50 protein-coding genes and 2 pseudogenes (1 of these 52 running past the window's edge) are annotated in these 57,671 nt (G+C 65.2%); 19 read left to right on the top strand and 33 right to left on the bottom strand.

Translation table 11 applies throughout. The annotated features are described in order from the left end of the window. The 5 genes from ACFWUP_RS24425 to ACFWUP_RS24405 all read left to right on the top strand — a co-directional run. Positions 1–181 carry the 3' end of an MspA family porin gene (locus tag ACFWUP_RS24425; protein WP_379238009.1) on the top strand. It extends 449 nt beyond the left edge of the window, so 181 of the gene's 630 nt are visible here — the last part of the coding sequence; its start codon lies beyond the left edge, outside the window; its stop codon occupies positions 179–181. A gap of 82 nt (positions 182–263) precedes the next feature. Continuing rightward, the gene (locus ACFWUP_RS24420) at positions 264–4,079 is read left to right on the top strand and encodes an NACHT and WD repeat domain-containing protein (RefSeq protein ID WP_379238007.1); all 3,816 of its coding nucleotides are present in this window, start codon (positions 264–266) and stop codon (positions 4,077–4,079) included. A 65-nt stretch (positions 4,080–4,144) separates the two neighbouring features. After that, positions 4,145–5,815 carry a PspC domain-containing protein gene (locus tag ACFWUP_RS24415; protein ID WP_379238005.1) on the top strand — a complete coding sequence of 557 codons (1,671 nt, stop codon included), beginning with the start codon at positions 4,145–4,147 and terminating at the stop codon, positions 5,813–5,815. After that, positions 5,808–6,020, top strand: a complete 213-nt coding sequence (locus ACFWUP_RS24410; protein ID WP_379238003.1) for a hypothetical protein — start codon at positions 5,808–5,810, stop codon at positions 6,018–6,020. Before ACFWUP_RS24415 ends, ACFWUP_RS24410 begins: the two co-directional genes overlap by 8 nt. Before the next feature lie 81 nt (positions 6,021–6,101). After that, entirely contained in the window at positions 6,102–6,236 is a 135-nt protein-coding gene (locus ACFWUP_RS24405; RefSeq protein ID WP_379238001.1) for a hypothetical protein, read from the top strand. A gap of 1 nt (position 6,237) precedes the next feature. Here the strand turns inward: ACFWUP_RS24405 and guaA are convergent, their stop codons facing one another. Beyond that, positions 6,238–7,806: a glutamine-hydrolyzing GMP synthase gene (gene guaA / locus ACFWUP_RS24400; protein ID WP_379237999.1), complete on the bottom strand. Its 1,569-nt coding sequence runs from the start codon at positions 7,804–7,806 to the stop codon at positions 6,238–6,240. Between the two features lie 132 nt (positions 7,807–7,938). Here guaA and ACFWUP_RS24395 point away from each other — a divergent pair, with 132 nt between their 5' ends. Then, entirely contained in the window at positions 7,939–8,739 is an 801-nt protein-coding gene (locus ACFWUP_RS24395) for an alpha/beta fold hydrolase (RefSeq protein ID WP_379237997.1), read from the top strand. Here ACFWUP_RS24395 and ACFWUP_RS24390 read toward each other — a convergent pair. Next, entirely contained in the window at positions 8,736–9,890 is a 1,155-nt protein-coding gene (locus ACFWUP_RS24390; RefSeq protein ID WP_379237995.1) for a GuaB3 family IMP dehydrogenase-related protein, read from the bottom strand. The genes ACFWUP_RS24395 and ACFWUP_RS24390 overlap by 4 nt on opposite strands. Before the next feature lie 265 nt (positions 9,891–10,155). Beyond that, entirely contained in the window at positions 10,156–11,700 is a 1,545-nt protein-coding gene (guaB, locus tag ACFWUP_RS24385; protein WP_379237993.1) for an IMP dehydrogenase, read from the bottom strand. 223 nt (positions 11,701–11,923) lie between these two features. Here guaB and ACFWUP_RS24380 point away from each other — a divergent pair, with 223 nt between their 5' ends. Next, complete coding sequence (locus ACFWUP_RS24380; protein WP_022567296.1) at positions 11,924–12,337, top strand: DUF5319 domain-containing protein; 414 nt, start codon at positions 11,924–11,926, stop codon at positions 12,335–12,337. 135 nt (positions 12,338–12,472) lie between these two features. Here the strand turns inward: ACFWUP_RS24380 and ACFWUP_RS24375 are convergent, their stop codons facing one another. From ACFWUP_RS24375 to ACFWUP_RS24365, 3 genes are all read right to left on the bottom strand, one after another. Then, positions 12,473–13,525 (bottom strand): anti-sigma-D factor RsdA, encoded by a 1,053-nt coding sequence (locus ACFWUP_RS24375; RefSeq protein ID WP_379237991.1) that lies wholly within the window; start codon positions 13,523–13,525, stop codon positions 12,473–12,475. After that, the gene (locus tag ACFWUP_RS24370) at positions 13,518–14,096 is read right to left on the bottom strand and encodes a sigma-70 family RNA polymerase sigma factor (RefSeq protein WP_266296525.1); all 579 of its coding nucleotides are present in this window, start codon (positions 14,094–14,096) and stop codon (positions 13,518–13,520) included. Before ACFWUP_RS24370 ends, ACFWUP_RS24375 begins: the two co-directional genes overlap by 8 nt. A 157-nt stretch (positions 14,097–14,253) precedes the next feature. Then, a complete protein-coding gene (locus tag ACFWUP_RS24365; protein ID WP_379237989.1) occupies positions 14,254–15,087 on the bottom strand; it encodes a hypothetical protein in 834 nt (277 codons plus the stop codon). 621 nt (positions 15,088–15,708) lie between these two features. Here ACFWUP_RS24365 and ACFWUP_RS24360 point away from each other — a divergent pair. From ACFWUP_RS24360 to ACFWUP_RS24350, 3 genes are all read left to right on the top strand, one after another. Beyond that, positions 15,709–16,002, top strand: coding sequence for a WhiB family transcriptional regulator (locus tag ACFWUP_RS24360; protein WP_022567299.1), 294 nt, complete (start codon positions 15,709–15,711; stop codon positions 16,000–16,002). A gap of 147 nt (positions 16,003–16,149) precedes the next feature. Beyond that, entirely contained in the window at positions 16,150–16,767 is a 618-nt protein-coding gene (locus tag ACFWUP_RS24355) for a sigma-70 family RNA polymerase sigma factor (RefSeq protein ID WP_379237987.1), read from the top strand. A 1-nt stretch (position 16,768) separates the two neighbouring features. Next, positions 16,769–17,020 carry a hypothetical protein gene (locus tag ACFWUP_RS24350; protein ID WP_379237985.1) on the top strand — a complete coding sequence of 84 codons (252 nt, stop codon included), beginning with the start codon at positions 16,769–16,771 and terminating at the stop codon, positions 17,018–17,020. 57 nt (positions 17,021–17,077) lie between these two features. Here ACFWUP_RS24350 and groL read toward each other — a convergent pair whose 3' ends face one another. After that, positions 17,078–18,685, bottom strand: coding sequence for a chaperonin GroEL (groL, locus tag ACFWUP_RS24345; protein WP_379237983.1), 1,608 nt, complete (start codon positions 18,683–18,685; stop codon positions 17,078–17,080). Between the two features lie 85 nt (positions 18,686–18,770). After that, complete coding sequence (groES, locus tag ACFWUP_RS24340; protein ID WP_056818214.1) at positions 18,771–19,070, bottom strand: co-chaperone GroES; 300 nt, start codon at positions 19,068–19,070, stop codon at positions 18,771–18,773. A 348-nt stretch (positions 19,071–19,418) separates the two neighbouring features. Between groES and ACFWUP_RS24335 the strand changes: the two genes are divergently transcribed. Continuing rightward, the gene (locus ACFWUP_RS24335) at positions 19,419–20,888 is read left to right on the top strand and encodes an Hsp70 family protein (protein WP_379237981.1); all 1,470 of its coding nucleotides are present in this window, start codon (positions 19,419–19,421) and stop codon (positions 20,886–20,888) included. 70 nt (positions 20,889–20,958) lie between these two features. On the opposite strand, the gene tsaD is transcribed toward ACFWUP_RS24335, so the two are convergent. The 14 genes and pseudogenes from tsaD to ACFWUP_RS24265 form a co-directional block, all read right to left on the bottom strand. Beyond that, positions 20,959–22,005 (bottom strand): tRNA (adenosine(37)-N6)-threonylcarbamoyltransferase complex transferase subunit TsaD, encoded by a 1,047-nt coding sequence (tsaD, locus tag ACFWUP_RS24330; RefSeq protein ID WP_379237979.1) that lies wholly within the window; start codon positions 22,003–22,005, stop codon positions 20,959–20,961. An 84-nt stretch (positions 22,006–22,089) separates the two neighbouring features. Then, on the bottom strand, positions 22,090–22,584 hold the full coding sequence (rimI, locus tag ACFWUP_RS24325; RefSeq protein WP_379238111.1) for a ribosomal protein S18-alanine N-acetyltransferase: 495 nt from the start codon (positions 22,582–22,584) through the stop codon (positions 22,090–22,092). 29 nt (positions 22,585–22,613) lie between these two features. Continuing rightward, positions 22,614–23,306: a tRNA (adenosine(37)-N6)-threonylcarbamoyltransferase complex dimerization subunit type 1 TsaB gene (gene tsaB, locus ACFWUP_RS24320; protein ID WP_379237977.1), complete on the bottom strand. Its 693-nt coding sequence runs from the start codon at positions 23,304–23,306 to the stop codon at positions 22,614–22,616. A 65-nt stretch (positions 23,307–23,371) separates the two neighbouring features. Next, positions 23,372–23,821 carry a tRNA (adenosine(37)-N6)-threonylcarbamoyltransferase complex ATPase subunit type 1 TsaE gene (gene tsaE, locus ACFWUP_RS24315; protein WP_266296543.1) on the bottom strand — a complete coding sequence of 150 codons (450 nt, stop codon included), beginning with the start codon at positions 23,819–23,821 and terminating at the stop codon, positions 23,372–23,374. Then, positions 23,814–24,890: an alpha/beta fold hydrolase gene (locus ACFWUP_RS24310; RefSeq protein WP_379237975.1), complete on the bottom strand. Its 1,077-nt coding sequence runs from the start codon at positions 24,888–24,890 to the stop codon at positions 23,814–23,816. The genes tsaE and ACFWUP_RS24310 overlap by 8 nt, the downstream gene beginning before the upstream one ends. Further along, the gene (alr, locus tag ACFWUP_RS24305; RefSeq protein WP_379237973.1) at positions 24,887–26,014 is read right to left on the bottom strand and encodes an alanine racemase; all 1,128 of its coding nucleotides are present in this window, start codon (positions 26,012–26,014) and stop codon (positions 24,887–24,889) included. Before alr ends, ACFWUP_RS24310 begins: the two co-directional genes overlap by 4 nt. A gap of 1,155 nt (positions 26,015–27,169) precedes the next feature. After that, positions 27,170–27,619, bottom strand: a complete 450-nt coding sequence (locus ACFWUP_RS24300) for a macro domain-containing protein (protein ID WP_379237971.1) — start codon at positions 27,617–27,619, stop codon at positions 27,170–27,172. Continuing rightward, entirely contained in the window at positions 27,616–27,888 is a 273-nt protein-coding gene (locus ACFWUP_RS24295; RefSeq protein WP_379237969.1) for a hypothetical protein, read from the bottom strand. Before ACFWUP_RS24295 ends, ACFWUP_RS24300 begins: the two co-directional genes overlap by 4 nt. Next, a complete protein-coding gene (locus tag ACFWUP_RS24290) occupies positions 27,885–29,564 on the bottom strand; it encodes an HYD1 signature containing ADP-ribosyltransferase family protein (RefSeq protein WP_379237967.1) in 1,680 nt (559 codons plus the stop codon). The genes ACFWUP_RS24295 and ACFWUP_RS24290 overlap by 4 nt, the downstream gene beginning before the upstream one ends. A 258-nt stretch (positions 29,565–29,822) precedes the next feature. Beyond that, positions 29,823–30,542, bottom strand: a pseudogene (locus tag ACFWUP_RS24285) (RHS repeat protein); the annotation flags it as partial. A gap of 730 nt (positions 30,543–31,272) precedes the next feature. Continuing rightward, positions 31,273–34,038: pseudogene (locus tag ACFWUP_RS24280) on the bottom strand (putative T7SS-secreted protein); the annotation flags it as partial. A 3-nt stretch (positions 34,039–34,041) separates the two neighbouring features. Further along, the gene (locus ACFWUP_RS24275) at positions 34,042–34,674 is read right to left on the bottom strand and encodes a hypothetical protein (protein WP_379237965.1); all 633 of its coding nucleotides are present in this window, start codon (positions 34,672–34,674) and stop codon (positions 34,042–34,044) included. Next, the gene (locus ACFWUP_RS24270) at positions 34,664–35,065 is read right to left on the bottom strand and encodes a hypothetical protein (RefSeq protein WP_379237963.1); all 402 of its coding nucleotides are present in this window, start codon (positions 35,063–35,065) and stop codon (positions 34,664–34,666) included. Before ACFWUP_RS24270 ends, ACFWUP_RS24275 begins: the two co-directional genes overlap by 11 nt. 47 nt (positions 35,066–35,112) lie before the next feature. Further along, complete coding sequence (locus ACFWUP_RS24265) at positions 35,113–36,597, bottom strand: bifunctional ADP-dependent NAD(P)H-hydrate dehydratase/NAD(P)H-hydrate epimerase (protein WP_379237961.1); 1,485 nt, start codon at positions 36,595–36,597, stop codon at positions 35,113–35,115. A gap of 70 nt (positions 36,598–36,667) precedes the next feature. Between ACFWUP_RS24265 and ACFWUP_RS24260 the strand changes: the two genes are divergently transcribed. Next, a complete protein-coding gene (locus ACFWUP_RS24260; RefSeq protein ID WP_379237959.1) occupies positions 36,668–37,090 on the top strand; it encodes a plastocyanin/azurin family copper-binding protein in 423 nt (140 codons plus the stop codon). A gap of 57 nt (positions 37,091–37,147) precedes the next feature. On the opposite strand, the gene ACFWUP_RS24255 is transcribed toward ACFWUP_RS24260, so the two are convergent. The 3 genes from ACFWUP_RS24255 to glmS are packed head-to-tail and all read right to left on the bottom strand — an operon-like array spanning position 37,148 to position 42,228. After that, positions 37,148–38,722 carry a serine/threonine protein kinase gene (locus tag ACFWUP_RS24255; protein WP_379237957.1) on the bottom strand — a complete coding sequence of 525 codons (1,575 nt, stop codon included), beginning with the start codon at positions 38,720–38,722 and terminating at the stop codon, positions 37,148–37,150. Between the two features lie 8 nt (positions 38,723–38,730). Then, positions 38,731–40,287: a serine/threonine protein kinase gene (locus ACFWUP_RS24250; protein ID WP_379237955.1), complete on the bottom strand. Its 1,557-nt coding sequence runs from the start codon at positions 40,285–40,287 to the stop codon at positions 38,731–38,733. Positions 40,288–40,347: 60 nt separating this feature from the next. After that, positions 40,348–42,228 (bottom strand): glutamine--fructose-6-phosphate transaminase (isomerizing), encoded by a 1,881-nt coding sequence (glmS, locus tag ACFWUP_RS24245; protein WP_379237953.1) that lies wholly within the window; start codon positions 42,226–42,228, stop codon positions 40,348–40,350. Between the two features lie 36 nt (positions 42,229–42,264). Between glmS and ACFWUP_RS24240 the strand changes: the two genes are divergently transcribed. After that, positions 42,265–43,119 carry a dienelactone hydrolase family protein gene (locus ACFWUP_RS24240; RefSeq protein ID WP_379237951.1) on the top strand — a complete coding sequence of 285 codons (855 nt, stop codon included), beginning with the start codon at positions 42,265–42,267 and terminating at the stop codon, positions 43,117–43,119. A 17-nt stretch (positions 43,120–43,136) separates the two neighbouring features. After that, complete coding sequence (locus ACFWUP_RS24235; RefSeq protein WP_379237949.1) at positions 43,137–43,628, top strand: hypothetical protein; 492 nt, start codon at positions 43,137–43,139, stop codon at positions 43,626–43,628. 195 nt (positions 43,629–43,823) lie between these two features. Here ACFWUP_RS24235 and ACFWUP_RS24230 read toward each other — a convergent pair whose 3' ends face one another. The 8 genes from ACFWUP_RS24230 to ACFWUP_RS24195 all read right to left on the bottom strand — a co-directional run bounded on the left by ACFWUP_RS24230 (position 43,824) and on the right by ACFWUP_RS24195 (position 53,757). Further along, on the bottom strand, positions 43,824–44,873 hold the full coding sequence (locus ACFWUP_RS24230; RefSeq protein ID WP_379237948.1) for a hypothetical protein: 1,050 nt from the start codon (positions 44,871–44,873) through the stop codon (positions 43,824–43,826). Positions 44,874–44,925: 52 nt separating this feature from the next. After that, entirely contained in the window at positions 44,926–49,839 is a 4,914-nt protein-coding gene (locus ACFWUP_RS24225; RefSeq protein ID WP_379237946.1) for a hypothetical protein, read from the bottom strand. Next, positions 49,840–50,160, bottom strand: a complete 321-nt coding sequence (locus ACFWUP_RS24220; RefSeq protein WP_379237944.1) for a type VII secretion target — start codon at positions 50,158–50,160, stop codon at positions 49,840–49,842. Continuing rightward, positions 50,157–50,660, bottom strand: coding sequence for a YbaB/EbfC family nucleoid-associated protein (locus ACFWUP_RS24215; protein WP_379237942.1), 504 nt, complete (start codon positions 50,658–50,660; stop codon positions 50,157–50,159). The genes ACFWUP_RS24220 and ACFWUP_RS24215 overlap by 4 nt, the downstream gene beginning before the upstream one ends. Positions 50,661–50,803: 143 nt before the next feature. After that, the gene (locus tag ACFWUP_RS24210; RefSeq protein WP_379237940.1) at positions 50,804–51,586 is read right to left on the bottom strand and encodes an ESX secretion-associated protein EspG; all 783 of its coding nucleotides are present in this window, start codon (positions 51,584–51,586) and stop codon (positions 50,804–50,806) included. A 13-nt stretch (positions 51,587–51,599) separates the two neighbouring features. Then, positions 51,600–52,745 (bottom strand): WXG100 family type VII secretion target, encoded by a 1,146-nt coding sequence (locus tag ACFWUP_RS24205; RefSeq protein WP_379237938.1) that lies wholly within the window; start codon positions 52,743–52,745, stop codon positions 51,600–51,602. Further along, positions 52,742–53,185, bottom strand: coding sequence for a hypothetical protein (locus ACFWUP_RS24200; RefSeq protein ID WP_379237936.1), 444 nt, complete (start codon positions 53,183–53,185; stop codon positions 52,742–52,744). The genes ACFWUP_RS24205 and ACFWUP_RS24200 overlap by 4 nt, the downstream gene beginning before the upstream one ends. A 38-nt stretch (positions 53,186–53,223) precedes the next feature. After that, positions 53,224–53,757 carry a DUF3558 domain-containing protein gene (locus ACFWUP_RS24195; RefSeq protein WP_379237934.1) on the bottom strand — a complete coding sequence of 178 codons (534 nt, stop codon included), beginning with the start codon at positions 53,755–53,757 and terminating at the stop codon, positions 53,224–53,226. 329 nt (positions 53,758–54,086) lie between these two features. Here ACFWUP_RS24195 and ACFWUP_RS24190 point away from each other — a divergent pair, with 329 nt between their 5' ends. Genes ACFWUP_RS24190 through ACFWUP_RS24170 form a run of 5 tightly spaced genes read left to right on the top strand, consistent with a single transcriptional unit; the run spans position 54,087 to position 57,603 of the window. Beyond that, positions 54,087–54,425 carry a hypothetical protein gene (locus tag ACFWUP_RS24190; RefSeq protein ID WP_379237932.1) on the top strand — a complete coding sequence of 113 codons (339 nt, stop codon included), beginning with the start codon at positions 54,087–54,089 and terminating at the stop codon, positions 54,423–54,425. 45 nt (positions 54,426–54,470) lie between these two features. Further along, positions 54,471–54,809: a hypothetical protein gene (locus ACFWUP_RS24185; RefSeq protein ID WP_379237930.1), complete on the top strand. Its 339-nt coding sequence runs from the start codon at positions 54,471–54,473 to the stop codon at positions 54,807–54,809. Between the two features lie 3 nt (positions 54,810–54,812). Beyond that, a complete protein-coding gene (locus ACFWUP_RS24180) occupies positions 54,813–56,732 on the top strand; it encodes a hypothetical protein (protein WP_379237928.1) in 1,920 nt (639 codons plus the stop codon). A gap of 8 nt (positions 56,733–56,740) precedes the next feature. Further along, complete coding sequence (locus ACFWUP_RS24175; RefSeq protein WP_379238109.1) at positions 56,741–57,085, top strand: type VII secretion target; 345 nt, start codon at positions 56,741–56,743, stop codon at positions 57,083–57,085. Continuing rightward, complete coding sequence (locus tag ACFWUP_RS24170) at positions 57,082–57,603, top strand: hypothetical protein (RefSeq protein ID WP_379237926.1); 522 nt, start codon at positions 57,082–57,084, stop codon at positions 57,601–57,603. Before ACFWUP_RS24175 ends, ACFWUP_RS24170 begins: the two co-directional genes overlap by 4 nt. Positions 57,604–57,671: the final 68 nt, after the last annotated feature.

Below are 57,671 nucleotides of genomic sequence, written 5' to 3'. Positions count from 1 at the left end.
GATCGATGTGGGGTCGATGAAGCTGGGTTCGGGCACCACCTATCTGGTGAACCGGGACTTCCACCTGATGGTGGGCAACTGCGGTGGACCGCTCAACGTCTACTCGTGGGCGACGGTCACCGCGAGCACCGGACAGGTGAGCGCGACCAACTCGGTCTTCGGCGACACCATGTTCCTGTGAGCCATCGGGGCCCGGCGACTCGCCGGGCCCCGTCGGTCCGAATACCATGGCCCTCGGTCGTTTTCATCGAACGGGGGGTTCATTGACCAACAGTGATACGCAGAGCTCTTCGCCGCGTGTGGTTTTCGCGCAGCGGTTCGCCGAACTCTATGCGGCAGCGGGCAATCCGACTCTGCGTCGGGTCGCCTCGGCCACCGAGCGACGCATGCGCGGCGCCCAGGCAGGCACACCGTCACCGCAGCGGATCAGCGATTGGAAGGCCGGGCGCAATGTGCCCGCACGCTTCGAATCGCTGCTGCCGGTGGTCCTCACGCTCGTCGAGATGACCGAGAAGGCCCAGCGCGCCCTGCCGCGCACCCTGGCCGACCCGCACGAGTGGCGGCGCCTGTGGCAGGAATCGGTCACCTGGACCGCCGACGCTGGCACCGGCGACACCTGCCCCTACCCCGGCCTGCGCGCCTACCTACCCGAGGAGCACACCTTGTTCTTCGGACGCGAGCAGGCCACCGCCGAATTCGTCGAACTGGTGCGCGCCACCACCGGCATCGTGGTGTTGATCGGCGCGTCGGGGGCGGGCAAGTCCTCGCTGCTGGCGGCCGGTCTACGACCCGCGATCGACCTACCCGCCGCCACCATGACACCGGGATCGACCCCGGCCGCCGGACTCGCGGAGGTGCTGACCGACGATCCGCGGGTCCTGATCGTCGACCAGTTCGAGGAGCTGTTCACCCTGTGCCAGGACGAAGCCGAACGCTCGGCGTTCCTGGCGGCACTGGCCGACCTACCCTCGACGGTCGTGCTGGCACTGCGCGCCGACTTCTACGAACAGTGCCTGCACTATCCCGTTCTGCGGAACAGCTTGCAGCGCAACAGCTATCTCCTCGGTTCGATGTCGATGGAAGAGGTCACCCGCGCGATCACCGCCCCCGCCGAAGCCGCCGGACTCACCCTCGAACCCGGCTTGGAAGAGTTGGTGCTCACCGAATTACGCGGCATCGGTGGACATCTCAGCGCCGACGGCTACGACCCCGGCGCGCTACCACTGCTGTCCCACGTGATGTCGGCGACCTGGCAGCAGCGCGAAGGTCGCAAACTCACCGTCGCCGGTTACCGCAAGGCGGGCGGTGTCGCGGGGTCGGTCGCCGAGACCGCCGAATTAGCCTGGAGCGAGCTGACTTCGGGGCAGCAGACCGCCGCGCAGGAACTGCTCGGCTCGCTCGTCACCGTCGGACAGGACGGACGCGACACCCGGCGAACGGTCGACCGTGCCGAATTGCTCGGCCGCAGTGTCGATCCCGACGCATCAGCCGAAGCGCTCGAAGTGCTCGCGGCGAGCAGACTACTCGCCTTGGACGCGGGCTCGGTGCAGTTCTCCCACGAGATCGTGCTGACCGCGTGGCCCCGACTGCGCGGCTGGATCGATACCGACCGGGTCGGACACCTGGTCCGTCAACGTCTCGAGCACGATGCGGCGGAATGGGAAACGGCGAACCATGATTCGACGCTGCTGTATCGCGGCACCCGGCTCGACAATGCCAACGAGCACACCGGTGGCATCGCGGTCGGTCCACGGGTACGCGCTTTTCTTCAGGCCTCCCGCCGGGCGGCACGCAACGGTGGGCGTTGGCGGATGGTGGCCGTGGCGGTGGTGTTCGCACTGCTCGCCACCGGTGTGATCGCCGTCGACCGCACCAGGCTCGCCGATCAGCGGGCGCTGGACCGCGACTACGCCGAACTGATGGCCGCGGCACATCGGACCAGAACCAGCGACCCGTCGATCTCGGCTCAATTCCTGTTGGCCGCGTATCGAATCCGGCCCGATGACGCGACCCGCACCCAGCTGTTGAACAGCCAGGACGCACCGCTTGCCGTCACCGAGCCCGCCCACCAGCAGGGCGTCTCCATGCTGGCCTACCGCCCTGCCGACGCATTACTCGTCACGATCGACAATGCGAGCGACACCGCCTTCTGGGATCTGCGCGATCCCGCACGACCGCGCCGAATCAGCACTTCGCTCGGCACGAGAATCCACCAGCTCGATTTCATACCGGGCAGCACCGACGCAATCACCATCGGTGATCCCGGCACCCAGCTGTGGAATCTCGCCGACCCCGCGTCACCGCGCCTGATCCACACGCTCGATACCCGCCGGGCCAACACCATCGCCATCGATTCGCGCGGAACCCGACTCGCCGCGGTCGAGGCGTCGACCCTCACTCTCTGGGACATCCGCGATCGGTCACGACCGTCGCCCACCGTCACCCGCCCACTGGCCGGTGACCACCACGCCGTCGAATTCGGCCCCGAGGGCACGGTACTCGCGGTCGGCTCCGTCACCTTCGACACTGGCCACTCCGATTCCGTGCAGTTGTGGGACACCAGCACCGCGCGTCCCCTCGGACCGCCGATCTCGATAACGGTCGGCGACGTCCTCCAAGAGGTCGCGCTCAGTCCCGACGGCACCAGCCTGGCGATCGGTACCTACGGCGCGAAGGGCACCGGCAGCGCACCGTCGAGCCAGTTCGAACTCTGGGACATCACCGATCCGCGCCACCCGCGCAGCTTCGGTGCCTCGACTCGCGTCGACAACGACGTGCTGGCCTCGATCGTTTTCCACCCGAACGGACATCTCCTCGCCACCGGCTCCGACGAGGCCGCCCGGCTGTGGAACATCACCGACCCGGCCCAGCCCGTGCAAGCGGGCCCCGCACTGTCGGTGAGCCCGTCCGCCTGTCCGCAGGCCCGGCTCTCGCTGTGCAGCGGTGGACCGACGTCGATGCTGTTCCTGCCCGACCAACCGGTGCTCCTCGGCGCAGGGCACGACGGACTGCTGCGCACCTGGACATTGCCCCGATCGACGGTCGACGTGATCCCCCGGATGCCGTCCGGGCCGGTCTTCGATCGCGACGGAGATCGGATGGCCATGCTGACGCGAACCGGCGACGTGGTGGTCTGGGACACCACTGATCCACGTCGCCCGGTCCGACTGTCCACGATCGCGGGTGTACGGGGGCTGTCGAACCCTGCGCTGAGCGCGGACGGGCGCACACTGAGCCTGCACGATAGGGAAGGCCGGCGCCGGATCGTCTTCGACCTCGACGATCCACGCCATCCGCGACCACTGCCCGGCTGGCCGACCGGCGGCGCCGCACAATCGACGGTCAAGGGCAACCGGATGCTGCTGACCTTCACCGAGTCGGTCCAGATGTGGGACCTCCCCGACCGCGGCGCACCGACACCGCTCGGGTCGCCGATCACCGCGCGGGTCGGAAAGGTCGTCGGTGGCGGTTTCAGTCCCGACGGCAGCCTGGTCGAGGTGATCCTCGCCGAACGCCGTGACGAATGGGACAACCACTACTTCCGCCAGATCTGGAATCTGGACGACCCGGCGCACCCACGCCTGATCGCCGAAGTCGATGTGGAACTCACCACCGTTCTACAGCCGTCCCAGTTTCTGCCCGACAACCGCACCGTCGCCGTAGCCAAAGACGACCGCTTCGGGCTGTGGGACACCGACGCACCGGAGACATTCACGCCCTTCGCCGACTCGGTCCGCACCGAAATCGGGTCGATCAACTGGATCTCCGCGTCGGCGGACGGCACCACGCTGGCCGTGTCGAGCGACGACGGCACGACCGGTCTGTGGAATCTCGACGACCCCCACGCACCACGCAAATACAGCGGCCCGCTCGGCCCTGCCGACGGCCGCAACCGGCAGGTGACCCTGCACCCCCGCGGCGAACAGCTCATGCTCGTCACCGACAACGGCCAGCTCGGTGTGTGGGACCTCGACGCCGAAACCGTCGCCGCGCGAATCTGCGCGTCCACCGGCCAGCTCACCGAAACCGTCTGGCGCGGTCACGTCGCGAACGTGGTCTACCGCTCCCCCTGTCCGTGAACCCGGGGAATTCTCAGGGTTACCCCCGATGCGCGGAAGGGGCCGCGCGGCACACCATGGATGGCATGAGCAGAACGAGCTTCGCCGACCAGGTTCACCAGATGTGGCAGACGCGGCCCGTCCGGCTGCCTCGGCAGGGGCCGATCGCCGGAGTGGCGGCGGGTTTCGGGTTGCGGTACGGGGTGGATCCGGTGCTGGTGCGGGTGGCCTTCGTGGTGTCGACCATTTTCGGTGGGGCCGGGATCGTGCTGTATCTGCTGGCCTGGCTGGTGCTGGGGTCGGCGGGCAACGAGGTGTCGGCGGCGCAGGCGCTGTCGGCGCACGATCGGGGGTCGCATTCGCAGACGAAGACGATCGTGTTGATCGTCGCGCTGGCCATCGCCGTGTCGGCCATGGGGCCGATCGGGATGGGGCTGGGCGGGGGCGGGGTGGTCAGCCTCGGTCTGATGCTCGCCGGCTGGTGGATGCTGTATCTGCGGCATCCCGAGTTGCCAGCAGGGTTCGACGCCTATCGCTCACCGCTCGGCGCGACCGGTTACCCGGGTGCGGGCTATCCGACCGGTGTCCCGGTGCGCGGCTACCCGTACAACCCGGAGGTACCGCCGACGGGGATGTACACGCCCTACACCAAACTCCCCGAGGTCTACGTCCCCTCGAATCCGGAATCGAGGGTGATCGTCGGCGAGGAATTCCGCACGGCCACAGCCGAATCCAGCCCTCTGCTGCGCGTCGATACCACTGACACGGTCGTCCTGCACAAGGACACCGGCACAACCACTTCGGATTCGGTGGACACCGTTCGAATCACCGAGACACCGGCGGACTCCGGCGAGACCGGTCCGACTGCGGATTCGGCGCCGACCAGCCTGCTCGAAGTCGCCGACGAGCACGCCGCGGACCCGATCGAGTCGACAGCGGATCCGGTCGACGATTCGGCATCCGTCGATCTCGGCAAGCGTGCGGACATCGACGCGCCCGTCGCTGAGCAGACCGGCGCCACCGCTGTGCTGCACAAGAACTCGCCGGGAACCCCCGCAGCGGAACCCCCGCGCATCAACGCGCAGGTACCCAACGGCTGGGACCCCCTTGCCGTCGCCCCACTGGCCTGGGAACTCCCCGAAGCCGCACCGCAGTTCCTTCCCGCGGCGCCGCCGGCCCCGAAACGTCCACGCTCCCGGCTCACGCCGGTCACCATCGGCCTGGCGATCCTCGCCGCCGCTGTGGCCGGTGCCGCGGCCGCGTCGGGTGTGGAGTGGATGACCCCGGCACGTATCGCCGCCTTCGCGCTCGCGGTGGTCGGAATCGGCTTGGTGGTCGGCGCGTTCCTGCGGCGCGGGTACGGGCTGCTGGTGCTCACCGCTCCGCTGGCCGGGTTCGTGGTGCTCGCCTCGCTGATCGGGCCGATCGACTTCGACAGCGGCACCATGGGTGACCACACCTGGACGCCGGTCGCGACCACCGAGCTGCAGCCCCGCTACGAGGTGAACATGGGCTCGGGCACGCTGGACCTGCGCGAGATGAACCTCACCGAATCCCGCAGCGTCGAGGTGTCGGTGAACATGGGAGAGGCCGTGGTGCTGCTCCCCGACAACATGACCGTGAAAACCAGTTGCGAGGTGAACATGGGCGAATCACGATGTGACGAAGGCCTTTCCGGTCCCAACACCCCCAATACCCCGGTGCTGGACCTGCGAGTCGACGTGCAGATGGGCGAAGTGACGGTGACCCGTGGCTGACGACAACAGCGTCGAAACCCGACGCCGACCCGCGTTCACCCTCATGACCGCAGGTCTGATCGCCCTCGCCGTGAGCGTCTGGGCACTGCTCGGCGCACCCACCCCCGACGACGGCGGCATCCTGCCCGTCGGCTGGGGTGTGGTGATCGCGGCGATCGTGGTCGGCCTGATGCTCACGCTCGCACCCAGCCGCAAACACCACTGAAGGACAACCCAGAAATCAGCAATGGCCCGTCATCGTGACGGGCCATTGCTGTTGTCGGACCAAATCGAAAAGACAAGGCACATGGACGAATCCAAACCCGACCGGCAGCCGGAAACCCCCGTGGCGAAGGTCCTGCCACCGACCACGCACCGACCGCACACCGGCGGCTTCCTCCTCGGCAGGCTCCTGCTCACCCAGGCGGCGCGACCGGCCTAACTCACTCCCACTCGATGGTGCCCGGCGGCTTGCTCGTCACGTCGAGGACCACGCGGTTGACGTCGGCCACCTCGTTGGTGATGCGCGTGGAGATCCGTTCCAGCACGTCGTAGGGCAGGCGAGTCCAGTCCGCGGTCATCGCGTCCTCGCTCGACACCGGACGCAGCACGATCGGATGACCGTAGGTGCGACCGTCGCCCTGCACGCCGACCGAGCGCACGTCGGCCAGCAGCACCACCGGACACTGCCAGATCTGCTTGTCCAGACCGGCGGCGGTGAGCTCTTCGCGGGCGATGGCGTCGGCCTGGCGGAGCAGCTCGAGCCGGTCGGCGGTCACCTCGCCGACGATGCGGATCGCGAGGCCGGGGCCCGGGAAGGGCTGGCGCGCAACGATTTCCTCGGGCAGGCCGAGTTCCCGACCGACCGCGCGGACCTCGTCCTTGAACAGCAGGCGCAGCGGCTCGACCAGGTCGAACTCGAGGTCGTCGGGCAGGCCGCCGACATTGTGGTGGCTCTTGATGTTCGCGGTGCCGGTGCCGCCGCCGGATTCGACGACGTCCGGGTACAGGGTGCCCTGAACGAGGAACTCGACCTTCGGCGCCACACCGTCACCCTGCTCGATGACGATGCCCGACACCGCGTCCTCGAAGGAGCGGATGAACTCGCGCCCGATGATCTTGCGCTTCTCCTCGGGATCGGAGACGCCCTTCAGCTCACCGAGGAACTTGTCCACCGCGTCGACGGTGACCAGCTTGGCCCCGGTCGCGGCGACGAAGTCCTGCTGGACCTGCTCGCGCTCACCGGCGCGCAGCAGACCGTGATCGACGAACACACAGGTGAGCTTGTCACCGATCGCGCGCTGCACCAGCGCGGCCGCCACGGCGGAATCGACACCACCGGACAGACCACAGATGGCGTGCCCGTCACCGATCTGCGCGCGCACGCTCTCGATCAGCGACTCGGCGATATTGGCCGGGGTCCACTGCGCGGGAATGCCAGCGATTTCGTGCAGGAAGCGGCTGAGCACCTGCTGACCGTGCGGGGAGTGCAGCACCTCGGGGTGGTACTGGACGCCCGCCAGGCGACGCGCGCGATCCTCGAACGCGGCCACGGGGGCGCCCGCACTGGTGCCGGTCACCTCGAAGCCAGCGGGGGCGTCGGTGACCGCGTCACCGTGGCTCATCCACACCGGCTGGATCGTCGGCAGGCCGCCGTGCAGCACACCACCGTCGATGCTCAGCTCGGTGCGCCCGTATTCGCGGGTGCCGGTATGCGAGACGGTGCCGCCGAGCGCCTGCGCCATGGCCTGGAAGCCGTAGCAGATGCCGAACACGGGGATATCGAGGTCGAACAGGCGGGCGTCGAGTTGTGGTGCGCCCTCGGCGTACACGCTCGACGGACCACCGGACAGGATCACGGCAAGCGGCTGCTTGTCGGCGATCTCCTCCACGGTCATGGTGTGGGGGATCACCTCGGAGAACACGCTCGACTCACGCACCCGACGGGCGATCAGCTGGGCGTACTGCGCGCCGAAGTCGACAACGAGGACGGGTCTCTGAGTATCTGCCACCGGCACAGTTTAGTGAGGGGGTCCGGCGAGCGAGCAGCGGGCATCCGTGCCGCCCTGACACGCACTAGTGAGAGAACACGACGCGCCACCGTTCTTGGGCGTGGCGGGGTGGGGCTGGCTATTCTCGTGCTCGTGCCATTCGCCCGCGCGATCGATGCCGACATCTACTACGAGGACAGCGGTGGCACGGGTCCGGTGGTGTTGCTCGCCCACGAATTCTTCATGGATCGCACGATGTTCGCGTCACAGCAGGCCGCGCTCGCGCCCGAATTCCGGATAGTTGCCTGGGACGCGCGTGGGCACGGTCGCACCAGAGATCAGCGGTTGCCGTTCACCTACTGGACCGCCGCGCGCGACGCGCTCACCGTGCTCGACGCGATCGGCGTCGAACGCGCGATTATCGGCGGCACGGCGCAAGGGGGCTTCACAGCATTGCGGACCGCGCTGGTTGCACCCGAACGGGTCGCCGCGTTGATCTTGATCAGCACCGAGGCGCACGGACCCACGCTGGAACAGTCCACCGCCACCCAGCGCTTCCTCGACGAGTGGCACGACCACAGCTCCCGCGAGGAAGCCGCGGGACGGCTGGCCGACTGGCTCATCGGCGACGACACCTGGTACCGCGACATCTGGACGCGCCGTTGGGTCGGCGACGCCCACAACGGCCTCGACGCCGCCGTCGGCTGCCTGCTCGGGCGCGATTCGGTGCTCGACCGGTTGCGCGAGATCACCTGCCCGGCCCTGATCATCCACGCCACCCAGAGCGGCATCGCCGGGGAACGGGCCCGCACGCTGGCCGACGGGCTCACCGCCTCCACCTTCGTGGAGATCGATGGCGCCCGCCTGGCCGTCACGATGACGCACCCGGAACCGGTCAACAACGCGATTTCCAAGTTCCTGCGGAACCGGGTCTCACTGACCCATGTGCGCTAGCGGACGCTCAGCCCGACCTTCTGGAATTCCTTGAGGTCGGAGTAACCGGCCTTGGCCATCGACCGACGCAGGCCGCCGACCAGGTTCAGCGAGCCGAACGGGTCGTCGGACGGGCCGTAGAGCACGCGCTCGAGGCTCGGACGGGTCACCGCGCCGTCGGGGCCGTCGATCCAGGACTCGTCGACGGGCAGGAACGAACCGCGCGGCACCGAGGGGTGCGCGGTGGCCGAGGGCCAGTACCAGCCGCGACCGGGCGCCTCGGCCGAGGCCGACAGCGGAACCCCGAGCATCACGGCGTCGGCGCCACAGGCGATGGCCTTGGCGAGCTGACCCGAGGTGGCCACGTCGCCGTCTGCGATCACGTGCACGTACCGGCCGCCGGTCTCGTCGAGGTAGTCGCGACGGGCCGCGGCGGCGTCGGCGATGGCGGTGGCCATCGGGACGCCGATGCCGAGCACCTCGCCGGTGGTAGTGGCGCCGGGGAACGAGCCGTAGCCGACGATGACGCCGGCCGCACCGGTGCGCATCAGGTGCAGGGCGGTGCGGTGATCGCTCACGCCACCGGCCACGACCGGCACGTCCAGCTCGGCGATGAAGGTCTTGAGGTTGAGCGGCTCGTCGCCACCGACGTGCTCGGCGGAGATGATGGTGCCCTGCACGACCAGCAGGTCGATGCCCGCCTGGACCAGCGCGGGGGTGAACGCGCGGGCGTTCTGGGGGCTCAGTCGCACCGAGGTGGTGACCCCGGCCGCGCGGACCTGGGCGACGGCGGCGGCGAGCAGGTCGGGCTGCATCGGTGCGGCGTGCAGTTCCTGCAGCAGCGAGATGGCCTTTTCGTAACCCCCCTTGTCAACCAGATCGATGAGCTGGTCGATCTTGGCCTGCACATCGGCGTGGCGCGCCCAGAGGCCTTCGCCGTTGATCACGCCGAGACCACCCTGGCGGCCCAGCTCGATCGCGAACTCGGGCGAGACCAGCGCGTCGGTGGGGTGCGCGAGGACGGGAATCTCGAAACGGTAGGCGTCGAGCTGCCAGGCCAACGAGACCAGCTTCGACGAACGAGTCCGCCGCGAGGGCACGATGTCGACGTCGTCCAGCTCGTAGGTCCGACGGGCGACCCGCCCCATACCGATTTCGACCATGTCACGCACAGTTGCTCCTGTGTTTTTGGAGCGCTGGCGCGCTCGAGTTCGCGGCCCTGGTGGGCCGCCGGTCAGGCACCGCGGCTTGCTCCTTCGTCGCCTGCGCCGCGGCACCTGACCGGCGACCCGCCGCGAACGCCGCTGCGCGGCAGCCCCTCCTCGAGGTCGGGGCGTGCGGGGCCGGCAATGCGATAGGCGGCGGACCCGGAGTCAGCCTGCATTGCCCTCGTGCGCCGGGAGCGTACCTCCCGGCGCACAAACGCATCTATTGTACTCAGCCGCGCCCGGTGTAGTTCGGGGCCTCGACGGTCATCGTGATGTCGTGCGGGTGGCTCTCCTTGAGACCCGCCGCGGTGATCTGCACGAACTGCGCCTGCTGAAGGTGCTCGATGTTCTGCGAACCCGTGTAGCCCATGGCCGCGCGCAGGCCGCCGACGAGCTGGTGGATCACCTGGTTGACCGGGCCACGGAACGGGACGCGGCCTTCGATGCCCTCGGGGACCAGCTTGTCCTCGGCGAGCACGTCGTCCTGGAAGTAGCGGTCCTTGGAGTAGGACTTGGCCTGGCCACGACCCTGCATGGCACCCAGCGAGCCCATGCCGCGGTAGGCCTTGAACTGCTTGCCGTTGACCAGCACCAGGTCGCCGGGCGACTCGGCGGTGCCCGCGAGCAGCGAGCCGAGCATGACGGTCGACGCACCCGCGGCGATGGCCTTGGCCACGTCACCGGAGTACTGCACGCCACCGTCGGCGATCACCGGCACACCGGCGGCCTTGCAGGCGGCGACGGCTTCGAGGATCGCGGTGATCTGCGGTGCGCCGACACCGGCGACCACGCGGGTGGTGCAGATGGAGCCGGGACCGACACCCACCTTCACCGCGTCGACGCCGGCCTCGACGAGGGCAGCGGCACCGGCGCGGGTGGCGACGTTGCCGCCGACGATCTGGATCCGGTCGCCGACCTCGGCCTTGACCTTGGCGACCATCTGCAGCACCTGCGACTGGTGGCCGTGCGCGGTGTCGACGATCAGCACGTCGACCCCGGCGTCGGCCAGGGTCATGGCACGCGACCATGAGTCCTCGCCGACACCGATCGCGGCACCGACCAGCAGGCGGCCGTCGCGGTCCTTGGTGGCATTGGGGTACTGATCGGTCTTGACGAAGTCCTTGACCGTGATCAGCCCGCGCAGCCTGCCGTTGCCGTCGACGATGGGCAGCTTCTCGATCTTGTGGCGACGCAGCAGACCCAGCGCGGCCTCGGCGGTGACACCCTCACGGGCGGTGATCAGCGGCGCCTTGGTCATCACCTCGTCCACGCGACGGTCCTGATCGACCTCGAAACGCATGTCGCGGTTGGTGATAATGCCCACCAGCGAACCGGTCTCGTCCACCACCGGCAGACCCGAGATGCGGAAGCGCGCGCACATGGCGTCGACCTCGGCGAGAGTGTCGGTGGGCCGACAGGTGACCGGGTCGGTCACCATGCCCGCCTCGGACCGCTTCACCGTCTCCACCTGGGCGGCCTGATCGGCGGCCGAGAGGTTGCGGTGCAGCACACCCATACCGCCCGCACGCGCCATGGCGATGGCCATGCGCGCCTCGGTGACGGTGTCCATGGCCGAGCTCACCAGCGGCGTGCGCAGGGTGATGTCCCTGGTCAGCTTGCTGGAAGTCTCGACCGAGCTGGGGATGAGATCCGAGGCGGCAGGCAGCAACAGCACGTCGTCGAACGTGAGGCCGAGCATGGCGATCTTGGTCGGATCGTCGCCCCCCGTAGGAGGGCGCACCGCGATTCGTTCGCCCGACACGGGATTACTCATTCGGATCGACCCCTCCTGGTCGTCATAGCTACCGACGCGAGGAACATGATGCGTCGGTGCTCGAGCGGAAAAAGCTTTCGGATCGGTCGGCTGGAACAAGAGTCGCCGACACCTGTATTCCATGGTATCCGGCGGCCGTGGACGCCTGTTAAGTGAGCCCTTCGGCAAAACTTGCCCCCCGCATCGCTGGCGCGATGTACCGAGTACTGCGTACCGTGGGGATGTGCGTGACCATCTACCACCTGGCCTGCCGCCGGATCCCTTCGCCGGAGACCCCTCCGACCCGTCTGCCGCGCTCGATGCGATCGAGCCCGGTGAGCCGTTGGATCCTCATGAGCGCCTCGCGGTCGAGGAAGATCTCGCAGACCTCGCCGTATACGAAGCCCTGCTGGCCCACCGCGGCATCCGCGGCCTGGTCGTCAGCTGTGAGGATTGTCGGCAAGATCACTACCACGACTGGGACATGCTGCGGGCGAACCTACTGCAGCTACTCGTCGACGGCACCGTCCGTCCACACGAGCCCGCCTACGACCCCACCCCCGAGGCCTACGTCACGTGGGACTACTGCCGCGGCTACGCGGACGCGTCGATGAACGAGGCGTTCCACGGCGACGGCTTCGACGGGTTCGACAACTAGCGTTACCCCTGAGCACCGCCCCTCCCCCGCTCGGTCACGCGTGCGTGGGCGAACCCGCAGGCTCATACCCGAAACACCCCCAGCACACAACGAAGGCCCCGAACCTGTTCGGGGCCTTCGTTTTCGGTCAGTTCACTACGAAGCGGGGATTGCGGGCGGCGTCTGCATGATCGTCGCCGCCGGCGGGGGTACCTGCTGCGTGGACGGCAGGGTCGGCGGAAGCTGCATCGACGTCGGGACCACCGTCGTGACCGGCGGTGGTTCGGCGATGGTGGTCGGTGGTGTCGTCGGGTCGACCGTGACCGGCGGCGGGGTGGTGACCGGTGGCGGAGTGGTCACCGGCGGTTGCGTCGGCTCGAGCGGTTTGGTCTCGGGGCCGGGGGTCTGCAAGATGGTCGCACCCGGATCGACGGTCTCCGATCCCGGACCGGTCGGTGCCACCGGAGCGGTGGTGCCCGGGTTGCTCGTCGGCGGAACCGGTGCGGGCGAAGTCGGCTTGGCCGGGTCGACCGTCGTCGGCGGCAGTTGCGCGCCGATCTCCGGTGCCATCTTGAGCAGCTGATCGCGCAAGAAGTTCCAGCGCGCGATCAGATCGTCCCGCTTGGCCGGGTCGTCGACCTGGCCCGCGTTGGCGGAAGCCTGTTCCAGCCTGGCCTTGGCCTGTTCCGGATCACCCAAGGTGAGCAGGTTCTGCGCGGCGGCCAGATCCTCGTCGGCGTACTGCACGACGGTAGACTGGGCCTGCTCGCTGAACACGACCTCCTTGATCCGCCACAGCGGATCGCCGGGTGCCGCGCTGTAGGAGAACGCCGTGATGCCGCCGAACACCAGCGACAGTGCCGCTGCTGCCCCGAAAATCGGGCGGACCAGCCGTAGACGTCCGCGCGAGGAAGCTCCGACTCGAACCTGCCGCGCACCGATCTCCTGGTTGACCGCCGCGAAAACGGTGTCAAGATCAGGGCCCGCGGGCATCGGCTCGGCCAAGATATCGGCCCGCCAATCCGCGAGTAACGATGCCAGCTGGAACTCTTCGGGACTGTCGGTACGTACCGGACCATCGCTCGCGATCGCGTCGATCAGCGCATCATCGCTGCGCAACGCCGCGATATCGACCGGTCCGGAATCACCGGCACCCTCGGCGGCGTAGGGACCGCTATTGCCAAGACCGTGCTCGCCATCCCTAGCCATACATTTCACCTGCCCTCGCCACTTGTGACTTCAGTTTCGCGAGTGCCCTGTGCTGGGCCACCCGTATCGCTCCCGCCGTGCTGCCCACGGCGACTGCGGTTTCCTCTGCTGACAGACCCATGACCAAACGCAGGATCAGGATCTCTCGATGTTTCTCGGGGAGCGTTGCCAGCAGAGTGTTCATCTGCCTGCTCGTCTCCGAGTCGAGAGCCCGCTGTTCCGGACCTTGGTCGGTGGATATGACATCTGGTACTTCGGCCATCGCCTCCGCCTTGTTACGGGCGGCGTTGCGATGGGCGTCGGCGACCTTGTGCGAAGCGATTCCGTACACGAAGGCCATGAAGGGCCGACCCTGATCCTGATAGCGGGGCAGGGCGGTCATCACAGCCAGACAGACCTCTTGCGCAACATCGTCCGCGGAGAGCTGTCCGCGCTCCGCGGCCCCGATCCGCGCCCTGCAGTAGCGAACTACCAAGGGACGGACCAGTTCCAATACCCGAGCTAAAGCGGTCCTGTCGCCCTGCGCAGCCGCAGCGACGGCGAGGTCCAACTCTTCGCCCATATGCGTCATCGTCAGAGATTTTCCTGGCGTTACGAGTGGCGCGGTCCAATGTGACCGAGCTTCCACCGAAAAGGCGGAACGGGACTAACAATAGCGACCCGCTGATCGGCCGCCATCGGGCGTGGTCCGTTCTCACCGAGCTCTCAGAAAGATCATCCGCAGCGAATCAAGCACCCAGCGGGGCGATGTCTCCGCCCAGCGCGCGCAGTCGAGCGCCATGATCTGCGGCTTCCGCCGCCGCGAGGCGCGCCTGCCCCGGTTCGGCCACTCCGGCGCGCAGCATCGCGGTGGCCCAGCGCAGCGGCAGCAGGCCGTTTTCGTGGCAGTCGGCGTCGACCCGGCGGGCAAGTTCCGCGGACCGGGCGAGGTCGCCGTTCGCGGCGGTGGTGGCCGCGACGAGCAGTGCCGATTTCACCTGGTGCCGTACCGACGGAAGAGCCGCTGCGAGTTCGACGGCCGTGCCCGCCTCGCGCAGCGCGTCGACTGCCCGGCCGCCGGCGAGGGCGGTTTCGGCCCGCACCCAGTGCCAGCGCACCTCGGCGCGCGGTGGCGCGTCGGCGAGCAGCGGCCGCACGCGATCGAGCAGGCGATGGGCGAGGGCAAGTCGGCCGGTGCCGAGTGCGTCGGCGGCCAGACCCGTATACGCGTCGGCGAGAGCCTCGGCGCGGGCCGCTCCGTCGGCGGCCGATGCCAGCGTCGCGGCGCGGCCGTCGAACACTGCCGCACCCGCGTGGTCGCCGAGTTGGCGCAGCAGCGATCCCCTGGTGCTCTCGACGAGGGATTTCAGGCCGGGATCTGTCCGGGTTCGAGCCAATATCTGCAGGTCAGCACGGGCTGCGGCGTAGCGCCCCTGGCCGCCGAGCGCGACCGCCCGGTACCACCGCGACATCGGGTCCGCGGGCTCCGGCAACTCCGTAGCGGCCAGGCCGGGAGTGGGCCCGAAAGCAGTCGAAACGAGTATTTCGGAACCGATATCCGCGGGTGGGGCCGTTGTCTGCACGGCCAGACTCTAGCCGCCACCGGTCCGCGGGAGTTCGCGTGTTATGGGATCGCACAGACCATTCAGCAAATAGTCAGCATTTCTCTCGAGCGCCGATGTTGCCATCAGGTAAATCTCCGCTCTCCGATGCCGCTACCGCAAAGTCTCGAATTCACATGCGTTTCGCGCAATTAACCTTCACGCCCTGTTTTCGCCATCTGGACGCACTCCGTCCGCGAAGAGGGTTGTGATCCAGCACACCGTGCCACCAGGGGCGTCACCCGCCGGAACCAGGCCCCTACCGGCGCGACCTGGGAAAACATGGGATGCTTCGGATACACGAAGACACCCGATCCATAGCCAACCGAACAGTATGGCGGGATCGAGTGTGAAATGTAAATAGTGAGGAGGTTAAATTTCAGCGATGCAGATTTACTGAACTCATGCGCCGAACTATTGACGGAAATTCCCGCCTGCACCTAACGTAGCTCATCGCCACGGTTGGCGCTGCGCGAAATCGCAGCGACCTCCGAGCGGCACCGTCAGGCACCGTCGAGCCGGCCACCCCTCACCGGGTGACGCGTTGACCTGCCGCACCACTCGCTCGACAACGCTGACGAGCTCGCGCCACAAGGAGTTCACATGCCCATGCCCACCCACCTCCCCGGACCGAACGCCGATGTCTGGGATTGGCAGATGCGTGGCTCGTGCCGCGGCCAGGACTCCGCGGTCTTCTTCCACCCCGACGGCGAACGCGGCCGCGCCCGCACCGCACGCGAGATGCGCGCCAAGGAGATCTGCCGGGCCTGCCCCGTGCTCATGCAGTGCCGTACCCATGCCCTCAAGGTCAGCGAGCCCTACGGCATCTGGGGTGGCATGTCCGAGACCGAACGCGAGATGCACGCGCGCCGCAACCGTCGCCGGATGGCCGTCTGAGCGCGCCCGCGCCCGTGGCGGCCCGGTTGGCAAATCCGTTCCCATCCGTTGGCCGTGGCGCGCCGAATCTCTAGCAAACAGCTGGCACCCGAATAAAGACACCCCCGGGCGGCGGTGAGTCATAGCCTCGGTCTACATTCGTGTCCGATGACACAGAATGGGTTCCGAAGCGAAGCCTTTCCACCGAGCGTGGATTCTGCGGTTACCGCACGCGCGGCCGAAGGAGTCGAGCTAGCTGCACTGCTCCAACGGTGCGGCCTGTCCGATCAACAGGCCTTTGCCGAGCTGTACGACCGGACGTCGGCGCGCGTCTACGGCCTGGTCCTGCGGGTGCTCCACGACCCCGGGTACGCCGAGGAGACCACTCAGGAGGTCTACCTCCAGATCTGGCGCACCGCCACGAGTTTCGACCCCGCCAAGGGGTCGGCGGTGACCTGGCTGATGACGCTGGCCCACCGGCGCGCGGTCGACCGGGTTCGCGCCGAGCAAGCCCACACCCAGCGCGAGGTCGCGTACGGGATCCGGGTGCTCGGCCACGAATTCGACGAGGTCACCGAGGAGGTGGAACGCAGACTAGAACAACAGGCCGTCCAGCGCGGGCTCTCGACGCTCACCGAGACCCAACGCGAGGCGATCTCGCTCGCCTACTACGGCGGGCGGACCTACGCCGAAGTTGCCACATACCTCGGCATCGGGTTACCGACCGTTAAGTCCCGGATTCGGGACGGATTGACACGACTGAAGAAAAGTTTGGGGGTGACGTGAGATGAACGAAGCCCAGATCGATCTCGCGCACACCGTCGCGCTCGGATTGATCGACGACGAAGACCATCACGCGATCCAGACCATCATCGATACCGAAGATCCCACCCTGTGTACGCAGTTCCTGCGAGAGGTTCGCGATACCCGCGAAGCCCTCGCCCAACTCGCGTCCGCAACCCCCACCCCACCGCCTCCGTCGCTGCGCGCCCGATTACTGGCCGCACTCGATGCCGAAGATCCGCCGGTAGCCAGCTAGCGGAGCAAACGAAAGGCCCCCAGACCGCGTCAGCGATCCGGGGGCCTTCGTTATGCGTCAGTGCGAGTGACCGTGCCCGTGGTCGTCCTCGGCCGGAGCCGGCTTCTCCACGATGGCGCTCTCGGTGGTCAGGATCATCCGCGCGACCGAGGCGGCGTTCACCACGGCGGAGCGGGTCACCTTGACCGGGTCGACGACACCGTCGGCGAGCAGGTCGCCGTAGGTCAGGGTGGCGGCGTTGAAGCCTTCCTTGCCCTCGGAGACCTTGGCGACAACAACCGCACCGTCGAGACCGGCGTTGCTGGCGATCCAGTACAGCGGGGCCTCCAGGCCCTTGCGGACCACCTCGACACCGACGGCCTTGTCGCCGGTGAACGAGTCACGCAGCTCGGCCAGCGCGGCGGCGGCGATCACGAGCGCCGAACCACCACCGGGGACGATGCCCTCCTCGACCGCGGCCTTGGCGGCGGCGACCGCGTCGTCGACGCGGTACTTGCGCTCCTTGAGCGCGGTCTCGGTGGCAGCACCGACCTTGATCACCGCGACGCCACCGGCCAGCTTCGCCAGCCGCTCTTCGAGCTTCTCGCGATCCCAGTCGGAGTCCGAGGCCTCGATCTCGCGACGCAGCTGCGCGCTGCGGCCCTTGATGTCCTCGTCGGAGCCCGCACCGTCGATCAGCACGGTCTCGTCCTTGGTGACGACGACGCGACGCGCCTGACCCAGCTGCTCGAGGGTGGCCTCGCGCAGAGTGACGCCGAGATCGGGGTTGATCACGGTGCCACCGGTGACGACGGCCAGGTCGTCGAGGAACGCCTTGCGACGGTCACCGAAGAACGGCGCCTTCACGGCAACGGCCTTGATGGTCTTGCGGATCGAGTTCACGACCAGGGTCGACAGCGCTTCGCCGTCGACGTCCTCGGCCACGATCAGCACGCTCTTGCCGGACTCGGCGATCTTCTCCAGCACGGGCAGCAGATCGGGCAGCGAGCTGATCTTGTCGCGGTGCAACAGGATGTAGGTGTCCTCGAGGACGGCCTGCTGGGCCTCGGGATCGGTCTGGAAGTAGGGCGAGAGGTAGCCCTTGTCGAACTGCACACCCTCGGTGATGACGAGTTCGGTGCTGGTGGTCGAGGATTCCTCGACGGTGACAACGCCGTCCTTGCCGACCGTGGTGAGCGCCTTGCCGACCATGTCGCCGATTTCGGAGTCACGCGAGGACACGGTGGCGACCTGGGCGATGGCCTTCTCACCGGAAACCGGGGTGGCCAGCGCGAGCAGCACCTCCGACACCTTCTCGGCGGCCGCGGCGATGCCCTGGCCGAGGGTGATCGGGTTGGCACCGGCGGCAACGTTCTTCAGGCCGCCGCGCACGAACGCCTGGGCCAGCACGGTGGCGGTGGTCGTACCGTCGCCCGCGACGTCGTTGGTCTTGGTGGCGACGCTCTTGACGAGCTGTGCGCCGAGGTTCTCGAAGGGGTCCTCGAGGTCGATCTCACGCGCGATGGTGACACCGTCGTTGGTGACGGTCGGGCCACCGAAGGCCTTGGCCAGCACCACATGCCGACCACGCGGGCCGAGGGTTACCTTGACGGCGTCGGCCAGCTTGTCGACACCGCGTTCCAGAGCCCGGCGAGCCTTTTCGTCGAACTCGATCTGCTTGGGCATAAAGGATTCAGCTCCTGTTTGTGAACGCAATCCGCCCCGGGTCTAGTGAAAGACGCCGGGGCGGAACGCTGATGCGGCGTTGGCCTTACTTGGTGACGACGGCCAGGATGTCGCGCGCCGAGAGGATGAGGTATTCCCCACCCTGGTACTTGATCTCGGTGCCGCCGTACTTGCTGTAGATGACGACGTCGCCCTCTTTTACGTCGACCGGGATGCGGTCACCCTTGTCGGTGACGCGACCCGCGCCGACGGCGATGACGGTGCCCTCCTGGGGCTTCTCCTTGGCCGTGTCCGGGATGACCAGGCCGGAGGCCGTCGTCGTCTCGGCCTCGTTGGCCTGGACGAGGATCTTGTCCTCGAGCGGCTTGATGTTCACGCTCGCCACGTTGAGCCCTCCACTTTCAGGGGAAATTCGGTTGTCCGGAACTGGTGTCCCAGGCCGGGTTTCGGTCAGCTCGCGACCCTGCGCACAGCCCCGTCGTCGCGGGTGCCGGAGCCGAAGCCCAGAAGTCGACTGGCACAAGTACAGCTTCACGTGCCGACTAGCACTCTATACGTGAGAGTGCCAGCACTCAAGGTCGGGTTCTGCCGATGTCGCATATTCGACACGCCCACACTGGCCAGTGATCTTCACATCGCCTGCAACAATCTGTAACGTTCGCATAACAGGCTGTGACATAGCACAGGAAAGCGTCATCCGCTCGTAGAGCAATCGGCTCGAAGGGAGGTGAACATGCGAACATCCCTCGGCATCTCGGCCGGGAACGAGGTGGTGTGCTCGGCACTGGTCGCGACAGGGTCCTCGGGCGAGCAGAACTTCGACTACCGGGTCGTTTCCTCCGATGAGGCGCATTCGGACCTCGGTGATCTCGTGTCGTCCTCGATCGAGTTGATGACCACCCAGTTGCCGGTGCCCGCGGGCATGTCCGGCGAACCCCTCGGACGCTACTCCGGTAGCCACCGTCGCGCCGAGTCCCGTTCGCGCCCGACCAGCGTCGCCGTCGCCTATCGCAACAAGGAACAGGCACAGGCCATTCGGGCCGCCACCAGTCGCCATCGTGATCTGCGGCTGGTCACCGAGGGCGCCGCCGCCCTGGCCTACCTGCACCACACCGGGCTGCTCGACCGCTACGCCACCGTCGCCGTGATCGACCTGGGCGCAACCGGACTCACCGTCACCGTGGCCGATTACACCGACAACGTGGTCTTACACAGCGAACGTACGCCGACACTGAGCGGCAACGCGATCGACGAGCTGATCTACCACCACCTCGTCGACCTGCACTACGCCCGTCGCGGCACCCGCCCCAACCGCACCACACTGACCCATCGTGGCCGCGCCGCCAAGGAACACCTGTCCCTGGCACCGGTGGTCACGATCGATCATGTTGCGGGACAAGGCCTAGAGCTCACCCGTCCCGATTTCGAGGAGCTCATCGGGGGCCTGCTGCGCAATATCGCGCTGTTCTCGTCGTCGGTGTTCACCCGTGCGCCGAAGTACCCCGACGCGGTCGCGGTGATCGGCGGCTGCGCCAACATCCCGTGTGTCATCGACATTCTCGACAGCCGTCTCGATGTGCCCGTGCTGACCGTGCCCGACCCGGAGGCCGTGATCGCCAAGGGCGCCGCGCTGGTCGCCGATGCCGAGGCACCGTCCGGGTCGACCGGCGGCGCGCACGCCGACGCACCGAGCGGCACCTTCGCCAAGGTGGTCGGCACGCTGGTCGGCGCGGTGGTCGTCGTGGGCCTGGTGATCGGCTACGGCGTCCAGGCGGTCACGCCCGACGCCCCTGATGTCACCCCCGCGGGCACGAGCAGCACCGTGCGTCAATCCCCCTCACCGCTGCCTCCCGCCCCCACTCCGTCGCCCACCGGCCGCGAGAGCACCGGCGTTCCGATCGCCCCGCCCGTGACCGAACTCCCCACCTCCACCACCGGCCAGCCCACCCCTACGCCGACGACGAGCAGCAACGCCCCGACTCCCTCGGCGTCCACTTCGACAACGGCTCCCACCCTGCGCCCCGACCCGAACCTCCCGGAGATCCCCTACCCCGAGTCGCCTCTCGGCCCCTTGGACAGCGGTTCCGCGGGCGGCAACAGACAGCGTCCCAGCACCCCCAACACCTCCCCCACACAGGCGCCCGCCAGCAGCACTCTCCCGATCTCCCCGACGGACGGCACCCCGCAACAGCCAGCCGGTTAGCTCCCCGGCTTCCCCCACACGCAGCCACGCTCGAGGTCGGCCCGGCCCGGCGACCCGGACGAATTCCGCGCTACCCCCGCAGCGCACTCACCGAAACCGGAAGCCCCGGATCGGTGGCAACACTCAGCGCCGCAGGCTCGGCCCCCGCCGCGATCACATGCGCACCCAGCGCCGCGATCATCACACCGTTGTCCGTGCACAACCGCGGCTTGGGCACCCGCAGCGTCAAACCCGCAGCGGTACAACGCTCTTCGGCCAGCGACCGAATCCGCGAATTGGCCGTGGCGCCGCCGCCGAGCACGATCGTGTCGACACCGACGTCCTGCGCGGCCCGCACGGCCTTCATCGTCAGCACATCGGCAACGGCCTCTTGGAACGACGCGGCGATGTCAGGAATGGGCAGCTGATCGGCGGTAATCCCTTGCCGCTGAGCCGCTTCCACATATCGGGCCACCGCGGTCTTGAGACCGGAGAACGAGAAGTCGTACCGGGCGTCACGAGGGCCGGTCATACCGCGCGGAAACGCGATCGCACGCGGATCACCCTCGGCGGCAGCGGCATCCAGATAGGGCCCACCGGGATACCCGAGCCCCAACAACCGCGCGACCTTGTCGAACGCCTCGCCCGCCGCATCATCGACCGTGCTGCCGAGTTCGGTGATCGGCTCACCCAGGTCCGTGACCTGCAGCAGATGCGTGTGCCCGCCGGAAACCAGCAGCGCCACCGCGGGCGGCATCGGGCCGTGTTCGAGGGTATCGACCGCGACATGCCCACCGAGGTGGTTCAGCGCGTAAAACGGCACATCCCACGCCGCCGCGTAGGCCTTGGCCGCGGCCACGCCGACCAGCAGCGCACCGGCCAGCCCCGGCCCGATGGTGACGGCGAGGGCATCAGGCTTGCTGATCCCCGCGGTCGCCAGCGCACGACGCATCGCGGGCACGATCGCCTCGAGATGCGCGCGCGAGGCGATCTCGGGCACCACGCCACCGAAGCGCGCGTGCTGGTCGACGCTGGAGGCGACCTCGTCGGCGAGCAGCTCGACCGAACCGTCCGGGTGTCGGCGCACGATGCCGACTCCCGTTTCGTCGCACGAGCTCTCGATCCCCATGACGATCACAACAACGCCTCGTTCCGCTGGTCACCCGTCGACTGTCGAGATCCGACGATCACGACGACGCCCTGTTCCGCTGGTCGCCGACGATCACGACAGCACCTCGTCCTGCCGACCACGCGCCGCCCATTCATCGGCCGCAGCGGTCAGTTCCGGGCGCCGCATCGTGTACGCGTCGGCCCCGCTGGGGTGGTAGTAGTTCTTGCGCAGCCCGATGATGTGGAACCCGTGCTTGGCGTACATCGCGATGGCGGGCGCGTTGTCGGTGCGCACCTCGAGGAACACCGGCCCGCCCCGTTCGGCCGCCGTGGCCAGCAAGGCTTCCAGCAGCAGCGTCCCGATGCCGCCCCGATGACATTCCGGGTCGACGCCGATCGTGTGCACCTCGGCCTCGGGATGGGCGTCGTCACCGAGCAGCGCGATGCCCGCGTAGCCGACCATCATCCCGTCGGCGGTGCGCGCGGTGATGTAGCGGTTGTGCCCACCGGCCAGTTCGGACCGGAACGACACCGCCTGCCACGGGTCGTCCTCGGGAAACAGCAGGTGCTCGAGTTCGACGCAGCGGTCGATATCGGGCAGCGTCATGGGAGCGATCAGGTACTCGGTCACGGCACTCACGCCCCGGTCCGGTCGAGGGTGCGGAAGCTGTTCTCCACCGCATCGGGCCTGCGCAGATACAACGGCACCAGCGGCTCCGGCGCGTCCCCGGCCAGCAGCGCCGCCGCGGCGACGCTCACCAGCCCGGCGGGCGACGGCGTCTCGGCGGGCAGCACCGGCAGATCGAAATAGTCCACGTGCGCGGCCGACCCGGCGACCGCCGCGGCATCACCGACCGGCACGTCGACAGCCTTGTTCACCTCGGGTCCCGCCACCCGCACCCCGTTCAGATACTTGGCCCAGTACACCTCGCGCCTGCGCGCATCGGTGACCACCAGCAGTTCGCCGGGATCGCGCTGCTCACCGACGGTGTCGGCGGCGATCGCGTCCAGGCTGCACACCCCGTAGACGGGTAAGCCGAGCGCGTCACCGAAGGCGGCCGCGGTGGCCATCCCGACGCGCAACCCCGTGAACGGACCGGGTCCGAGCCCGACGACGAGCGCGTCGAGTTCGTCGCGGCGCACCCCCGCCTCGGCCAGGCATTCCAGGATCTGCGGGGTGAGGACCTCGGCGTGTGCGCGGGCGTCGACCTTCACCCGGGCAGCGAGTGTCGTCACGGCTGGCCGGGTGCCGGGTTCACCGGCAGGTGACAGGTGCACCAATCCCGCTGTAACGGCGGGTGTCGCGGTGTCGACTGCTAGTACGAGCATGATTGTCTCAACAATACCGGGTGGTTTCGCCGCTCGGCGCGCACCGGTGCGCGGGTGATCGCGCGTTATTCGATCCATTCCCAGATCGCCGTACGCACATCGGATTCCGGCTCCCGGGCGAGTTGCACGCGCAGATGCCGGTCGGCGAGGTGTTCGACCACCCCCTTGCCCCATTCCACGACGACGACCGCGTGATGCAGGTCGGTGTCGAGGTCGAGGGAGTCCAGTTCGTCGAGGTCGCCCGCGAGCCGATAGGCGTCGACATGGACCATCGCCACCCCGGGCGTGCCGTCCGGGCGCACGCCCGCCTTGTGGGCTCGGGCGATGATGAACGTCGGCGAGCTGACCCGGCCCGCGACACCGAGTCCGGCGGCAATTCCCCTGGTCAGTGCGGTTTTACCGGCGCCGAGGGGGCCGTCGAGCACGACCAGATCGCCCGGTCGCAGGGTGGCCGCCAGTTCACGGCCGAACGCTTCGGTGTCCTCGACAGTCGTCAGGACGCGCTGTTCAGCCACCGACGGCCTCCTCGCCCCGCGCGTCGGTGATTCCCGCGCGCGCGAGCAGCCGGTCGAGTGCGGCCGAACACACGTCCGGGAACTGCAGATGCGGCATGTGCGCCGCCTCACGCACCCGGACCAGCTCGCCGCCCGGCAGTTCCGCCGCCAGTGCGCGGGAGTTGCGGAACGGGATCACCACATCGTGCGCGCCGCCGAGAATCAGCACCGGCATATCGGCCATGACGGGCAGTGCGGCCGATTCATCGTGCAGTTCAATCGCTTTCAGGAATTTCTCGATGGTGCCGACCGGGGTGCGGTCGATCATCATCGTGGTGAATCGCGACAGCGTCGGACTCACCGGGCCGTGGAACGAGCTCACATGCAGGATCGGCGTCACCACCTGCTTGCTCGCGCTGCGGCTGAACTGCACCAGCGTCGGCGCCGTCCGCGCCGCGAGCCGGAACCCGTCGACCGCTGGGTGGCGGATCAGCTGCGAGATCCCCGTCGCGGTCACCTCCGCGGCAGCGGTACTCACCAGCCCGACCGCCCTCACCCGCTCCGCGAACAGCTCGGGAAACTGCGCGGCCGCCGCGAGCACCGCCATCCCGCCGAGCGAATGTCCCACCAGCACCACCGGTCCCGTGGGCGCGCACTCGCGGATCACGGTGGCGACATCGCGGCCGAGCTGGGCGACCGTGCAACTGTCGGTGCTCGGCGTGCCGGAGCGTCCGTGGCCGCGCTGATCGAAGAACACCATCCGGATCCGCGAACCCCACTCCTGCGCAAGATCGCGGCGCTGGAAGTGGAACGACTCCATGCTGTTGCAGAACCCGTGCACGAAAATGACCGTGACCTCGGCAGACTCGTCGCCGTAGGTGCGGGTGGCCAGCGTCACCCCGTCGTCGGCTAGCACCGACCCCGGTTCGTCTTCATCGATCAGCGCGAAGTTCTCGTCGCGGTACTCGTCGCGTTCGGCGGGCCAGCGCACCCGCGCGCCGATCTGACGCAAGGTGTGGGCGATGGCCAGACCCGCGAGCAGTCCCGCGGTCGCCAGGCCACCGCGCCGGATCACCGTGCGCCGGGTCATCGCCCGGTCCCCACGTAGCGTCGGCTCGCGCGACCACGCGGCGCGCACACGACCTCGTAGTCGATCGTGTCCAACGCCCGAGCCCAGTCGAGCGCGTGTGGGTGCCCCGCGCCGCCGCCGAACAGCACCGCGCGATCACCTTCTCGCACGCCCGCCGGGTTGTCGCCGAGGTCAACCATGAACTGGTCCATGCACACCCGCCCGACATTACGGTGTCGGGACCCGCCCAACCACACCTCGAAACGCCCACTGAGCGACCGGAATACACCGTCGGCATAACCCGCGGGCACCAGCGCGACCGTCGTATCGCGCGGCGCGACCCACCGATGCCCGTACGACACGCCCTCCCCCGCCGCCACCTGCTTCACCAGCGCGACCTCGGCTTGGAAGGTCATCGCGGGCTTCAACCCGAACTGCCCGAGCTCGGGAATCGGGGAGAGCCCGTACACCGAGATGCCGGGCCGAACCATGTCGAAATGCAGATCAGGCCTGGTCAACGTGGCTGCCGAATTCGACAGATGCACCAGTTCGGGTTCGAGCCCGTGTTCCTTGGCCAGCGCGATCGCCTCGACGAACCGCTCCCGCTGCCGATCCAGCATCGGATGCCCCGGCTCGTCGGCATGCGCGAGATGGGAGAAAATCGCCCGTAACCGCACCACCTGCCCGTCGACGAGCCCCCGCAACGCCCCCAGCACCTGCGGATACTCCGTCACCGACACACCGTTGCGATTGAGCCCGGTATCAACCTTCACCGACACCGTCGCGGTCCGCCCCACCGCCACCGCGGCTCGCTCCACCGCCCGCAACTGCGCCAGCGACGACACCCCGATCTCGAGCTCCCCCGCAACAGCCCCCGCATAATCAGCATCAACAGTATTGAGCCAGCACAGAACCGGCGCCGTGATCCCCGCCGCCCGCAACGCAAGCCCCTCACCGACCGTGGTAACCCCCAACTCCCGAGCCCCCGCCTCCAACGCGGCCCGAGCGACCTCAACGGCCCCATGGTTGTACCCGTCGGCCTTGACCACCACCATCACCGCCGCGCCGTGCGCGTACTCCCGCAACACCCGCACGTTATGAGCAATGGCATCCAAGTCGACGACCGTCTCCACTTGCGCATTCACACCCCGATCCTGGCAGGTCGGCCTCCCGGAAACCTCAGCGGGTAGACCGCCAGGTCGGCACGATCTACGCCCCTCTCCCCCCAGGCCACACCGCAGTCGGCATGGCCTTCTATTGCGACGCCAAGCCCACGCTGGGCTCCAGCCTCAATACGCAGCTTAGTTCGAGAGTGAGCGGACCTATCTTCTCCGCACCCGCGAGGTAAGCCGCCCACCACAGCTCTTCGCACGGGACGCTCCCCTCACCGAGGGTGTCCACCCATACACCCACAGTGCCATTCGGCCGCATCGTGACGTCCCACCAGGACCAACGTCTGAGATCGGGGTCGAGGCAGTAGACCCACTCTTCGATCGCCCAAGGATCCTGCGGTCTCGCATCCAGATACCGCCGATTCCCTCCAGCGGCAACATCGTCCGGCTCGACAAACCATTTCGGCAATCTCTCGAACGGCGGAAAATTACCGCAGAAATCGAATGTTCCAGCGATAGCCACTGCCGCCGAAACCAATTCCCTGAGCCGGGCGGCATACCTCTGCGGCGTTGTCGCCGGGTCTACCACCAGCAACGCGAGCAAGTGGGTCGGCTCGCCGACCGGCCGTGCGACAGTACGCCATTGTTCACTCATCAGTAAATCACGCAACACCTTGCCTTGATCCCACCACGTCCCGATGCCGCTACACAGAAATGCTCACTGCCCGCTCCCAATCCTCCGCGTCTCGCAGTAGCGGCCCCACTACGGCGCGGGCACCGCACAGGTAGACCATCCACCGCAATTCTTCACACCGGTAGACAGCCTCTTCGTGTGAGTCCACCCACACACAGACAATATTCCCAAAAACCTCCGTCACGTCCCACCATGCCCATTCCCGCTGGCGTGGATCGAAGGAGAACAGCACATCCTGAACAGTCCACTCTTCATTGCCCCGCTGTGCAACATAACGCTCAGCCGCCGAGTCCCAACCTCGTGGCTTGGTCGGTGGTTTGGGTCAGCGGTGTGTGGGTGCCTGGTTGGTAGTGCCAGCGGGTCGTGGATTCAGCATTGGTTTGTTCGGTGAGGTTGGTTCCGTTCCTTGTTAGCCGACAAATCACAGCTCAATGCGACGATGCGACCCTGCAGACATTCCGATAACTTGGATAGTCATACTTGAAATCCTGTACCTACATACTGAATACGATTACTTCGACGTCGCTGGTATCGATCAGGGGCATGATCGCGCCTTCCACATCCGGCCAGTCGAGCCCTCCGAGACCCGCCCCAATACGCGGTATCCCGATCCGCTGGAGATTGACTTCGTCGGCATGATCGAGCATTAGTCCGACCGATGAAGCGATTGCCGAGATAGTCGCATTTCGACGCCAGGTGGATTGCGTTCCAAGGTTGTATATAGTGAGGCCGTCAGTCTGCCAGACGAATAATGATCCGGGCGTGAATCTGCCATCACGACATCGGACGCGATACTCGTCGTACATCGGCGGCCATCGGCGTTTGAATTCCGTCGCGATCCCTCGCCCCATGACTCCGGCACAGTTGCAGCCGTGACCAAGAGCATCGAGATCGGTAGCGTCGAAAAGGTTGCCGACCCGATGGCGGAGTTTTCCAGTTGTCATGTTCGATCCTCGAATGCTACGGCACGGGTCCACAACTGTTCGAAGCTATCAGCAGATATTCGGTCGGATTCGTCGAACTCTCCAGGTTGAAGTGGTTGGTCAGTCAGCAGCGGTCCGATATCCGGGTCGTTATCGTGACGCGAGGTTGCCCAACGCTCGCCGACCTGGGTGACCTGTCGCGTGGGGATGCTGTCGGTGAATTCGATATACAGCTTCGCATCGTTGTAGTTCCACGTCTCAGCATCTACCGTGAAGTAATCCTTTATCAAAATGGCGTCCTTCCAGAACTGACAATACGGCCACTAATGTCCAGATCTCCTTCATTGGGATTCAAGAATACATGAGGTCTGCCTTCCACGATGTCGAGGTCTGTGACATCAATTTCGACGTAGTGAGTCGAGCGACCGTAACCCCAGGGAGTCGGCCTACCAAACAGTCGCTGGACGAGTTGATACCGGGATATATCTCCTCGAGCTATGTCACCAGGCGTCAGGTCACCCTTCTTCAAAGCCGCGACACGTTCGGGGCCGATATCGGTGAAGTACTGCCCGTCACCATACCGGGCGTGGACCGATCCAGTGGATCCACGAAGGTTCCCTGATTCTAGTATTGCCTTGAGGCCTTCTTCATTCGTGTAATGGTAGAGCGTACGACGCGGGGAGTCAGGCGCCGCGGCGCCACTGCCATCTGAGCACGGTGTCAGACCTAGCGGGTCTGTCCATACCATCGGATTGTGCGGGTAGTTGTTAGGGTTGGGCGCTGGCGAAAGCCCCAGTGAGTCCTGGGTTAGGTAGCGCCCGGTTTGGGGATCGTAGTAGCGGTGAAAGTTGTAATGCAATCCGGTTTCGGGGTCGTAGATTTGACCGGCGAACCGGAGAGGTGTTTGCTCGTGCCCCCGCCAGACGGTCTGACCCCAAAGATCGCTGGCAGCGTGGGCGGCCTGCCTGGCAGTATTCGGGTCGACGAGTTGTACGGGTGTTCCGACGAGGTCGGTGATGATGGCGTAGAACTCGCGGTCGATCGCGGCTTGGTCGGTGGTTTGGGTCAGCGGTGTGTGGGTGCCGGGCTGGTAGTGCCAGCGGGTCGTGGTGTCGCTGGTGGTTTGTTCGGTGAGGTTGGTTCCGTCCCAGGTGTAGTCGACACGCACGAGGACATCGCCGTCGGTGGTGCGGTGTTGTTTGGTGGTGCGGCGACCGAGGGCGTCGTAGGTGTAGTGCCACCACTGGTGGTCGGGGGTCCAGACGTCGGTGAGTTGGTCGAAGCTGTTGTAGCGGTAGTGCCAGGTGTCAGGTTTGCGGGACAGGCGGGTGGTGGTTTTGCGGATCAGGCGGCCGGCGTTGTCGTAGTGGTAGGTCGTGCGGCCGTTTCGGATCAGGAGGTTGTTGCGGTATTCGCGTCTGCCGGAGGTGTCGACAGCGGTGGGGGTGTCAACGGATTCGGTGGCGGCTGTGGGTATTTCGGCGCTGGTGATATTGCTCAGCGGGTCGTAGGCGTAGCGCTCCGCGACGAGACTGTCGCGGGTCAGGGTGGTTACCCGCCCGATCGGGTCCAGGTCGTAGTCGCGGCTGGTTGATGCGGTGTTGGGGTGGTGGGTGGTGTGGTTGGTGATGTATCCGTCTGGGCGCCAGGTGTATTCGTCGGTACGCAGATTTTGGGTCGGCGCGCGAGGGGTGGAGTCGAGTCCGAGGTCGAGGAGGCGGGGTGGGTGGGCGATGACGGTTTGGCGGGTGGGGTGGCCTGCGGGGTTGTAGGTGGTGTCGATGGCGAGTTGGTCCAGTTGCCAGCGGGTCAGGCGGCCTGCCTGGTCGTAGGTGAAGTCGATGTTGTGGCCATCGGCGGTCATGCCCGCGGGGCGACCCAGGTAATCGAAGGACCAGTGGGTGCGGGCGCCGGTCGGCGTGGTGCGGCGGGTGCGGCGGCCGAGGTCGTCGTGGTCGAACCGCATGGGTGGTTGGTCGTCGAGTCGTTGGGAGGCGAGTCGGCCGGTGGCGGTGTAGGTGAATTCCAGTGAGTGGGTGGGGTTTTCGCTGGTGCCGTTGGTTGCGGTGAGCAGTCGTCCCGCTGGATCGTGGGTGTAGTGGATCCAGTCGCCGGAGTCGGTGGAGATGGCGGTCAGGCGGCCGAGGATGTCGTGGGTGTGGCGGCGGGTGATGCCGGTCGCCGGGGTGATCGTGGTGGGGCGGCCGGTCGGGTCGTGGGTGTAGTGGGTAGTCGCGCCGGTGTAGTCGGTTTGAGCGATCAGGTGACCGGCGGGGTCGTAGACGTAGTGCCAGGTTTGGCCGTTGGGATTTGTGACACCGGTGAGGCGACGTTCGGTGTCCCAGGTGTAGGTGGTGGTGGCACCGGCCGGATCGGTGCGGGCCGCGAGGAGATCGAACGCTCCGTAGGTGAAGCGGTTGAGACCACCGGCGGGGTCGGTGTGCGTGAGGAGGTTGTCTTCACCGTCGTAGGTCCAGGATTCGCGGTGACCGTCCGGGTCGGTGCGTTCGAGGAGTTGGCCGGTGGGTGAGAACCGGTGGGTCGTTGTCGCGCCGAGTGGGTTCGTGATCCGGTAGGGGCGGCCGAAGCCGTCGCGCTCGATGGTGGTGGTCGACTGGAGTGGGTCGGTGATGCGGATCGGTAGACCTGCCAGGTCGACATCGATGCTGGTCGTCGCACCGTTGGGTTCGGTGATCGTCGCGACGGCGCCGCACCGGTGGTGAGTGAACGCGGTGCGGGCGCCGGTGGGGTCGATGATCGCGGTGAGGTTGCCGTTGTTGTCGTATTCGCGGTGTTGTTCGGTGCCGTCGACGTCGACGATGCGGGTCGGACGGTTGCGGAAAAGGTATTCGAGGTGGATGGTTGCGCCGTCGGGGCGGGTGATGGCGGCGACGTCGCCGTCGTCGGTGTAGGTGTAGCGGGTGGTCGCGCCGTCGGGGGGCAGTGAAGGTCAGTGGGTTGCGGTCGGTGTTGTAGTCGGTGTGAGTGCGGGCGCCGTTGGGATCGCGGACGTCGCGGGTGCGCAGGTCGGTGTCGAAGCCGTAGGTGGTCCGTGCGCCGAGTGAGTTGGTGTGGGTGGTGATGCTGCCGGTGCCGTCGGGGAACGCGGTGTAGTCGAATTCGGCGTCGAGCACACCGGCTATGCCGCGTTGGCGGGTGACTCGACCGGCCTGGTCGTAGGTGTTGACCAGGTAGTTGTTGTTGGAATCGGTCCAGGACTCCATGCGGTTGGCCTGGCCGTAGGCGTAGTGGGTGGTCGCGCCGACGCCGTTGGTTACGGCAACCAATTGACCTGCGGTGTAACCGAATTCGCGGACGGTGGCAAGGTGGCCTCCGGCAGGGCCGAGGACGTCGAGGCCGGTGACGCGGCCACCGGCGGTGGTGACGGCGACGCGATAACCACCGGTGTGGGTGATCTCGGTGGGTGCGCCGTCGCTGTCGTAGTGGAATCGGATGCGATTGCGGTGGCGGTCGGTGATCGCCGAGATCGCGTAGTTGCCGCGCGCGATGTCGAGTCCGGAGAGCGCGGGTTCGGGCGCGAAATGCCAGATCAGTTCGCGTTCGGGGTCCCAGATCCGGTAGCCGCCGACCTCGGTGCGGGCCAGAGTCCACCGGAGCCCGCCGGCGAGGGGCAATACCGGCGCATCGGGTTCGGGATGGGGATAGGCGAGGACGACGCCGTCCTCGCCGAGGAAACTCACACCGCGGTCGTCGACAACGACGCGCATGTCCAGGGTCGCCGACCAGGATGGTCCGAACCATCGGCCGAAACGGTAGTTCGAGCGGTGGCGGCGCTTCAGGACCAGCGCCAGCACACCGGGCAGGCTGAGATCGAGTTCGGGGAGCAGGAATTCGCCGGTGGCGGCATCGACGGGGTCGTTGCACTCTTCGATGTCGTCATCAGTTCGGTTGTGCTCGACCGGATCATTCTCAGCGGCGTCGCGGATCTCGTCAGGGTCGTCGGCATGGTCGCTACCGGACTCGTCCTTGCCGGGCCCGTCCCCATCGCTGTCTGTGTCCGACCTGTCGGACTCGGTGCCGTCTGTGTCGGGATGTCCGGAGCCCTGGCCGGAATCGGCGGAGTTGTCGGCGTGGGTGGGTGACGTGGTGTCGTGATGGTCCGTACTGGGGTCGTGGCCGGATCGCGAATCTCCCGGCCACTGTGGGGAGTTCGCGTCCGGGACGACTCGGGGCGATGGGTCGGGAGTGGCTCGGTCGGAGTCCGGGGTGGTGGTGTGCTCGTCCGGTTTCGGCCGATTCGGATCGGTGTCGGTGTCGCGCGCGGGGCGGTTGTCGGGTGCGTCAGCGGTGCGCGGGTCCGGGGCTCGGGTAGTCGCGGGTGATTCGGGGCCGCGACTGTTCGGGCTCGGGCCAGGGCTCGGAGACGCGGTATGGATGCCCGTTGGGGTGGTCGAATCCCGTTGGGGCTGATCGGTATCCGAGCGTGTCGGGGTCGCGGGATCGTGCTGGTTCGACGTAGACCCTGTGCCGCTGTCCGCGTGGACGGGTGGTTGCCGGGTCGAATCGGAGGAGGGACTGGACTGGTGTGGGTTCGAGGCAGACCCCTCGTCACCGTCCGTGTCGGCGCGAACGGGAGGTTGCTGGGTCGACAGCGAGTCGGCGGCGGGCCTGACCGATTCAGGATCGGACCGGATGGTGGCAGGATCCGGCTCGCCTCCTCGGCCCGGCGACTCGGTGCGAGGTGTGTCGAGAGTGGTCTCCGACGGGGCGCGGCTGGTCGGGGTATCCGTGGGCGAATTCGATTCCTGGACAGGGCGGGTGGGATTGGGATCGGTACCGGGTCGGCGGGGCGCCTCGACGTTCTTGCCGTTGTCGTCGGGGTCGGAATCCGGACCGTTGTTGTGAATCGGCGCGCCGGCCTGATCGGTATCGGTTCGAACAGGGCTCGGGTTGTCGGAATCGATACGCGGCGTGGCAGTTTCGGCGTCGGTCCGGGTGGGAGGAGCGTCGGCGCGGGGTTCCGGGGTGTTGTGTACGGGAACGCCGGAGGCGTCTTCTTCCGGAGATTCCTGGCGTTGTGACGAATCCTGCCGTTGCGCAGGCGATTCCGGTGCGGCGTCGGGGCGGGCACGGGCGTCGATACCCGAGTGCGCATTCGGGTTCGGCGCCTCCGGTACACCGGCCTGCGGCGCTGCCGCGGGTTGGCCAGGGGGCGAGTTCTCGCCGTTGCGATTACCGGGTTCCGGGGTACCGGCCCCGTCAGGGGTTGCGGCTTCGGGAGTGCCCGACCGCTCAGGTGTAGCGGCCGGATCGGCGGTGCCCGGTCGCTCGGGGGTGTCGGAATCAGGAACATTGCGGTTACTGCCCGGAAGGCGGCGCCCCACGTCACCGAGCTTGTCGATCGCCGACAACACCGGTTTCACCGCGCCACCGCCGCCGGTAGCAGCCGACAGGAGCAGATCGCTGGTGATCGCACCGGCGAATTCGAACGGGTTCGCGCTCGCCTCGGCAAGGATCGCATCGACAGCCGCGCCGGGGTCGGCGGCCGCGACCACCAGACCGGTCCCCAGATCCGACATCTTCGACAGATAATCGGCAGGCTGGGTCAAGTTGTAGGTATCGGCCGGGTTCACCTGCCGGATGAACTGGACGAGCCCGGTCAGACCGGTGAGCGCACCGGACTCGAAGCTCAGCTTGGCATGCTCGCCGATGGCGGCCAGATCTGACAGGTTCGCCGCCATCCGGGACGTGAACGGCGGTGTCGTCGGGGCCTTTTCGGTGGATTCGGCGATCTTGGCGCTCGCCTCGTTGGCGGCGTTATCACGTTGGGTGCGGGCGAAATTCAGGATCTGGCGGGCGTTGTCGCGCAGCGAGGTCCAGGTGTCGGGTAGGGGGCCGACCTGTTTTTGCTGGTTGCCCGACAGCGAGTTCCACCAGTCCTTCTTGGTGCGTTCTTCGGTGCGGGCGCGTTCCCACTCGGCGATCGCGTCGGCGGCACGGGCTTGCGCTGTGGTGACCGCCGTGGACCAACTGTCGAGGACGCCCGCGGTCGCGGAGAACGATTCCGCGGCATCCCACCACAGTTTGGGTTGTTGGTCGTAGACAGCGTTGAAACCGTCGGCACCCGCTCCGGTCCAGTCGGCGGCATCGATCGTTTTCAGCGCGTCGCCGGTCTTGGCGATCTGGGTCGCCATCTCACGCAGCGTGGTCGCGGCCTCGGTGATGACGGCGGGCTCGCCACGGATCAGTTCCTTCGGATCCTCGGTCTGCCCGAGCGCGCGTTCCTCGACCTCACCACCAGCGGCCGAGACGAGCTGGTCGCCGAGATCGTCGAGCGACTCCGCCAGGCTGTCCATCCCGAGCTTCTGCGCACCGGCGGACGCGACGTCGAGCGCGTCGTCGGCCAGCTCGCCGGCCTTCTGGACGGCACTCTCCCAGCTTCGGCCGAAGACGTCACCGAGGCTGTCGAAAACTCCCACCGATCAGCCTTGTGGATCCAGGATCTCGGCCGCCTGCTCGGCACCCTGCGTGTTCCACCCCGCGTCGGGGAGGCTGCCGTTATCGGGCTTGACGTAGGACCACGGATCGAGTGCCTGCACATTGGCCATGGCCTGCGGGCCGACTGCCTGCACCACCTGCCAGTTCTTGTCGGCGTGTGCGGCCGCGTCTTCGAAGGACTCGGCGGTGTAGTCGCGTTTGAGCACCATATTGATCGGATTGTCCGCGACAGTCTGCCCCCACGTCCGATCCTTGATCTCGCTGCTGGACAAGTGCGGATTGCCGAGCAGGTGGGTGTACATCTGCTTGAACGTGTCCGAGCTCTGCTGTTCCATCATGTAATAGCGGCCCGCCGCCAGCCCCACTGCTTCGGCGATGGAGTTTCCGGACTGCACCAGGTACCGCACACCCCACGACCACCGTTCGGTGAACTCCTCGAACCCCTTCTGCACCACCGCCTTCCCGGCTTCCAGGCCGGACATGGTCAGCAGCGCGAAACCCCGGCCCGAGGACGCGGTCTCCTTCACACCGATCTCCGACAGTTCACCGATGATCCCGGTGATGCCCTGCGCCGCTTGAATCAGCACTTCCGGTGCGACTTTCAGCTCACCCGCCACTGCTGACCCGATCGTCCGCACCGTCTTCGAGCGCCGTCGGCGGGAACGCCATCGGCTCGGAGCCGATGATATCCACCGCTGTCCCGGTCGGATTCGCGCATCCGGCCGCGCAGTCGACCAGCCGCCACCCGTACATCGAGTGGTAGGGGTACTCAGACCCGGAATCCGCCGCACCACGCGCGGATATCCATCGGATGTACTCCTCGATCTCGGTGAACGCGCAGATCCAGTCCACCCCACCGAACGCATGCGTGGAAATCCGACCACCGTCGACCAACGGCACCAGCAACACGGCCACCCGCAACGACTCTCGCAATGCGGTCGCGTTGCCGAAACCGGCGTAGAACGCGTCGATCTCCGAGTGTAAGAGCGCAGCACCCACGCCGATCATGAAAGTCACTCTCCCCCATCGCAATTGCGACCGCGCCCCCTCGGCGATCAGCTCACAGCATATCCCGATCGAGGCACCTTCGCCGAGTCGGACGAAGCCGCGAGCGACCGCACCATCCGCACGGCATCCCGGACGTGTCTCAGCAATGGCGTTGCCGAAATCGGCGCCCCCGCCTCCCGCCCCTCATGAGCAGCGAGTTCGGCCGCCAGTGCGTGCACCCGGGCCCCTGCCGCCGCAGCCCACGCAGCCTCACGCCCCGCGGCGAGCAACGCCCCGATGATCCCCGACAGCACGTCCCCGGACCCCGGCGTAGCGGCCCAATCCCCACCGGCGTCGTTGACCAGCGTCACCTCCCCCGGCGAAGCGATCACCGTCGCCCGCCCCTTGAGCAGCACAGTCACACCCCACTCCTGCGCCAGCCCCCGCACCGCCCGCACCCGATCGTCCCCTACCGCGGCCCCCGTCAGCCTCGCGAACTCCCCCGCATGCGGCGTCAGCACCGTAGGAGCCGAACGCCCCCGAACCAACCCTGGTTCGTTAGCAAGAATCGTCAACCCATCAGCATCGACGAGCACCGGCAGATCAGTCCCCAACACCTCAGCCAACCGATCCCGAGCCCCCGAATCAGTCCCACCGCCCGGCCCGAATACCCACGCCTGCACCCGCCCCGTCTCCGAAATCACCGAACTGGCAACAACTTCGGGAAACTTCTCCAACACCTCGGTATCGGTCCCCACGTACCGAACCATCCCCGACGTCGCCACCACCGCCCCACCCGTACACAACACTCCCGCCCCCGGATACTTCGCGCTCCCAGCACACACCCCGGTCACGCCCTGGCTGTATTTGTCATCAGCGGGCCCTGGCACCGGCCACCCAGCCCCCACCGCAGCGGGCTCGAGCTGCTGCACCAGTACTGCCTCACCCAGCCGTAACCCGATAGGCACCAACACAATTCGCCCACAGTGCGGCACCGCCAACGCGTGCACCGGCTTGTAAGCACCGAACGCCACCGTCACATCCGCCGTCACCGCAGGCCCGTCCACAGCCCCCGTATCGGGATCGACCCCACTGGGAAGATCAGCGGAAACGATCGGAACATTCACAGCAGCAACGATTTCCGCAGCTCCGGACCGCAACGGCCCACGCCCGGAAATCCCCACGATCCCATCGATCACCAAATCAACACCATCGAGCCGATCGACCACCCGCCCCCCGGCAGCGCGCAACGCGGCAAGGCCCTCCCCATGCGCCCGTTCAGGATTCAACAACACAGCAGCTACCCGAACCCCGCGCCGCCGCAAAAAGACCCCCGCCCACAACGCATCCCCACCGTTATCCCCCGACCCCACAAGCAAACCCACCGTTCGCCCGACTACTCCCCCAGTCTGCGACCGCAATTCGTCGACAACTACCCCCGCCAACCCGTAAGCAGCCCGTCGCATCGGCATACCCGCAGGCACCCGCGTGAACAGCTCGGCTTCCGCAGCCCGAACCTCGTCGACGGTGTAGTAGCCACGCCGATCCGACATACTCGCCTCCCAGCCGCCAGAACGGGCCGCCGACCGGCCCGGGACCGCTCGCAGACTACGCTCCAGACCTATGTCGATGGTTCGTCACCGCGCCGCATCCGCCCGGTTCATCACCGCAACAGTCGTGGCCGCCGCCCTGTTCGCCGCCGGTTGTTCCGGTGACTCAGGAAAGGCAGCCACCACCACAACCCTCAAACCCCGCCCCGGCGTCACCACGACCACCCAACAGCACGCCCCGACCAACCTCACGGTCGAGGTCGACAACATGAAGTTCTCGCCGGCCGACGCCACCATCAAGGTCGGCGAAACCGTCACCTGGAAGTTCTCCGACAAGGCCCCGCACAACGTGCAGGGCATCGGCGACAAGTCGATGGTCATCAACAGCCCCATCACCGACAAGGGCGAATGGTCCTACACCTTCACCCAACCGGGCACCTACCGCTACATGTGCACCATCCACCCGGACATGCGCGGCACCATCACGGTCAAATAAGACCGGACCGGTTCGTAGGCGGTGTGCCGTCACGGACGGAGGACCAGAATGCACCGCTCATGAACCAGCGAGGGGCGCATCCCTCCAAACCTCGTCGCGCACCGTCGACCCGGTCTTGCCCGGAATGAACTGATAGAAGGTGATGACAAACCTTGCTCGCTCCGGATCTCCCGGAAATCCGGTATGCAGTTCACCGCCCTCCGAGATCGTCGAATAGATGACGGTCAGCGGTGTCGCCGAATCCGGGTGTGGCTCGGACCAACTGGTGCTGGCCGTCGGCTGCGCTGCGGCAGCAGACAAGAAGGCCTTTGCACGCTCCGGGGTATCGAAGTCCATCACGATGAAGTGATTGTCGTTGTTGTGATCTTCGCACTCGATGCCGCTGTCGAAAAAGATGTCTTTCCGGGAGATAACTTGAATCGGTGTGCCGGGAGTCTCAGCCCTGCAGCGGACGTCGCGCCAACCCGTGCCAAGTTCACGTTTGGATACCAGCTGCGGAAATGCGTCGGCAGCAGTCTGATTCCGGGTACCCCATTCCTCAGTGTTTAGGCTGTCGATCAGTTCGAGACCATACTTGTTTCCTGCGAAAACGACCGCGGTGACGAGGCCGATCGCTACTGCCAGTGCGCTCAACGCTCGCTTAACCGATCGCCCTCGGGGCCTGACCTGGTTGGGATGCGCCGACCAACCGGGCGCGGGCACGTTCGGCGGCGTCCACAACGGAGCACTCTGCGACGCGGGCACCATAGGGCTGTGCGCGTGCACCGTGGCAGCCACCCGCCGCGGATCCAGCTCAGCGATCAGGGCTGCCTGCGCTGCGGCGACGAACTCACCGCAGCTGGCGTAGCGCTGATCCGGCGCCTTGGCCATACCGCGTGCGAGCACTCCGTCGAGCATCGGCGGCAGGTCAGGTCGCAGCATTGTAATTCGTGGCGGCTCTTTGGCGAGGTGCGCCGCGATCACCTGACCAGCATTCACATAGTTGAACGGCGCTTCACCTGTCAACAGAGTGAACAACGTACAGGCCAGCGAATACTGGTCCGACCGGTGATCAACATCGATGCCGGACAACTGCTCCGGAGAGGCAAACGCGATGGTCGCCGTAAATGACCCTGCCGCGGTGAGTCCTGCCTCGAACGCCATCAATCGCGCTATCCCGAAGTCGGTGAGCACGGCCCGCTCCCCACGCCCGGCGTCAGACATCGCCAGCAGAATGTTTGCCGGCTTGACGTCGCGGTGGAGAACACCACGCGAATGGGCATAGTCCAGTGCGTCGGCTACCTGTCCGATTGCAGTCAGCACGCGGGTCGGGTCCGCGGATTGTGTGGCGAGCTGACCTGCGTCGCCGCCTCGGACGTACTGCATAGCGATCCACAGGCGGCCATCGCTCGTACCGGTGTCGTAGACATCGACGATATTCGGATGCTCCAGCCGGGCGATGACCTGCGCCTCTTGCTCGAACCGCAGCCGCGATTCCTCATCGGTCGACGCGGTCGGCACGAGCAACTTGAGTGCGACCTGCATCGGCAGCCGCGGATGCCGGACCAGGTAGACCGTTCCCATGCCGCCTTGGCCCAGGACGCCGTCGACGCGGTACCCCGCGAATAGTTCGCCGATTCCGAGCTGCACCATGTCTGTATTCACCCTTGTCCGAGCGGAGCGTGCGGCCACCATTGCTGGAGAGTCTCCTCCGCGCTGTGGTTGGCCCAGGTCAGCACGAACACGAACTTCGACCGCTGCGAATCACCAGGGAAGCGCGTGTATAAGTCACTTGATGAGGCGAGTCCATCCCAGCGCCGCATACTGATCGACAAGGGTGTCGGAAGACCTGGATGAGAAACAGTCTTGTCGCCTGACCTGTCACTTATGGAGCTGAAAACCTGGGACGTCGCTTCGGCTTCAGTCGCGTACTTGCGGAAAACATATGAAATCCCGGTACTCTTGTTGTCGCACCGAATGCCGAGCATGCGCCCGCCCAGATAGGTGCCCGAGGTACATTTGGTACCGATCCAGCCGTCACCTCCGTTCGATGCGGGGAGCATCCCAGGGAAGGCATCGGCGATTTCTTGAAATTGTTCATTCCAGCCGTTGATCGCTATTTCAAGCGCATCACGCTGCGTATACACAAGTGCTACCACGGCCACCATCGTCAAACCCATGCCCGCAAATACCCGCGGTTTCCGGGATTTGCGCCGTGGAGGGGCGACGGGCTGCAGTGGTGTCGGAGTTGAACTCCCCCGATGCGGTCCAGGGATACCCGGTCGGCCGACACCCACTCCCGGCTCCTGATTGAACACAGTCGGCGCCACCCTGGACGGCGCCACAGCCAGAGCTCCCCCGCGTAACACTTCGCCTACCACAGCAGCGAATTCCCCGCAGCTGCCGAATCTTTCGTCACGATTCTTGGCCATAGCCCGCGCGAAGACATCATCGAGCGCTGGCGGCAAGTCCGATCGGAACCCTTTCAATCGCGGAACCGGTTGACTCAGATGACTCGCGACGACTTGCCCCGGATTACTACTGGCATAGGGCGTCTGGCCCGCGAGCAGCGTGAACAATGTGCACGCGAGTGAGTATTGATCAGCTCGGTGGTCCACCACTTCCGCCGACAACTGTTCGGGCGATGCGTAGGCCAACGTCGCGGTGAAGGTCCCCGTCGCAGTCAGTTGGGTGGCCGAATCTAGTAGCCGAGCGATGCCGAAATCGGTCAGCACCGCACGTTCAGGTCGACCCGCTTCCGGTTGCGCCAACAGGATGTTGGCCGGTTTCACATCGCGGTGCAGTACACCGTGCGCATGTGCATGGTCGAGCGCGGCCGCAGTGTCGCTGATGATCCGCAACGCATGATCGGCGGTGATCGATCGCGGATCCAATTTCGACACATCGCTGCCCTGGATGTACTGCATCGCGATCCACAGATGACCATCACTGGTCCCTCGGTCGTAGATGCCGACGATTCCCGGATGGTCCAGGCGGGCGACCACGTCGCCCTCCTGCTCGAATCGCCGCCGGATCTCCGGATCTGCCGACACCTCACGGTTGAGCAGTTTCAGCGCCACCAGTCGCGGCAACCGAGGGTGCCGCGCCAGGTACACCGTGCCCATTCCGCCTTGGCCGAGCACACTTTCGATGTCGTACCCCGCGAAAGACGCAGCGTTTTCCACCCCCACCCGAAAACCCTCCCGATCGAGCAACACTGTTTCGGCAGGGAGTCTATCCGGTGGCGAGCGAAGGCGACTCAGTCATGAACCAGCGCCCTATTCGACGGTGACCGACTTGGCCAGGTTGCGGGGCTTGTCCACGTCGTAGCCCAGGGTCTGCGCCACCTCGGCGGCGAAGATCTGCAGCGGCACCGTGGACAGCAACGGCTGGTAGAGCGTCGGGGCGGCCGGGATCTCGATCAGGTCGTCGGCGAACGGGCGCACCGTGTCGTCGCCCTCTTCGGCGATGACGATCGTGCGGGCCCCACGCGCCTGGATCTCGCGAATGTTGCTGAGCAGCTTGGAATGCAGCACCGCGCGCCCCTTCGGCGACGGCATCACGATGATCACCGGCAGGCCTTCTTCGATCAGCGCGATCGGCCCGTGCTTGAGCTCGCCCGCCGCGAAGCCCTCGGCGTGCATGTAGGCCAGTTCCTTGAGCTTGAGCGCGCCTTCCAGTGCCACCGGGTAGCCCACGTGGCGACCGAGGAACAGCACCGTCGGCACATGCGCCAGTTCGCGCGCGATGGCGCGAACCTGCGGCGCCGTCTCGAGCACCCGCGAGATCAGCTTCGGCATCGACTCGAGTTCGGCGAATTCACGAGCGACCTCGTCGGGGTACTTGGTCCCGCGCGCCTGGGCCAGCGCCAGACCGACCAGGTAATTGGCGGCCACCTGCGCCAGGAACGCCTTGGTGGACGCGACACCGATCTCGGGCCCGGTCCTCGTGTAGATCACCGCGTCGGATTCGCGCGGAATTTGCGCCCCGTTGGTGTTGCAGATGGCGAGCACGCGCGCCTTCTGTTCCTTGGCGTGACGCACGGCTTCGAGGGTGTCGGCGGTTTCACCCGACTGCGAAATCGCCACCACCAGCGTCGATCGGTCGAGAACCGGGTCGCGGTAACGGAATTCGCTGGCGAGCTCGACCTCCACCGGAACCCTGGTCCAGTGCTCGATCGCGTACTTGGCGAGCAACCCAGCGTGATACGAACTGCCACACGCGACAACGAACACCTTGTCGAATTCGCGCAGTTCCTGATCGGCGAGACGCTGCTCGTCGAGGACGATCCGACCGCCCTTCTCGTCGACGACGAAATGCCCCATCAGGGTGTCGGCGACGGCGGTCGGCTGCTCCTCGATCTCCTTGAGCATGAAGTAGTCGTGGCCGCCCTTCTCGGCGGCGGCGAGGTCCCAGTCGATGGTGAACGGCCGGCTGACCACACCCTCGGTGTTCCCCGCGAAGTCGGTGACCGTGTACCCGTCCTTGGTGATCACCACGGCCTGGTCCTGACCGAGCTCGACCGCCTCGCGGGTGTGCTCGATGAACGCGGTGACGTCGGAGGCGATGAACATCTCGCCCTCGCCGACCCCCACGACCAGCGGCGTCGACCGGCGTGCCGCCACGATCGTGTCGGGATGATCGGCATGGGTGAAAACCAAGGTGAACGCACCCTCGAGCCGCTGCAACACAGCGTGCACGCTCGCGGTGAAGTCACCGGCGGTCGGGCCCTCGGCGTAGGCGCGCGACACCAGATGCACCGTGACCTCGGTATCGGTGTCACTGCGCAGCTCCACGCCCGCATCCTCGAGCTCGCGACGCAACGGCGCGAAGTTCTCGATGATGCCGTTGTGAACCACGGCGAGCTTGCCGGAGATATCGCGATGCGGGTGGGCGTTGCGGTCGGTCGGCGCGCCGTGGGTGGCCCAGCGGGTATGCCCCATCCCGGTGGACCCGGCGAACTTCTCGGCCCCGGCCTCGCCCAGTTCGGCTTCCAGATTCGCCAGCCGACCAGCCTTACGCTCAACCGCGAGAGCACCGTTTCCATCGAGGATCGCGACCCCCGCCGAGTCGTATCCGCGATACTCCATGCGTCGCAGCGCATCGACGACAACGCCCAGCGCATCCCGGTATCCGACGTACCCCACGATTCCGCACATGGTCCCCCACCCTACTGATCGGCTAGTCTTCTGGCCGTGTCGGCCACTGTGAAATCGCTCCTGAGCGCGCTGTCCGTTCGCGGCCCCCACCGGGTGTTGCGCGGGAATCTAGGGATCGCGGGACAACCGGGTGTGGTGTACACGCCCGAGTCCGGGCTGAACCTGCCCGCTGTCGCGTTCGCGCACGGCTGGCTGACCAGCGCCGAGAACTACAAAGGCCTCCTCGAACACATCGCGTCGTGGGGTTTCGTGGTCGCCGCGCCCGACACCGAACGCGGCCCGATCCCGTCACACCTCGACCTCGGCACCGACTTGCTCACCACGCTCGACATCGTCAGCAAAGTCCGCCTCGGCGACGGCACCATCAGCGTCCGCCCCGACCGCCTCGCCCTGGCCGGCCACGGCATGGGCGCCGGCGCCGCCGTGATCGCCGCAGCTCAACGCCGCGTAGCCGCCGTCGTCGCCCTCTTCCCCGCCCCCACCTCCCCCGCCGCGGAGAACATCGCCCCCGAACTCGACACGCCCGGCCTCATCCTCACCGGCGACGACCTCGACTCGGTCAGCTCCAACGCCCGCCCCCTCGCCGCCGCCTGGTCGGGCCCCTCGACCCTGCGCACCATCGACGGCGCCTCCCCCACCGACATCATCGAAGGCCGCCGCCTCTTCGCCGCCCTCGGCGCGGGCCGCTACAACCACAAAACCGACAAAACCACCCGAGCCCTGGCCACCGGCTACCTCCTCGCCACGCTCCTCGCCGACAAGAAGTACGCGGCCTTCGCCGACCCGGAAGCCGATATCCCGCACACCAAGGTGGTCGACCCGCACGCCGAGGTCGAAGTCGAAGCGCCGAAGCTGTCCATCGGCACAGTCGCCAAACTCATCCGCGGCTGAGTTCACCGAATCAGCCAGTGCAGCAACAGGATGCGCCGAAGCGGACAGTATTCCTGGTCTACATACTGGTTGCCGCCTTCGGACTCTGCCTCGGTTCGGCGACACTGTTCTTCGCCAGCCAACCGATCAACGTCGCCGCCTACTGGCTCGGCTATGGAACACCCGAACAGGTCGTCGTCACCAAGGGATCTTCGGGTTTCAGCGCCGGACGAAGCGATCCAGGCGAGGGCCGGGCCATCTCCGACAACAGCACAATTCTGCTGTACGGCGTGCAGACCGGCGAAACAGTAACGGCCCGACCACGATTGATCGCCATCGGCAAGAACTCCTACGCCTTCCACAGCCCCCTGTCGGCCGCAGCCGACCTGCTGTACCTGATCCCCACCGCCCTCTTCGGCTTCCCGTTCACCCTCCTCGTGCTCAGCATCGTCGCCCCTCAATGCCTGGGACGAATCAGGGAATGTCTCAAAACCCGCACAGGAAACACCAAAGACTCACCCTCGATCTGAACCGGGCGGCACTCGATCAGCCGCCATAGAAGCCGCGACTACCCGAATCAGCGCGGGCCACGCGGTCAGTCGGACAGCCTTCGAGCCAACCTGGCCAGCGGGCGCGTTTGGATCGAAGGTGGCGACCCCCACGGACTTCCATCGGGTGATCCAGCCGCGTTGCCGCCTGATCGAGTCTGGGTGATCTTGTCGGAGTCACACTGCAGAGTGATACTCAACTAGTTGATCGCTGATCTCTAAGCCCTGACGGCGCAGGCTGTCCAGCACTTGTCGGGTGAATCTTTGGGCAGGTCGGTAGTGGGTGCTTTGATCACTGATCATGAGGACCTTTCCCTGGCTTGCTGCGATTTCCCCCGCGCCGGCGACTGGCTCACCTGCCAAGAAGCTGGAATGGTGGAATTCGCCGAGTATGTGGAATGGTGCCGAGTAGAGATTTCCATCTTTGTCCATCGCGAAGATTGCTCGGCCTCCGTTCGGCGTCCACAGGGTGCGGGCCGATGCGGTATCGAACAGGTTCCCTTTGCTGTCATACAGCCGTCCGTCGCGCACTACGAGCCGGAACTGCTCCCGTTCGACTTCGGTCAAGTATCTAACAGCCTTCCCATCCCATACGGCATTCCCGGGCATGTTCTCACCGCGAAAATCCGGTTGAATCGGCGTCGTTGCGTACTCCTCCGTAAAGGTCTCGAGGTCCTCGCTTGTCAATCGGGTCACAACGCCTGGGTCTATTCGCGTCACCGACAGCAACTCGTCGATCGCCCCACTCGGGTCGGATTCGTGTGTTGCGTCGACGAGAACAATGTCGTCACTTTCGTCCCAGAACGGCGTGAACATGCCAAGAACTCTCCCGGAAGCCATCCTCAGCGGAAGATAGGTGCCAAATTCGGTCCCCCAATAGAATCCGCGAGAGATTCTCGTCTCGATATCGTTGACGCTCAACGAAATGCGTGCGACGGGTATGGCATTCTTGAATGCCGATATGCTGTCTTCGGGCAGCCGATGATAGGGCAAAACGGGCCATGGGCGCATACGGTCCATGCGTGCCACGACACGACTTACAAACTCCCGCAACTCCGCCGGACCCTGCCGCATTGGGACAGTAGCCGGGATGGGGGAATCGGCCGCTAGACCATTCGATAGTATCTGATACTCCTCATCCTGAGTCAATGAGGAGATAGGCTTCGTTACCAGACCGTGCGCAATTCTGTCTACAACACTGTCGTCTAACTCGTTCTCGAACTGCACTGAGTACAGTATCGAATTTACGACACCCTGCCAGTGGCTCACGTCGCTCCCTTCATTGTGGTGGCGCCTCGAAACGGACTTGTCCTGGATCAATCGGGATGCCCATGTTTCTGAGCAGATCTATTGCTTGCATCGTATGTCCGCGAGAGGGTCGGTAATGCCCGCTCGAGTCAGTCACCATCTGGAGTTCACCATCGATTACGACCAACTCTCCTGCGGCGGCAACATTTCCGCCGGCCAGGAAGCTGGAATGATGGAAGAGTCCGGGCTCATGATAGTTGGATGCGTAGAGATTGCCGTGCTCGTCCATGACGAATATTGCCCGACCCGCACCGCCGTGGGCGGTGACGCCGGCACTTGTATCGAATAATGTCCCGGTCGCATCGTAGATCAGTCCGTCTACGATATAGAGCCTGGTTTGCTGACGCACGATTTCGTCCAGATACGCAACCCATCTTCCGGGTGGCCAGACGGAATTCCCGACCTCATGCTCGCCCCGGTACGTGGAATTCATTTCCTGTGTCGTAAACGGCGGGCCGACGCTGTATGGAAGATCCGTGAAATATTGCGGTGCCGTCGATCGTTGAGGAATGCTCGTGGGAGAAGGACGTCTCGGCGCAGCCGCCTGGGGCCGCTGATTCGGCGGGGTACGTGGTGGTGTCGATGGGATGTTTCGACTCGGCCGCACCCCGAAGAGCTTTCGAACCATTCGCCGAATGGATCCGGTCGAGCGCTGTTCAGGGTTCGGCGATGCCCACGATTGGTGCCACTGGGGAGTCTCGGGGGTGAAATCAGGATGGTTACCAAAGGGGCGATTGGCGGCCCCTGTCGGCGAATTCGAACCGGGCGGGTTCGTCGGCGGCGGGGCCGATTCAGGCGCGCGATGATCCGGTGAACGAGGAGGGATTTGACCGCGGACGTCCGGTCCCGCCGGAACATGCTGGGGTCGAGGCTGATTCGGCGATTCCGTCCGGGGGGAGCTCGGCGGCGACACCGCAGCATTGGGCAGGCCCCCTGTTGCATCGGGACGAATCGCGGGACTGGCAGGCTGGGTGGGGAGGTCCAGAGACGAATCGGTGGTGACCGAACCGGGAGTTGTTCGTGGGGAAGTAGGCACCGAGGCGGGTGTGGCCTGGTCGATTTCGTCGCTGATCCGTTGGACGTCACTGGGCGACAGTTCACTCTCTGTTGCCGGATCCAAACCGAGCTGGTCTCGCAACATCGCGAGGAGGTTGTCGAGGTCGGCGTCGGTCGGTGTGCTGTGCGGATTTGCCGGGTCGAGGTCGATGGTCATATCGGCTGCGCCTGGGGCGCTGACCGGGACGAGGTCAACCATCATCCAATCGCCGGACGGGAGCCTGCTGCCGTGATTGAAGTGAAGATCTACCGCGAGTTGGGCTCGTTCGATCAGCGCGTGGACGAGGGCTGGATCGAGGTGGCCTGCGCCGGATATACCAACCCCGACGCGAAGCATCGATACCGGTGCATTGAATGCTGCGGTGAACCTGGCAACGGTGAAACGACGACCCCCTCCGGGCGCGGTAACTGGAACGACGCCACCGTCTGGCCGCTGCGATCGCAAATTATCGCGGGCCGCACGCGCTTGATTTGCGTTGTCCACCTGCTGCGGGGTCGGTGAGGAAACTGAAGGTGCAGGTTGTGCCGTCACGCTGCCGTGCTGGTTCGGTGGCAGCGGCGTGGATTCAGTGCTTGGGCTCAGCGGTTGGCTTTGAGTACCGGTCGGGATCGACGCTGAAGCCGCTGCGGCAGCAGGCAATTGCGGCGTTGGTTGTGCAGCAGTTTCAGACGGGTTGTGTTGCGCGGTGCTCGGTGACTGCCGTGTCGCTTCAGCCGATCGGTCGTCATCGTCATTTCGACCGCCGGTTTGGGGCGACGAGCCGCCTACGCTTGGATGTCGCCCGCCTGTATCCAGATTCCGTCCTGGCGGTGTCTGCTCATCGCGCGGCCCGCTGTTTTCACCGCGAGCATGTCCTCCTGGCCGTCCGCTACTGTCACTGAGTAGTCCGCCTTGTTGATCGTCAGTTCCCGGTCGAGTTGATCCTCCGCCCCCCCGAACCGGTAGGTCACTTCCGTTTCCGTCTCCGACTTCTTCTGAAAGACCAGATAGATCGCCAAGAGCGGACCTCCATTCATCGATGTTCTCGCCCGTTCGCGGTGGTCGCAAAGCTTGCCAGTTGAAGCTCTCGTTAGCGAACCGATGGGCGTCCTGATACGAGGAACCCGGATGTTCGGCATAGTACCGCGCCTCTGCCAGCTCGTGCTCGAGCAGCACAATATCGGCAGGAGTCGGTCTCCCCAGCGACATCCGAATCCAAGCCTCCGCGATATCGGCGTCGGCGTCGTAGCGGCGATTTTCGAAACCAATCGGCTTGCCATCATCGTCACGGACCGTGAGCGGGTGCTCTTCCCGAAAAAGGTGGTTCTTTACCTGTTCGATCTCAGCACGAGTGAACCCGCTGGTGCCATCCGGGCGTTCTACCTCCGCGAGTTCGGCGACCATACGATTCAGGTCGTTGTCGGTGCCTCGGAAGTGGTCGTACGCGCCCTCGGCCCACGCCACTTGCGCGGTCTCGTCGTAGATGTTGCGGGGTCGGCGTGCGCCACCTGTCTCGGCATAGTCCGTTGGCCCGGCAGGACTGCCTGGCGGTGACGTCGGGGATAAGGGTGCAGTGGTGTTCGGCCTCGACTGCGGTGGGGTGGTCGTCGTCGAGGCATGAGATCGGTTGGTCGGCGGAGACGATGGAGGCTGGATAATCGGGAGCTGAGCGGCTGTCGGTGCCGAGCCTGCTGAGGCCGGCGAGTTCGATGGGGGTGTGTTCGCTCTGGGCGATGTTGCGGTCGAGGTTGGAACATGAGCGATCGGCGGTGTCGGCGCTGACGTAGGCGTGGTCGGGGGTGATGCCATGGAAGTGGGAGCTGTGGCGAGCGACGGACTTCCGGACTGAGCGGGCGGGGATGTTGTCGTGGAAGCGGCGGCAGCCGAGGTGTCCGTGGGGGTAGGGCGGCTGGCGTCGGGGTTGTTCGTGGGTGTCGGCGGTGGTGACGCGGTGGAGGGCGTCGGGTTGGTGGCAGCGGGAATCGACGTGGCTGGTTGCTGAGGCGTCGATTCCGGTGCGGTGGGCGTCGTCGGGGGCGGTGTTGCCGCCTGGGGGTTCGGCGAGGTGATGCCCGGTTGTTCGGTGGCAATCGGTGTCGCGGGCGTCGGATTCTGTTGTCCGGTTGGGGTGTTCGCCGGCGTGTTATCGGACTGAGTGCTCGACTGGGGTGGGGGTTCTTGCGAGGGGAGATCCAGTGGCGAGCCCGCGTTGCTCAGGGAACTGGGCGAGGATACTGAGGCGCTGGTGGGCGGGTTGCTGGGGCTATCGGTGGCCGGATTGGTAGAAGGGCTGCTAGGTGGTGGCGATGTATCGGTGCCGTTGGTGGACGAAATCGGGGTATCGCCCTGGACCGGAGTTGCGGTGGGGCCGTCGGTATTCGGGGTCGACGGTGCGGATTCAACGGCCGGTGGAGTTGCGGTGGGCCCGCTGGTGTTCGGGGTCGATGGCGAAGAGTCGACGGGCTGGGACTCAGCACCGTTCGGAGCCGACGATGGTGCGGGAGTGTCGCCGCCGTCAGGCGTGGCTCCGGCACCGCCGTCCGTATTCGGCGGAGCTGAGTCGCTGGTTGGCGGAGTTCCGTTCGCGCCATTGCTATTTGGATCAGCAGTGGTGGGCACACCTTGCGCAGGGGTGTCGGGTGCACTGTTCTGGGGTGAGGTCGCAGCACCGTCCGCGCTCGGTTCACCAGTAGAAGCGGGAGCAGTCGGCGAGCCGGGGTCCGTTGCGGCAGGAGTAGTCGGGGCGCCAGTGTCGGTCGGGCTGCCGATATCGGTTCCTGCCGGGGTGGTCGGAGGACCACCAGCAGGGCTGCCGTTGCCAGCTGGTGACTGATCCCCACCCTCTGCCGGTGCGCCGGTCCCCGCAGGAGCTGTCGCACCCGGGGTTTCAGTACCGAGCTCGGGAACTGTTGGGGCCGCGGCATTCCCACCACTACCACTGGAATCGATCGCGCTCTGCACCCCACCCGCCCCAGCACTGGTAAAGGTATCGACCCCGATATCGAGCTGGAATTCCCGGTCCATGAACGCCGCACCCACACCAGCAGCAGCGACCTGGGCCGACACATCAGCACCCAATTCGGTGACAGTGCCACCGACGACCTTGGTCGCGGCCTTACCGACCACCGACGACGCAGCATCACCGAGCGCACCGGTCCCCCCACCGAGAACACCACCGACCGCGCCACCGACAGCACCACCCAAAGTCGCCAATCCCAGATCGGCCAACCCGAACTTGCCGGTACTGCGGTCACCGTTGGAGACCTGGATCAGCCGGGCAGCCAGATCGACACCGCCTTCTTCGGCTGCCTCGAACACCGCACCCCACAACGCCATCCGACCCGCAGCTTTCGCCGCGGCACGAGTGAGCATCCGAGCGATGAGCTGTCTGATCGCGAGCCTAACCGCGATCTGGCCCGCGATCCGCGCGGCCGCCGACGCGATCAACCCGACACCGGTCCACGCGGTCGCGAGGATCTCGACCGCGGTCACGATCATCGTGCCGATGATCACCATCTTGGTGTGCTCGATATCGTTGGCACCGTCTTCGAGCAACTCGGCTTGAGATTCACACCACTTACGGACCGCGGCGAAAGTAGCCTGATCCCCGGCCAATAGTTTGTCGCGGATCGTCGCGATCGAGATGTGAGTTTCACCTTCGGAGATCGCCGACAACACCACGTTCAACACTTTGACGGCGTCGTCATCGACAGTGTTGAGGGTGTTGGCCATCGCGGTCCACCCATCAGCAACCCGCCGCATCGCGGTTTCGTCACCATCGGGCCAATCACCGGCTCCGAGAATGTATTTCGCGACCCATTGCAGCTCGTCGGGGATCTCGATACCCATCTACAACGAACCCGCTGCCTGACCGAGAGCGCCGGCCTGGGAGGTGTCCTGGTTCTGGAACGTGTCAGCGACGGTGACCATGTTCTGCCCCAACTGGGTCATCACCGACGCCAACCCAGTCACCGCTTTCTGGCCGGGATCTACACCGGGGGTGTAATTCTTGGCGAACGCGGCACCGACCTCGTCACCACCCCAACACTCCCCCTCCGCCGCGATGACCGCAGCCAAGGCCTGCGCGGCGGTGGTGATCGTGGACGCGACCGCGACGAACCCTGGTTGGGTGTTACGCAGCGCTTCGGGATCGACGTTGACCGAACTCATCGCAGATAGCTTCGGTTACGGAAGTAGTCGCCTTCTTCGTCGTCGGAGTCATCGACGAGACTGGGTGCAGCATCCACGACCGGTTCCGGCAACGGCGGAGGCGGCGGAGTCAACTGGGCGATCATGTCTTTCATACTCGGAGCACCAGGGATCAAGTCGGACAGGTCCGGCATCGACGCCGACAACGGGCCTACCGCTTGCTGTTGGATCTGCGAGGTTTGCCGCGACAGTTCCGCGATCGCTTCGGTGACCGAGGCCCCCAACGATTCCGGGGTCGTCCGTTTGAAGGCATCGGCGGTGATATGGACTTCCGACACACCCGCGATCGTGCCCGACACCCGCACCAACCCATCTGCGGACCACACACTCACCAGCGCCGTCGCCTGGGATTGCGCGTCGAGCAACGCTGATTTCTCGGCGTTGAAGGTATCGAGCATCGAATCGATCTGCGCACGCAACGCGTTGTTCTCAGCCCGGGTGGGCGCCGACCAGTCGTCCATGAACCCTCGATCCGATAGATAGCATGTCACTTGGTTGGACGCACGAGACCCTCCGATGGTTGCATCATGTGAGCGGAATCTCATGTCACTGCAGAACGTCGAATCTGTGTTCCGATCAACGTCGTTGTCCGTCCGGACTACTCCTACCGGTACTGCCGCTCGTCTTGGCGAAGCCTTGCAACCGCGGAATCAATCCAGGAGGTGAAGATCGCTGTGAGTTTTCCGGGCGTTGCAGGTCGGATGTCAAGATGTGTGCTGTTGCGCTGTTCGACATAGCGTCCATCACCGGTAATGTCGCGCCACTGGATGAAGCGATGCCGCTCCGGACGTGCGTGGTAATCGCCGAGCCGAAGCACGGCATGACCGCCACCGTCTGTGGGGCGATCCATGACGCGCCGAAAACGACTGTGCTCGGTGCCGCGATGGTCGTCCGCGAAGTAGCTTGCCGGTTGGGCCGTAGGCGGCTTGACATCATCGAGGTGGAAAGTCTCCGGCGACGCCGTGCCCGGGGTACAGGGCGGGATCGCCGCGACGATCGCTGCCGGGAGGTTCTCCGGGCTGAGCAAATCGGCACGGATACTGCCGAACTCGCCGTTCATCGCGGTTTGGAAGAGGACAGCCGCGTAGTGGTTCGTATGAGCACCAACGATGCGGTACTGCTTGTGCGTTGTGCCGTCGCCCTGATGATGGCGGACTGTGCTGCCGATGATTTCCACTCGCATGTCGCAGCGGGACACAGTGTGCATCAGTAGGTCGATACGCTGCCTTTCATCCGTACCACAGCTCGCTCGCACCGCTGCCTGGTGCGCATCGAGTTCCTCGAGGGTGGGGAATCGACTGCGATAGCGCAAAGGCGCGGGCATCTGGTCGTTGGCTTCGTTGAACCAATGGGTGGCGAATGTGTCCGGTTCCCAATTCCAGGTCATGGCTTTATCTCCCTCATGCCCCGATTACTCCACCCGGCGGCAGCGCGGGCGGCTGGGTACCGAGCAGTTCCGACTCTCTGTCGTACACCAAGTAGTCCGGCGTGGTGTGCTCGTCGTCCTCGCTGCCGTTACCACCACGACCACCACCGGCGCCCATCCCGCCCATACCGGGCATACCGTTGCGCCCTGCCGCAGTGGAACCCGCCGATGCAGCCACACCGGTGCCAGCTCGAACCCCAGCCGGTGTACCGGGCACTGCCTTACCTGGAGACCCACCTGCACCGACCCCAACGCCAGCGCCCACACCACTACCACCAGGGCTCCCCCCGGACCCGGCTGGACTTCCGCCGGTCGGAGAGCCAGAACCTGGCTGACCGGATGATGGGCCAGCGGACTGCGGTGTTGTCGATTCAGGGGTCGTCGACTGTGGTGTGGTGGATTCCGGCGTCGACGAATCCTCATCCTCGGTCGTATCGTCCTCATCAGTGGACAATTGCGGATCCTCAGTTGTGGGATCTTCGGTCGTGGGGTTATCGGTAGTCGACTGCGGTGTGGTGGCCGGGTTGCCGGTACCACCCCCACCACCATTGCTGCCGCCATTGCCGCCGTCACCTTGAGGCAGGTCCTTGGACGACACCGGATCCTTTGGCTGCGGCAGCACCGGAATCGCCGCAGCGGTATTGGTAATCGGTGTGACATACTGATTCTGTGCCACCTTTTGGGCCGCCGCTTCAGCGTCTTTATCAGGATCGCCGTCGAGCCAGTCGAACCAACTCTGTGGGTCTTCGGTATACTTAGGCATCTCGGTTTTTGTCTTTTGCACCGCGTCAACCGCCTCGCCAACCCGCGTGCTCAACGCGTTCAATGCCGGGGTGAGATTCTGGGCGTCGGTAGCATAGTCCGAAATCGCTTGCCTCGCAGCCGTAGCCGCGGTTCCGCTCCACGCAGACGCACTGGAGCGATTTATCCGGGCAGCGAAGGTCTCGACGTCCCGTTGCCACCCGGCGGCAATCTTCGCATAATCGGCTTTAGCCTCGGTCGCCGGGTCGGTCACCAGTGGATCAAAGGTATTTTTCAGGACTATGTGCGAAACGTTCGACATATTATCGGTCGCGCATCTCTGAGCGATCGCCGAAATCTCGAATTCCAACCCACTCATTTCCGCCCCTGGAATCCATGCGGCACTGTGTTCATCAATTCTGTGTACTTCGCGGCGAATTCCGAGTCGGACTGCTGATACCTGCTGGCAATCTCGCGATGTAATTGCTGAATACCGTCGATGATGTCCCAGTGCTTCTGCAAGGTGGAGTGCACGTCGTTTCCACCCCCGTCGCCCTTCGCCTTCGCGCGGAACCGCCCAACCAGGATAGGGCCAGACTTGAGCCAGTCACTGAGATCGCCCAAGCCCCATACCTCACGGTTGGCGATAGATTCTGCGATGCCTTGATACTCCTGGATCTGATCCTTCATAGCCTGACAATCACGCTCGATGTATACAAACTCCTCGACATTTACATACAAGTCGTCACTGAATGAAACCGACAACTGCCCCTCCTTGGCCGCGTCAATCAGCCCCTGCATTGGCCGCTCACCTGCCATAACCTCTTCCCCCTCCTGTTCGACGAAACATGCAACGCCTATGATCCGGACGCGATCAACGGAATGACTTTCTGCGCCACTGACATTCCGATCTCACACGCGTTGAGATGGCCGGTTACTGGCCGCGAGCTGGGATTAGATACCAAGAACTCAAGACTGCCCGCTTGCATCTGGACGTTTAGCGTGCAGCTCTCGACGCCGGTTCGGTCGGAAGATTGGTGCGTCGTCAAAACGGTGCGCCCGTCCACGACGTCTTCGCGACCCGGAAAGTTCTTTTCCCGCAACATGTCCAGAGTGAGGTTGGTGAGGCTCATGGTCGTGGTGTAGCCATCCGACACGATGTATCGACAACCCTGCCACTTGATCTTGCCACGCGAGGTGTTGTCATCGGTCGTCCCCTTGCGCAACCCAGGAGTGATCGACGTCAACACATCTTGCGGAATGTTGCACGGATCAATCCCCGTCGGCACATTCTCAGCGATCCCGTCCGACGCTGCCGTACTCGTCGGGCTCCCGACCACCGGACCGCCAGATGACCCGCACCCGGCCAGCGCCAAGGCTCCGACCAGCACGACAACACTCGATAGCGCTCGCATACCCACCCCAACGCCCTGCCGGGCCTAGACTGGCGCCCACAATATCACTAGCGCCCCATCGTGCGCGGCTGTCGTTGATCCCTCCCCAGTGCAGACCTGAAGGTCCAGGGACACAGCCATATTCGCCAGCCATGCGTCCGCGACAGCCCTCATCCCTAGCCGGACAGTCCAGTAATGTCACGTCGGAGCTGGGAGGTCTCGCGGGGTAGTGCACACCGCAGTCGGTCGGTGAAAATTGAGTGGAACCGAACGCACCCCCGGCGCGTCCAAGGTAGAAGAGGACACCGAACTGAGAGGGGGATGCGGTGAACTGGCTCGCCAGAATCGACAGCATCACCAACGAACATATCGATGCTGCCCGACAGACCCAAGACCGCGTCGAACAGGTCCAGCGCGAAGCTGATCGAGCGATACAGCAGATCGGGGAGCGTGTCGCCGCGATGGGGTTCGGCCCCGAGACGCCCGGGGAACGGGCCGCTCGCGAGGCACGCGAGGAACAGGATCGACTCATGCGCGAATACCGGTTGCGACAGGAAGCGGCCGCGGCCGAACGTCCACGGGAAGGCTACGTGCAGCCGACCGACTGGACGGATCTGGACGAAGCTCGTTCGCAGGGATACGGGCGCGACTCATGGCTGGTGTGAATAAACACAAAGGCGTTGCCGATACCTTTTTAAGGGGAATGGTCGATGAGTGACTTTCTGAGCATGGATTCGGATACCGTACGAGCGCAGGGGGGGAAGCTTCAGGCCACTGCGCAGGAACTGACTGCCGTCGCCGGGTCATGGGGAAACATGTTCGCAGCGGGCGATTTGGGAGAAGAATACGCGGCAGAAGCACAGGCAATTGTTACTGGCTTCGAGAAAACGATAGCCGCTGTCAAGAACTGGTCGCAGGCTTGCACAGCGTTCGGCGATGCGCTCACGAACAGCGCCAACAGCTTGCAGTACACCGATACCCAGTTTTCCGACGCGATCGGCAAAGTATCGGTCGATAACACCGGCAACCTCATCACGGGGGGGAAATAGGCGATGGGGGACAACTCCAAGATTGGACTCGGTAACGGTAACCCCGGATCGTGGGTTACCGTTAATGGCACCGGCGAAGACCGATCTGCGGTATGGGCAGGATACGGAAAACATAGCGCTGGTGACGTCCGGGTAAATGAGTCACTGTCCAGCGATTCCGGCGCCTACAACCCCGAATACGATGCGTACAAAATCCTGAGTGGCGGCTACGCCGGGTTCAGTACCGCCAGGTTGCGCTGGTTCTATCTCGTAGCAGCACGATACGCCTTCTCCGGCCAAGGCGGAGAAACAAACGCGACCGGAATCTCAATCGAAGCAGAACGCGCGATCAACAAACCCTATTACCAGCAAGAGTATATGCAGCTAAACAACTTGGTTGGTGCCGCTCAGCGAATATCTGCCGCAATGCCGAAAATTGAGACCGCGCAGACCGATCAAGAGCAGGTAGTCCGCGTTCTCGAGGGTTCCTGGCAAGGCACCAGCGGGGCAGCAGCAAAGGACAGGTTGAGCAAACTCAACACATGGTCCGACGAGGCAGCGAGCGAGATCAGCCAACTACCCGGGGTTATCAACGCCGCTGTTGATGGGATCAAGAGTTGCATTCAGCGGAAGGCCAACGCCTTTGCGGAACTATCCGGCGTCACCAAGATAAACGGCGTCGAAATGACAAACGGCGACAGTGGCGGAAACGGCATCAACCTCCGCGATGACGACGATGCAGCGGCAGGCAATGATGACGTTTCGATGATCATCAACTACGCAGCACGGCGCGGTGTTGGCGATACCGTTCGCGCCCGGATACAAGTATTGGCCGACAACGGAGTATTCGGCCCAGACCGCGGCGGACTGCAGCACTTCGCTCCCGGCAAGAAGCCACACTATAGCGACGGCAACGACGTAGGCTGGGAAATTTTCGACTACCAAGCCACGCAACTATGCGATCAATGGCGCAAGCAATTTCGCGAGAGCGCGGAGGGATATTTCAGAGCGTACACAAATCTCTGCACCGAGACCGATGCGGCCGTCAAGGCATATTTGAAAGTCGTCACTGATGCACTGAACAATGTCGAGCGCCTGTCTGCACCCCCAGCTCCTGAATCCACTGGTCAGCCAGGGGCGAAGACGCCGGAAACCCCCTCCACCGGCACCCCGTCGACGGGAACCCCATCGACGGGAACCCCCACAACCGATACCCCCACCGACGACACGGCCACGAATCCGGCGGCAACTCCCACCACGAAAACTCCGACAACCACCGACGATGATGATGATGACTCATCCACGGACCTCAGCAGCTTGTTGTCCACAGTGTCGAGCGGACTGTCAACACTGAGCTCGGTGGTCAGCGAACTGTCGAGCCTCACCTCGGGATCAACAGCATCGGGCGAATCGATCGCCGAGTCGATCGGCACCGGCCTCAGCACGCTGGGAACATCGATCACCAGTGGCATCGAGCAGCTGAGCAGCTTGTTCAACGGGAGCAATTCCACCGAATTCAACATCGCCGGAACCACTCTCAGCTTGGCAACGGGTGAAGACGGTCAGCTCAAGCTCACGACAACAGACTCCGCGGGCACAGCCCACGAGTACGGCCTCACGCTGAACGAAAGCGGCATCCCGGTAGTAACCGACAACACTTCAACAGACTCCCCCACCATCGGTGAGCCATCGACGAACTCGGGCCAAGGCCCTACAGGCCTCGAAGACGGCGGCACGTCATCGAGCGCAACGCCCAACCCCACCGGCTCACTCAACGCCAAAGGTCAAGAAGCCGAACACAACCCGGGCAGTTACGCCGGCGCTCCGTCCTGGACAGCGGAAGACGAGATCGACAACGAACATCGGTCATCAATCCCCGAGAGCGGCCAGCCGCTGCCCCCAGATAGTTCAGGCGCCCAACTGGCAGAAGCAGGTCCCCTGTAGCTCCTTCGATCAGAAGAAAAGGTTCGATTACGACCTACGAATTCAAGGTTGTACCCGATGACTTGGACAAGACATCGGACCAGCTCGAAACACTCGCCGTCGGCAGTGCAAAGGCCGTCGATTACGCCAAGAATAACCTCGACCTGGAAGGAAACGCCGGCCTCGCCCTGAAACCCGTTATGGATGAATTGATTTCGGCTTGCAGCGAGCTGTCCACGAACTACACACGAATGGGCTCCATCACGAGCGCAGCCGCCACGGAACTGGAGAAGGCCGCAGCAATGTACAGAACCAAGGACTTGGCCTGGGCCGAAGCGATGGACAAGACCTACTCGACCAAGGTTGGAAAATGACCGGGACCACAGATCCAACAGCGACCCTCGTCACCCCCGAAGTAGAGGTCTGGTGGGAGCAAGGGGGGAAGCTGGTCGATTTCGCGCTCGGAAATGCGTACAGCGTAACCAGTTACTTGAATCTAATAATCTCTTTGACCGGGTGGAACCCGATCGAAGAGGCGCAGAAATCTCTCGGCGGCGACTGGGAAGGACTACTCAAGGCAGCCAAGGCTGTAGAAAATCTCGCCAGCTTCAATACAGCCTACAGCGACGCAATAGACGAGGCGATGAAGAACATCGATTCATCGTGGCGTGGCAATGCGGCAACTAGCGCTGACAGCTATTTCTCGAAACTGACTGCGGCTATCGACGGACAGGTCGAACCGTTGTCGCTAATTTCCAATACGATCGCATCGTTCGCATGGGAAGCGTTCGGCATCGCGCAGGCTATACAAGCGCTATTATTGGAGTTGGGCGATCTCGTAATCAAATGGGTTCTCACTCAAGCTGCAGTTGAGTCCCGCATAGTGGTGTAGCGCACGGTGATCGAGCTCGACGCATCGACGACAGAGCGGTCACCGTGTGATCCTTCGAGGAATCTCTC

This window comes from Nocardia sp. NPDC058658, from assembly GCF_042716665.1.
Classification (GTDB): domain Bacteria; phylum Actinomycetota; class Actinomycetes; order Mycobacteriales; family Mycobacteriaceae; genus Nocardia.
Note: the sequence above shows the minus strand (reverse complement) of the source record. Positions and strands in the feature narration are given on the sequence as shown.

Coding starts and splice junctions, on each gene's coding strand:
- ACFWUP_RS24415 (WP_379238005.1), top strand. CDS start 4,145: ATGAGCAGAACGAGCTTCGCCGACCAGGTTCACCAGATGTGGCAGACG.
- ACFWUP_RS24405 (WP_379238001.1), top strand. CDS start 6,102: ATGGACGAATCCAAACCCGACCGGCAGCCGGAAACCCCCGTGGCGAAG.
- guaB (WP_379237993.1), bottom strand. CDS start 11,700: ATGAGTAATCCCGTGTCGGGCGAACGAATCGCGGTGCGCCCTCCTACG.
- ACFWUP_RS24375 (WP_379237991.1), bottom strand. CDS start 13,525: ATGGCTAGGGATGGCGAGCACGGTCTTGGCAATAGCGGTCCCTACGCC.
- ACFWUP_RS24370 (WP_266296525.1), bottom strand. CDS start 14,096: ATGACGCATATGGGCGAAGAGTTGGACCTCGCCGTCGCTGCGGCTGCG.
- ACFWUP_RS24360 (WP_022567299.1), top strand. CDS start 15,709: ATGCCCATGCCCACCCACCTCCCCGGACCGAACGCCGATGTCTGGGAT.
- ACFWUP_RS24355 (WP_379237987.1), top strand. CDS start 16,150: ATGACACAGAATGGGTTCCGAAGCGAAGCCTTTCCACCGAGCGTGGAT.
- ACFWUP_RS24350 (WP_379237985.1), top strand. CDS start 16,769: ATGAACGAAGCCCAGATCGATCTCGCGCACACCGTCGCGCTCGGATTG.
- groL (WP_379237983.1), bottom strand. CDS start 18,685: ATGCCCAAGCAGATCGAGTTCGACGAAAAGGCTCGCCGGGCTCTGGAA.
- ACFWUP_RS24335 (WP_379237981.1), top strand. CDS start 19,419: ATGCGAACATCCCTCGGCATCTCGGCCGGGAACGAGGTGGTGTGCTCG.
- rimI (WP_379238111.1), bottom strand. CDS start 22,584: ATGACGCTGCCCGATATCGACCGCTGCGTCGAACTCGAGCACCTGCTG.
- tsaB (WP_379237977.1), bottom strand. CDS start 23,306: ATGCTCGTACTAGCAGTCGACACCGCGACACCCGCCGTTACAGCGGGA.
- ACFWUP_RS24310 (WP_379237975.1), bottom strand. CDS start 24,890: ATGACCCGGCGCACGGTGATCCGGCGCGGTGGCCTGGCGACCGCGGGA.
- ACFWUP_RS24300 (WP_379237971.1), bottom strand. CDS start 27,619: ATGACAACTGGAAAACTCCGCCATCGGGTCGGCAACCTTTTCGACGCT.
- ACFWUP_RS24290 (WP_379237967.1), bottom strand. CDS start 29,564: ATGCGGTTCGACCACGACGACCTCGGCCGCCGCACCCGCCGCACCACG.
- ACFWUP_RS24270 (WP_379237963.1), bottom strand. CDS start 35,065: ATGATCGGCGTGGGTGCTGCGCTCTTACACTCGGAGATCGACGCGTTC.
- ACFWUP_RS24265 (WP_379237961.1), bottom strand. CDS start 36,597: ATGTCGGATCGGCGTGGCTACTACACCGTCGACGAGGTTCGGGCTGCG.
- ACFWUP_RS24260 (WP_379237959.1), top strand. CDS start 36,668: ATGTCGATGGTTCGTCACCGCGCCGCATCCGCCCGGTTCATCACCGCA.
- ACFWUP_RS24255 (WP_379237957.1), bottom strand. CDS start 38,722: ATGGTGCAGCTCGGAATCGGCGAACTATTCGCGGGGTACCGCGTCGAC.
- glmS (WP_379237953.1), bottom strand. CDS start 42,228: ATGTGCGGAATCGTGGGGTACGTCGGATACCGGGATGCGCTGGGCGTT.
- ACFWUP_RS24225 (WP_379237946.1), bottom strand. CDS start 49,839: ATGGGTATCGAGATCCCCGACGAGCTGCAATGGGTCGCGAAATACATT.
- ACFWUP_RS24220 (WP_379237944.1), bottom strand. CDS start 50,160: ATGAGTTCGGTCAACGTCGATCCCGAAGCGCTGCGTAACACCCAACCA.
- ACFWUP_RS24215 (WP_379237942.1), bottom strand. CDS start 50,660: ATGGACGACTGGTCGGCGCCCACCCGGGCTGAGAACAACGCGTTGCGT.
- ACFWUP_RS24210 (WP_379237940.1), bottom strand. CDS start 51,586: ATGACCTGGAATTGGGAACCGGACACATTCGCCACCCATTGGTTCAAC.
- ACFWUP_RS24205 (WP_379237938.1), bottom strand. CDS start 52,745: ATGAGTGGGTTGGAATTCGAGATTTCGGCGATCGCTCAGAGATGCGCG.
- ACFWUP_RS24200 (WP_379237936.1), bottom strand. CDS start 53,185: ATGGCAGGTGAGCGGCCAATGCAGGGGCTGATTGACGCGGCCAAGGAG.
- ACFWUP_RS24185 (WP_379237930.1), top strand. CDS start 54,471: ATGAGTGACTTTCTGAGCATGGATTCGGATACCGTACGAGCGCAGGGG.
- ACFWUP_RS24180 (WP_379237928.1), top strand. CDS start 54,813: ATGGGGGACAACTCCAAGATTGGACTCGGTAACGGTAACCCCGGATCG.
- ACFWUP_RS24170 (WP_379237926.1), top strand. CDS start 57,082: ATGACCGGGACCACAGATCCAACAGCGACCCTCGTCACCCCCGAAGTA.